General features: G+C 50.0%; 52 protein-coding genes, 1 tRNA gene and 1 pseudogene (1 of these 54 running past the window's edge). 22 read left to right on the top strand and 32 right to left on the bottom strand.

Annotated elements, in window-relative coordinates:
* From A936_RS19535 to A936_RS19520, 4 genes are all read left to right on the top strand, one after another.
* A protein-coding gene (locus A936_RS19535; RefSeq protein WP_008460849.1) for a nucleoside phosphorylase crosses the window boundary here: on the top strand, nucleotides 1-348 show its 3' portion. 399 nt of this gene lie to the left of the window's left edge; the window shows 348 of its 747 coding nt (coding positions 400-747); its start codon lies off the left edge, out of view; the stop codon is at nucleotides 346-348.
* A gap of 2 nt (nucleotides 349-350) precedes the next feature.
* The gene (pnuC, locus tag A936_RS19530) at nucleotides 351-1,067 is read left to right on the top strand and encodes a nicotinamide riboside transporter PnuC (protein WP_008460846.1); all 717 of its coding nucleotides are present in this window, start codon (nucleotides 351-353) and stop codon (nucleotides 1,065-1,067) included.
* A 470-nt stretch (nucleotides 1,068-1,537) separates the two neighbouring features.
* Nucleotides 1,538-2,065, top strand: a complete 528-nt coding sequence (gene sodC, locus A936_RS19525) for a superoxide dismutase family protein (RefSeq protein ID WP_008460845.1) — start codon at nucleotides 1,538-1,540, stop codon at nucleotides 2,063-2,065.
* Nucleotides 2,062-2,586 carry a DUF3455 domain-containing protein gene (locus tag A936_RS19520; protein ID WP_008460843.1) on the top strand — a complete coding sequence of 175 codons (525 nt, stop codon included), beginning with the start codon at nucleotides 2,062-2,064 and terminating at the stop codon, nucleotides 2,584-2,586. The genes sodC and A936_RS19520 overlap by 4 nt, the downstream gene beginning before the upstream one ends.
* A 374-nt stretch (nucleotides 2,587-2,960) precedes the next feature.
* On the opposite strand, the gene A936_RS19515 is transcribed toward A936_RS19520, so the two are convergent.
* From A936_RS19515 to A936_RS24005, 3 genes are read right to left on the bottom strand one after another with little or no spacing between them, the layout of a single operon-like run.
* Nucleotides 2,961-3,419, bottom strand: a complete 459-nt coding sequence (locus A936_RS19515) for a DUF943 family protein (protein ID WP_008460842.1) — start codon at nucleotides 3,417-3,419, stop codon at nucleotides 2,961-2,963.
* The gene (locus A936_RS24010) at nucleotides 3,403-3,915 is read right to left on the bottom strand and encodes a YPO3983 family protein (RefSeq protein ID WP_008460841.1); all 513 of its coding nucleotides are present in this window, start codon (nucleotides 3,913-3,915) and stop codon (nucleotides 3,403-3,405) included. The genes A936_RS19515 and A936_RS24010 overlap by 17 nt, the downstream gene beginning before the upstream one ends.
* Nucleotides 3,916-3,935: 20 nt before the next feature.
* The gene (locus tag A936_RS24005; RefSeq protein WP_336984905.1) at nucleotides 3,936-4,202 is read right to left on the bottom strand and encodes a DUF3289 family protein; all 267 of its coding nucleotides are present in this window, start codon (nucleotides 4,200-4,202) and stop codon (nucleotides 3,936-3,938) included.
* A 426-nt stretch (nucleotides 4,203-4,628) separates the two neighbouring features.
* Here A936_RS24005 and A936_RS24120 point away from each other — a divergent pair, with 426 nt between their 5' ends.
* The gene (locus tag A936_RS24120; RefSeq protein ID WP_237717599.1) at nucleotides 4,629-4,754 is read left to right on the top strand and encodes a DUF3455 domain-containing protein; all 126 of its coding nucleotides are present in this window, start codon (nucleotides 4,629-4,631) and stop codon (nucleotides 4,752-4,754) included.
* Between the two features lie 69 nt (nucleotides 4,755-4,823).
* Here A936_RS24120 and A936_RS19505 read toward each other — a convergent pair whose 3' ends face one another.
* From A936_RS19505 to A936_RS19495, 3 genes and pseudogenes are all read right to left on the bottom strand, one after another.
* Nucleotides 4,824-5,282, bottom strand: a complete 459-nt coding sequence (locus A936_RS19505) for a DUF943 family protein (protein WP_052154812.1) — start codon at nucleotides 5,280-5,282, stop codon at nucleotides 4,824-4,826.
* A 65-nt stretch (nucleotides 5,283-5,347) separates the two neighbouring features.
* On the bottom strand, nucleotides 5,348-5,809 hold the full coding sequence (locus A936_RS19500) for a DUF943 family protein (protein WP_034810070.1): 462 nt from the start codon (nucleotides 5,807-5,809) through the stop codon (nucleotides 5,348-5,350).
* A pseudogene (locus A936_RS19495) lies at nucleotides 5,793-6,644 on the bottom strand (YPO3983 family protein). The gene A936_RS19500 and the pseudogene A936_RS19495 overlap by 17 nt, the downstream one beginning before the upstream one ends.
* Nucleotides 6,645-6,888: 244 nt before the next feature.
* Between A936_RS19495 and A936_RS19490 the strand changes: the two are divergent.
* Nucleotides 6,889-7,341: an acyltransferase gene (locus A936_RS19490; protein WP_008460836.1), complete on the top strand. Its 453-nt coding sequence runs from the start codon at nucleotides 6,889-6,891 to the stop codon at nucleotides 7,339-7,341.
* Here the strand turns inward: A936_RS19490 and A936_RS19485 are convergent.
* The 5 genes from A936_RS19485 to A936_RS19465 form a co-directional block, all read right to left on the bottom strand.
* Nucleotides 7,338-7,769 carry a hypothetical protein gene (locus A936_RS19485; RefSeq protein WP_008460835.1) on the bottom strand — a complete coding sequence of 144 codons (432 nt, stop codon included), beginning with the start codon at nucleotides 7,767-7,769 and terminating at the stop codon, nucleotides 7,338-7,340. The two genes, A936_RS19490 and A936_RS19485, sit on opposite strands and share 4 nt — an antisense overlap.
* A 171-nt stretch (nucleotides 7,770-7,940) precedes the next feature.
* A complete protein-coding gene (locus tag A936_RS23995) occupies nucleotides 7,941-8,288 on the bottom strand; it encodes a putative T6SS immunity periplasmic lipoprotein (protein ID WP_008460834.1) in 348 nt (115 codons plus the stop codon).
* A complete protein-coding gene (locus tag A936_RS19475) occupies nucleotides 8,285-8,845 on the bottom strand; it encodes a hypothetical protein (protein ID WP_052154811.1) in 561 nt (186 codons plus the stop codon). The genes A936_RS23995 and A936_RS19475 overlap by 4 nt, the downstream gene beginning before the upstream one ends.
* A 266-nt stretch (nucleotides 8,846-9,111) precedes the next feature.
* Nucleotides 9,112-9,435, bottom strand: coding sequence for a helix-turn-helix domain-containing protein (locus A936_RS19470; RefSeq protein ID WP_008460831.1), 324 nt, complete (start codon nucleotides 9,433-9,435; stop codon nucleotides 9,112-9,114).
* A gap of 110 nt (nucleotides 9,436-9,545) precedes the next feature.
* Nucleotides 9,546-9,830, bottom strand: coding sequence for a helix-turn-helix domain-containing protein (locus tag A936_RS19465; RefSeq protein WP_034810068.1), 285 nt, complete (start codon nucleotides 9,828-9,830; stop codon nucleotides 9,546-9,548).
* 98 nt (nucleotides 9,831-9,928) lie between these two features.
* On the opposite strand from A936_RS19465, the gene A936_RS23060 reads away from it, so the two are divergent.
* Nucleotides 9,929-10,183, top strand: a complete 255-nt coding sequence (locus A936_RS23060; protein ID WP_008460827.1) for a helix-turn-helix domain-containing protein — start codon at nucleotides 9,929-9,931, stop codon at nucleotides 10,181-10,183.
* A gap of 9 nt (nucleotides 10,184-10,192) precedes the next feature.
* Here A936_RS23060 and A936_RS19460 read toward each other — a convergent pair.
* From A936_RS19460 to A936_RS19445, 3 genes are all read right to left on the bottom strand, one after another.
* A protein-coding gene (locus A936_RS19460; RefSeq protein ID WP_085938924.1) for an IS3 family transposase occupies nucleotides 10,193-11,313 on the bottom strand; the annotation gives its coding sequence in 2 pieces (ribosomal slippage) (nucleotides 10,193-11,055 and nucleotides 11,055-11,313; 1,122 coding nt in all).
* A gap of 422 nt (nucleotides 11,314-11,735) precedes the next feature.
* Nucleotides 11,736-12,125 (bottom strand): nucleoside 2-deoxyribosyltransferase domain-containing protein, encoded by a 390-nt coding sequence (locus A936_RS19450; protein WP_008460821.1) that lies wholly within the window; start codon nucleotides 12,123-12,125, stop codon nucleotides 11,736-11,738.
* Entirely contained in the window at nucleotides 12,112-12,807 is a 696-nt protein-coding gene (locus tag A936_RS19445) for a hypothetical protein (RefSeq protein WP_008460820.1), read from the bottom strand. The genes A936_RS19450 and A936_RS19445 overlap by 14 nt, the downstream gene beginning before the upstream one ends.
* A gap of 256 nt (nucleotides 12,808-13,063) precedes the next feature.
* Here A936_RS19445 and A936_RS23055 point away from each other — a divergent pair, with 256 nt between their 5' ends.
* Genes A936_RS23055 through A936_RS19435 form a run of 3 tightly spaced genes read left to right on the top strand, consistent with a single transcriptional unit; the run spans nucleotide 13,064 to nucleotide 18,111 of the window.
* Nucleotides 13,064-13,954 (top strand): DUF4007 family protein, encoded by an 891-nt coding sequence (locus A936_RS23055; protein WP_008460817.1) that lies wholly within the window; start codon nucleotides 13,064-13,066, stop codon nucleotides 13,952-13,954.
* Entirely contained in the window at nucleotides 13,947-17,279 is a 3,333-nt protein-coding gene (locus A936_RS19440; RefSeq protein ID WP_034810016.1) for a hypothetical protein, read from the top strand. Before A936_RS23055 ends, A936_RS19440 begins: the two co-directional genes overlap by 8 nt.
* On the top strand, nucleotides 17,272-18,111 hold the full coding sequence (locus A936_RS19435) for a phosphoadenosine phosphosulfate reductase domain-containing protein (RefSeq protein WP_008460814.1): 840 nt from the start codon (nucleotides 17,272-17,274) through the stop codon (nucleotides 18,109-18,111). Before A936_RS19440 ends, A936_RS19435 begins: the two co-directional genes overlap by 8 nt.
* Before the next feature lie 102 nt (nucleotides 18,112-18,213).
* On the opposite strand, the gene A936_RS19430 is transcribed toward A936_RS19435, so the two are convergent.
* The 5 genes from A936_RS19430 to A936_RS19410 all read right to left on the bottom strand — a co-directional run bounded on the left by A936_RS19430 (nucleotide 18,214) and on the right by A936_RS19410 (nucleotide 28,928).
* The gene (locus A936_RS19430) at nucleotides 18,214-23,631 is read right to left on the bottom strand and encodes an FtsK/SpoIIIE domain-containing protein (protein WP_008460813.1); all 5,418 of its coding nucleotides are present in this window, start codon (nucleotides 23,629-23,631) and stop codon (nucleotides 18,214-18,216) included.
* The gene (locus A936_RS19425) at nucleotides 23,625-25,178 is read right to left on the bottom strand and encodes a hypothetical protein (protein WP_008460812.1); all 1,554 of its coding nucleotides are present in this window, start codon (nucleotides 25,176-25,178) and stop codon (nucleotides 23,625-23,627) included. The genes A936_RS19430 and A936_RS19425 overlap by 7 nt, the downstream gene beginning before the upstream one ends.
* Entirely contained in the window at nucleotides 25,175-27,091 is a 1,917-nt protein-coding gene (locus A936_RS19420) for a DEAD/DEAH box helicase family protein (RefSeq protein WP_192810983.1), read from the bottom strand. Before A936_RS19420 ends, A936_RS19425 begins: the two co-directional genes overlap by 4 nt.
* A 309-nt stretch (nucleotides 27,092-27,400) precedes the next feature.
* Complete coding sequence (locus A936_RS19415; protein ID WP_008460810.1) at nucleotides 27,401-28,657, bottom strand: tyrosine-type recombinase/integrase; 1,257 nt, start codon at nucleotides 28,655-28,657, stop codon at nucleotides 27,401-27,403.
* A 186-nt stretch (nucleotides 28,658-28,843) separates the two neighbouring features.
* Nucleotides 28,844-28,928, bottom strand: a tRNA-Leu gene (locus A936_RS19410).
* 206 nt (nucleotides 28,929-29,134) lie between these two features.
* Here A936_RS19410 and A936_RS19405 point away from each other — a divergent pair.
* Both A936_RS19405 and ahr read left to right on the top strand, forming a co-directional pair.
* Nucleotides 29,135-30,187, top strand: coding sequence for a Gfo/Idh/MocA family protein (locus tag A936_RS19405; RefSeq protein WP_008460808.1), 1,053 nt, complete (start codon nucleotides 29,135-29,137; stop codon nucleotides 30,185-30,187).
* Nucleotides 30,188-30,267: 80 nt separating this feature from the next.
* The gene (gene ahr, locus A936_RS19400) at nucleotides 30,268-31,287 is read left to right on the top strand and encodes an NADPH-dependent aldehyde reductase Ahr (protein WP_008460805.1); all 1,020 of its coding nucleotides are present in this window, start codon (nucleotides 30,268-30,270) and stop codon (nucleotides 31,285-31,287) included.
* A gap of 32 nt (nucleotides 31,288-31,319) precedes the next feature.
* Here the strand turns inward: ahr and A936_RS19395 are convergent, their stop codons facing one another.
* Nucleotides 31,320-32,960 carry a dihydroxyacetone kinase subunit DhaK gene (locus A936_RS19395; RefSeq protein WP_008460803.1) on the bottom strand — a complete coding sequence of 547 codons (1,641 nt, stop codon included), beginning with the start codon at nucleotides 32,958-32,960 and terminating at the stop codon, nucleotides 31,320-31,322.
* 136 nt (nucleotides 32,961-33,096) lie between these two features.
* Between A936_RS19395 and A936_RS19390 the strand changes: the two genes are divergently transcribed.
* Both A936_RS19390 and A936_RS19385 read left to right on the top strand, forming a co-directional pair.
* On the top strand, nucleotides 33,097-34,599 hold the full coding sequence (locus A936_RS19390; protein WP_008460801.1) for a helicase HerA-like C-terminal domain-containing protein: 1,503 nt from the start codon (nucleotides 33,097-33,099) through the stop codon (nucleotides 34,597-34,599).
* Between the two features lie 229 nt (nucleotides 34,600-34,828).
* Nucleotides 34,829-36,058 carry an amino acid permease gene (locus A936_RS19385; RefSeq protein WP_008460798.1) on the top strand — a complete coding sequence of 410 codons (1,230 nt, stop codon included), beginning with the start codon at nucleotides 34,829-34,831 and terminating at the stop codon, nucleotides 36,056-36,058.
* Between the two features lie 125 nt (nucleotides 36,059-36,183).
* On the opposite strand, the gene lptG is transcribed toward A936_RS19385, so the two are convergent.
* Nucleotides 36,184-37,263 (bottom strand): LPS export ABC transporter permease LptG, encoded by a 1,080-nt coding sequence (gene lptG, locus A936_RS19380; RefSeq protein WP_008460797.1) that lies wholly within the window; start codon nucleotides 37,261-37,263, stop codon nucleotides 36,184-36,186.
* On the bottom strand, nucleotides 37,264-38,364 hold the full coding sequence (gene lptF / locus A936_RS19375; protein ID WP_008460795.1) for an LPS export ABC transporter permease LptF: 1,101 nt from the start codon (nucleotides 38,362-38,364) through the stop codon (nucleotides 37,264-37,266).
* Nucleotides 38,365-38,638: 274 nt separating this feature from the next.
* Here lptF and pepA point away from each other — a divergent pair, with 274 nt between their 5' ends.
* The 4 genes from pepA (at nucleotide 38,639) to A936_RS19355 (ending at nucleotide 44,218) form a co-directional block, all read left to right on the top strand.
* Entirely contained in the window at nucleotides 38,639-40,150 is a 1,512-nt protein-coding gene (gene pepA, locus A936_RS19370) for a leucyl aminopeptidase (RefSeq protein ID WP_008460793.1), read from the top strand.
* A gap of 117 nt (nucleotides 40,151-40,267) precedes the next feature.
* On the top strand, nucleotides 40,268-40,726 hold the full coding sequence (locus tag A936_RS19365; RefSeq protein WP_008460791.1) for a DNA polymerase III subunit chi: 459 nt from the start codon (nucleotides 40,268-40,270) through the stop codon (nucleotides 40,724-40,726).
* A gap of 6 nt (nucleotides 40,727-40,732) precedes the next feature.
* Complete coding sequence (locus A936_RS19360; protein ID WP_008460789.1) at nucleotides 40,733-43,588, top strand: valine--tRNA ligase; 2,856 nt, start codon at nucleotides 40,733-40,735, stop codon at nucleotides 43,586-43,588.
* A gap of 108 nt (nucleotides 43,589-43,696) precedes the next feature.
* Nucleotides 43,697-44,218 (top strand): GNAT family N-acetyltransferase, encoded by a 522-nt coding sequence (locus A936_RS19355; protein WP_085938923.1) that lies wholly within the window; start codon nucleotides 43,697-43,699, stop codon nucleotides 44,216-44,218.
* A 21-nt stretch (nucleotides 44,219-44,239) separates the two neighbouring features.
* On the opposite strand, the gene A936_RS19350 is transcribed toward A936_RS19355, so the two are convergent.
* From A936_RS19350 to rraB, 10 genes are all read right to left on the bottom strand, one after another.
* Entirely contained in the window at nucleotides 44,240-44,692 is a 453-nt protein-coding gene (locus A936_RS19350) for a DUF1198 domain-containing protein (RefSeq protein WP_008460785.1), read from the bottom strand.
* 155 nt (nucleotides 44,693-44,847) lie between these two features.
* On the bottom strand, nucleotides 44,848-46,239 hold the full coding sequence (gene uhpT, locus A936_RS19345; protein ID WP_008460783.1) for a hexose-6-phosphate:phosphate antiporter UhpT: 1,392 nt from the start codon (nucleotides 46,237-46,239) through the stop codon (nucleotides 44,848-44,850).
* Nucleotides 46,240-46,377: 138 nt separating this feature from the next.
* Nucleotides 46,378-47,706 (bottom strand): MFS transporter, encoded by a 1,329-nt coding sequence (locus A936_RS19340; protein WP_008460781.1) that lies wholly within the window; start codon nucleotides 47,704-47,706, stop codon nucleotides 46,378-46,380.
* Between the two features lie 9 nt (nucleotides 47,707-47,715).
* The gene (uhpB, locus tag A936_RS19335) at nucleotides 47,716-49,218 is read right to left on the bottom strand and encodes a signal transduction histidine-protein kinase/phosphatase UhpB (protein WP_008460778.1); all 1,503 of its coding nucleotides are present in this window, start codon (nucleotides 49,216-49,218) and stop codon (nucleotides 47,716-47,718) included.
* Entirely contained in the window at nucleotides 49,218-49,808 is a 591-nt protein-coding gene (gene uhpA / locus A936_RS19330) for a response regulator transcription factor UhpA (protein WP_008460776.1), read from the bottom strand. The genes uhpB and uhpA overlap by 1 nt, the downstream gene beginning before the upstream one ends.
* 95 nt (nucleotides 49,809-49,903) lie before the next feature.
* Entirely contained in the window at nucleotides 49,904-50,719 is an 816-nt protein-coding gene (locus tag A936_RS19325) for a hypothetical protein (RefSeq protein ID WP_008460775.1), read from the bottom strand.
* An 11-nt stretch (nucleotides 50,720-50,730) separates the two neighbouring features.
* Nucleotides 50,731-51,495, bottom strand: a complete 765-nt coding sequence (gene miaE / locus A936_RS19320) for a tRNA isopentenyl-2-thiomethyl-A-37 hydroxylase MiaE (RefSeq protein ID WP_008460774.1) — start codon at nucleotides 51,493-51,495, stop codon at nucleotides 50,731-50,733.
* Between the two features lie 117 nt (nucleotides 51,496-51,612).
* Nucleotides 51,613-52,056, bottom strand: coding sequence for a lysozyme inhibitor LprI family protein (locus A936_RS19315; protein ID WP_008460773.1), 444 nt, complete (start codon nucleotides 52,054-52,056; stop codon nucleotides 51,613-51,615).
* On the bottom strand, nucleotides 52,047-52,814 hold the full coding sequence (locus tag A936_RS19310; protein ID WP_052154810.1) for a LysM peptidoglycan-binding domain-containing protein: 768 nt from the start codon (nucleotides 52,812-52,814) through the stop codon (nucleotides 52,047-52,049). Before A936_RS19310 ends, A936_RS19315 begins: the two co-directional genes overlap by 10 nt.
* 207 nt (nucleotides 52,815-53,021) lie before the next feature.
* A complete protein-coding gene (rraB, locus tag A936_RS19305; RefSeq protein WP_008460771.1) occupies nucleotides 53,022-53,444 on the bottom strand; it encodes a ribonuclease E inhibitor RraB in 423 nt (140 codons plus the stop codon).
* Between the two features lie 163 nt (nucleotides 53,445-53,607).
* On the opposite strand from rraB, the gene argF reads away from it, so the two are divergent.
* The 4 genes from argF to A936_RS23540 all read left to right on the top strand — a co-directional run.
* Entirely contained in the window at nucleotides 53,608-54,612 is a 1,005-nt protein-coding gene (gene argF / locus A936_RS19300) for an ornithine carbamoyltransferase (RefSeq protein ID WP_008460770.1), read from the top strand.
* Between the two features lie 649 nt (nucleotides 54,613-55,261).
* A complete protein-coding gene (gene arcA, locus A936_RS19295) occupies nucleotides 55,262-56,482 on the top strand; it encodes an arginine deiminase (protein WP_008460769.1) in 1,221 nt (406 codons plus the stop codon).
* A 13-nt stretch (nucleotides 56,483-56,495) separates the two neighbouring features.
* Complete coding sequence (locus tag A936_RS19290; protein ID WP_008460768.1) at nucleotides 56,496-57,410, top strand: carbamate kinase; 915 nt, start codon at nucleotides 56,496-56,498, stop codon at nucleotides 57,408-57,410.
* Nucleotides 57,411-57,526: 116 nt separating this feature from the next.
* A partial coding sequence (locus A936_RS23540) for a helix-turn-helix domain-containing protein (RefSeq protein WP_237717600.1) occupies nucleotides 57,527-57,671 on the top strand: 145 nt, incomplete at its 3' end.

Here is a 57,671-nt window from a genome sequence, read left to right as displayed (position 1 = left end):
CTGGTGCACCACCTGACTCAGCAGGCCAAACGCCTGGGCTACGCCAGCCACTGCGGCTATGTGCGCAGCCACGACAGCTTCTACACCGAACGCGAAGACGAGATTAACCAGTTCTGGTCCGGCAAGGGCATTCTGGCTGCGGATATGGAAACGGCACCGTTGATGGTAGTTGGCGCATTGCGCGGTTTGCGCATCGCCTCCGTGCTTAACGTGGTGGTTGAGCACAGCGGCAATCTGGAAGAAGGCATTAACAACTACCAGCAGCAGGAACACTCCTGCCTGCAGGGTGAATCCCGCGAGATTTTACTCGCCCTCGAAGCGCTCTATCTTGACAGCCAGGAGCAGTAATCATGGATTTCTTCAGCATTAAGAATGTGATGGTCACCATTCCGCTCGGCGAGGGCGGCTACGCGCTGTCGTGGATCGAGGCCATCGGCACCGTCTTCGGCCTGCTCTGCATCTGGTTCGCCAGCAAAGAGAAGATCATCAACTACCTGTTCGGCCTGATTAACGTCACGCTGTTTGCGGCGATCTTTTTCCAGATCCAGCTTTACGCCAGCCTGCTGCTGCAGGTGTTCTTCTTCGCCGCCAACATTTACGGCTGGTACGCGTGGAGCCGCCAGAACGAGGCCAACGAGGCCGCGCTGAAAATCCGCTGGCTGCCGCGCAGCAAGGCGTTCACGCTGGCGGCAGTTTGCTTGGTCGCCATCGCGCTGATGACTTTCTTCATCGACCCGGTCTTCGCCGTGCTGACCCATATTGCGGTGGGCATTATGCAGAATGTCGGCGTGGCGGTTGAGATGCCGCAGCTGCAGCCAGATGCCTTCCCGCTGTGGGATTCCGCGATGCTGATCCTGTCGATTGCCGCGATGGTGCTGATGACGCGTAAATACGTCGAAAACTGGCTGCTTTGGGTGGTTATCGACGTGATTAGCGTGGTGATTTACGCCATTCAGGGCGTATATGCCATGTCGCTGGAATACATCCTGCTGACGGCAATTGCGGTAATGGGATCTATGGCGTGGATCAAGAGCGCCAGAATGATTGGCTCCCGGCCGCTGGCTTAAATCGTTTTATTCAGTTTAAGGGCCGCTAAGCGGCCCTTTTGTTATTCGGATATATCTTATTTATCAAGCCGGATGAAAATTAAAGGCTTTTTAAAAATCTCGAGATTTTCAGCGACCGCTTTCAACCCACTCAGCGTATTCATCTACACTTTATTTCAGGCACAGCAGCGAGATAATTTTTAACGATCGTTAGCAGGTCTTTTTCACTCTCTATTTTTACTGCCTTATCCGTTTCTATTTTCATTCAGGCCTCTCCCTTTAATCGCTCAAGACCACAGGATAACTTTATGAAAATATTGCTTTTAAAAATCTTCACGCTGAATTTCAACCCACAATTTTACCTATCAGAGCAATCAAACAACTCGCAAAACAGTTTGTTATAACCAGCTGACTGCCGCGCATAAGCCCGCAGCACAAAATTTTGCGACATCTGTTTTTTGCACCTTCTAATAAAAGTACGGGGTTAAACGATGAATAAGCTAAAAACATTAAAACTGGCGCTGAGTATTACCGCCCTCGCCTGCACCGGGCTGGCACAGGCCGCCACTGTCGCCATGAACACCGTCGACGCCAGCGGCACTTCCACCCCGGCGGGCACCATTGAATACCACGCCACCCAGTACGGCGTGGTCTTTACGCCGAACCTGAAAGGCCTGCCGCCGGGCATTCACGGCTTCCACGTTCACACTAATCCGAACTGCGGCCCCGCCATGCAGGACGGCAAAATGGTGGCTGGCCTCGCGGCGGGCGGCCACCTTGATCCGGCCCACACCGGCAAACATGAAGGCCCGTGGGGCAACGGCCACCTCGGCGACCTGCCTGCGCTGTACGTCGACAGCGACGGCACCGCAACCTACCCGGTGCTGGCTCCTCGCCTGCGCATGTCTGACTTAAAAGGCCACTCGCTGATGATCCACGCCGGCGGCGACAACCACTCTGACCACCCGGCAATGCTCGGCGGCGGCGGTGCGCGCATGGTTTGCGGAGTGACGTCATGAGCAAGCGCTTCTTAACGACGGCGTGCTTCACGCTGATGATGGGCGGACTTCCGGCCCTGGCGAACGCGGCTGATACCTCCATCGACGCGCCCAAAGGCGAGCACCTGCAAATCGAGCTTTATGCCCGAGGCGTGCAGATCTACCGCTGCGCGGCGGCGGACGCCGAAGCCAAAACCGGGAGCTGGGTATTCCAGGCCCCGGAAGCCGACCTGTTCAGCGACAAAGGCCTGAAGCACCTCGTCGGCAAACACTTCGACGGCCCACACTGGCAGGCCGCGGACGGCAGCGTGGTGGCCGGTACACTCAGCGCCACTCGCCCGTCGAAAGATAAAGGCTCGATTCCGTGGCTGCTGCTGACCGGCACTTCCGAAGCGCAGCCAGGCCTGTTCGCCAACGTAAGCAGCATCCAGCGCGTAGACACTCACGGCGGCGTAACCGGCCCCACGGTTTGCGACCCGGCAACCTTTGGCGCAACGCTGAAAGTACCTTATACGGCGACTTATAAGTTTTATACGAAGTAGCAGCCTGTGAAGTCCTGGCCGGAAGGCCGGGGCTTTGTGCTGATGGAGTTGTCTTCAGGGGAACGGGTGCTTATTGATATTTAGTTTTTATCCTCTCGGCATTTTTAGTTCTGCAATACTCACCGTCATTAACACCAAAATCGACAGGGCATAAGGATGGTCAAATCCTGCCGAAAAATAATACTCATCCAGTTAAAAACCACATCCATGAATTTTTATTTTATCATGCACTTCATTAATTCCCTCTGCGGCCTCCATATTGGTTACAAGGGGTTTAGAAGCATGTCACTCATTTGAAAAACATTAATACGATTGATAGACAACAGAATAATACTCAATATAACAATTATAATATGAAGAGATTCATTTCCAGATTAATAATCCTCCCGCACCATTTCATCATTTTTTATACTATAAATACCACTTTCCAACCAAAATGAAACCCCTGTATTATTACTATCCTTAACAAACATGAGTGAGTCTTTATCAATGCAGTTTTTCTTTGTTTTCTTATCCTTAAAGCACCTTCTGTCATACTTCCCTTCTTCTTTATAGCCTTCACCAAAATCCCAGAAAACAACTGTAAATGAGCCGTTTGGACCAGGGTTGGGAATATCATATTTAAATTTAAGCATTTTTTTATTTTTAAGCCACCAGTTGATCTTGCCCAGATCTGTAAATGGAAATGATTTAACCAAAACAGAGGCATGGTTACCGTCCTTATGAACAGCGATAATTTCCACCGGACGAGTTGACAGCCAAAGAAGATAACTTGCTAGCAAAAATATGGATATATATATAGTAGAGAGAGTGTTTTTATTTTTTACTCTCATTACGCTCTCCGTATATATCAACTGTGGCGTCCATATTTGTCATAAAAGGCTTGAACGCAAACAGGCTGTAGTGCTGAAGAATAAACCAAATACCAAAAAATCGAAAATACTTAAATTTGACCTTAGAAATATCATCATCATCCAGCCCGAAATGATCTTGAACCTCATAGTAAACTTTAGCGTGATATCTCTCTTTATCAATATATAGAGACTTGATTGTGATATGCGTTGCACAGGTATCATGCACGGTAATTCCCAGGCCATTAAAATTATCTTTATAACGATCAAACTTAGGAAGTTTACCATCTAGAATAGCTTTATTTAGCTCACTTTTACCGTTAGAAGATAGGCTTTTATTTTCCCAGTCGATCTCCGCATCCAGAGCATCTTTTAATAAACGAAGAGTACTATTTTTGGTTTTGTCATTAACAATATGTTCCTTCAATGCGCTATTCAGTAATTGATGACTAAACTGTTTACCATTACCTTTTTGCATATGTGTGATCATCAGATCGATCAGCAGGTTGTACGGGCGTGCAGCGCAAACAGTATGGACAAGTGCCGGAGCTCATCAAAAAGGATCTCAGCACATTCCCACCGGGTCAGTTTTTCACCTTCTCCCCGGGAGCCGTGGAACATCGACTGCGGCTGGCTGAATGGGCTTATTTTCGTCATTGTGTAAGGATCTACCCTTGTGGAAACGTCCACCAAATGAAACTTCGCCCTCAGTTCAATCTCAGACAGATCGCCGGACTTCATATCTTTGGCGTTTTTGTCATTCATTTTTTTCTGGGTTTCAAATATCTTGCAGGGAAATTGCAATGCCGACATAAATCACGTCCTTGTATATTGTTGTCTCTATCATCCCGGTAGCCAGGCATGATAAGCAGTCTTTAGCCGCTGTGTAAGTGTTGTACATTATTAAGAGTCTGAATTCAGATTTCTTAATTGGGATTTTATTCATATCAGAGATGTTGATTTACGTCGTTCCCCAGCGCCACGGCTAGATCGGAGCCGGTACCCTGAAAGGCCTGCCGCCGGGCATTCACGGCTTCCACGTGCACACTAGTCCGAACTGCGGGCCAGGCATGCAGGACGGCAAAATGGTGGCCGGCGCGCTAAGCGCCACTCGCCCGTCAAAAGATAAAGGCTCGATTCCGTGGCTGCTGCTGACCGGCACTTCAGACGCACAGCCGGGCCTGTGCCAACGTGAGCAGCATCCAGCGTGTGGACACCCACGGCGGCGTAACCGGCCCCACGGTTTGCGACCCGGCGACCTTTGGCGCGACGCTGAAAGTGCCTTATACGGCGACTTATAAGTTCTATACGAAGTAGCAGCCTGCGAAGTCCTGCCGGAAGGCCGGGGCTTTGTGCTGATGGAGTTGTCTTCAGGGGAACGGGCGTTTACAGATATTTTATCAGCTCCCCTTTTTCGCCTAATCGATATTGACCATCACGAAAAATAACTACTGTATTTTTATATCTATCCTGCCACACCGTAAAAGCTTTATCTTTATCGATACAATTTAACGTTGGCTCCAGATCGTCAAAACATAGCCGATCGTAACCATCCGTTTCTACATAACCGGCCCCAAAATACCAAAATATAATTTCAAAAAAAGCATCTTTCCCTGTACCTGGAGCATCATATTTTTCTTTGAGCATATCTTTATTTTTCAACCACCAGTGTACTTTACCTTTATTTGTTAAGGAGAAGTTTTTCACTAAAATGTGGCTATAACTATTTCTCTTATGAACTGCAACAATTTCTACCGGTCGAAATGCTAACCATAAGCAATATCCTGCCAATAGACCGCCAGCTAGAAATTTCAGTCCCCTTATTATGTTACCTTTCAATTTAATCACTCCAAAAAACTGACTAAAATATAAAGCATTTTCTGTTTATTCAAAACTGCAGAAATTATATTCTAATATTCAAGCCTGACAATCTTACCGTTCTCTTCCTCTCGATAAATAGCATCATCCACAGTAAATGTAATTCCTCTGTTTTTACTCTTCCTTATAGTAAAAACAGAGTTTTTATCAATGCAGTTTATTTTGGTATTCATATCATCAAAACAAAGCCTGTCATACTTACCCTCTTCTTTATAGCCATCCTTAAAAAGCCAAATAGTGATAGTAAAACCCCCATAAGATGCAGGCTTTGGAATATCATACTTTGCTTTAAGTGCATCCTTATTTTCTAACCACCAGTCAATCTTACCTTTGTCTGTGAACGGGAAGTTCTTGACCAAAATACTGCTGTAGTTATTTCTCTGATGAACAGCGACGATTTCAACAGATCGAAAGAGCAGCCATAAGCAGTATACCGCCACTATACATCCAGCCAGACAGAAAAAACCCACCATCATTTTATTTTTTAACTGCATTTCGCCGCCCAATAATATGAATAGTGGCTTCCATATTGGTAATAAAGGGTTTGAAGGCAAACTCGCTGTAGCGTTGCAGGACAAACCATATACGAAATAATCGAATACTTTTAAATTTTATTTTTAAAATATCATCATCATCCAATCAAAAATGATCCTGAACTTTATAGTGAATTTCAGCGTGATATTTTTCGTTATCAATCGTTAGGGACTTAATTGTGATATGCGTTGCCCAGGTATCATGCACGGTAAGTCCCATACCATTCACCCGATCCCGAAGACGATCGAATTTTGGTAGTATTCCGTTCATAATTGTTTCTGTTAGCTCATTTTTATATTTTGCAGGATAACATCTACGCTCCCAATAAATTTGGATATCAAAAACTTTCTTCAGACGGAGCCGCGTACTGTTTTCCTCCGAGCGATCGCTCAATATTTTCTCCTCCAGCGCACTATTCAGTAAGGGATGACTAAAGGGCTTCCCGCCACACTTTTGCATGTGCGTGATCATTAGTTCGATCAAAGATGTGTAAGGACCGTCCCACGAAAAAGGACGTGATAAATACCGGAACTCATCAAAGAGGATGCGAGCGCACTCCCATTTTGTCAATTTTTTTATCTCCTTCTTAGGGCGAAAGAACTGCACCATCGGATGCTCATATGAAGGGATCTCCGTCAACGTGTAAGGATTTATACTTGTAGAAATATCTGTCAGGTGGAATTTTGCCTTCAGATCGATTTCGGACAGATCGCCGGACTTCATATCTTTGGCGTTTTTGTCATCCATCTTTTTCTGGGTTTCAAATATCTTGCAGGGAAATTTCAATGCCGACATACATCACATCCTTGTATATTCTTGTCTATACCATCCAGGTAGCCCGCCATGATAAGCAGCCACTAGCCGCTGTGTAAATGTTGTACATTATTAAGAGTCTGAATTCAGATTTCTTAATTGAGATTTTATTCACATCAGAAATGTTGATTTATATCGCCACCAATGGCTCTACGATAAATTGGGATCATAAAAGCCCATGAGTTATGCTCAATAAAATTCATTCTATTCACCGGGGCAGACCACTATGAAAATACTAAAAAGCGGCATCCGCGACGTAATTGCCAGCGACGACGTCACCGTTGTGGAGCCGGTCAACCTCTACGAATGCACGCTGCAGAGCGGCGTATTCGTCGGGCCTTTTGTTGAGATCCAGCGCCACTGCGTGATCGGCTCTGGTACCCGCGTCCAGTCCCACTCGTTCCTGTGCGAAAACGTCACCACCGGCAAAAACTGCTTTATCGGCCACGGCGTCACCTTCGCCAACGACCTGTTTCGCAGCGGCAGGCCAGACCCCAACCCGGAGAACTGGATAGCCATTACCCTCGGCGATAACGTTACCATAGGCAGCGGCAGCACTATCCTGACGGAGCATATTTGCAGCGGCGCGGTGATTGGCGCAGGCAGCGTGGTGACGAAAGATATTCTGGTGGCCGGGGTTTATGTCGGGAGCCCTGCGAGATTAGTGCGGGAGTTTTAACGGCTGCCGTTAGCCGTAAAGCTGATAACCGGCATAATCGCGACGCCATCGGAATAGAACAAGTCTGAGTTGGTAAACGAATACACACGGCCGGTGAGCGTGACATTAACGTGGCTGCCATAACCCGTAACCTTTGCATTGCTTACTGCTGATATCAAAAACGGGGCACGATTCTTCAGATGCTCCATTGGATCGCCCGCTAGATTGCCATCCAGATAATAGCGATAGACATCCGAAACCGTAGCGCCTCCGCCGTTGTAGCGGGTGATATATAAGAACGTAGTATCGGCGACTTTTTGGCGGGAGAAAAACACATCATTCGGTGGACCATTGAAGTAATGCTGATATGCCGCATAACCACTCACAAGCAATAACAGCACAGCCGTTAACGTAAAATGCAGGCTCTTAATAACCGTGTTGTTTGGCATAATCTATTCCCTGTTTAATCCGGCACCGATCGTGTGGATCATTCCCAAGAAAAATTCACTGACTCTTGAGTTCCTGCTTATAACCCTGTAGCCCCTCGGGCAGGCAGTATACAATCGCCAACAATTTGCACTCCATTTCCGCTAAAAATAAATAAGCAGGCAAAGACATTACTAATAGTCCGTATTGGTGAGCTGCCCATTGTTGTCAATAAAAAATCGGTGTATATAGCGTTTATCATTCAGGCCATAAGAAATGGCATAGCTATAGCCGTACTTCCATTTCACATTGATACAATTATCGGGATATGTTAGATGTAGCCCTTCATCATTTTTTATTACGGCGTATCCCGTTTCCTGAGTTGATTCTATTCGGTAATAATTCAATACATCATTTTTATCAACGCTGAAACAGAGCTTTTCTTCATTGATGTACGTATATCTTGCCTGTGGCGCAGGTTTACCCCCTGGGCAACCTGTCAGCAAAATCATAGCCGTAAATATAGACGCTATTTTCCTCACCCGGGGAACCCCTTTAAAATCGATTTGTATCTTGAGATCAATGAATGAACAGGTTCATTAGCATTGTAATTACGATATTCATGCAAGGCGCTATGACCCTGTAAGCCATAATTTAACAAAAGCCAATAATCACTGACTATTGACGCTTGCTGTTCTAATCCGTAGCGAAGTAAATCAGTTTTATTCAAACTGTAGCTATAATCGGCGAACCGGGAGAACATTCCACGTGTTCTCACAAACATCCCTTTTTGTGATTGCCACACATGCATCATCTCATGCATAAACAGGTGTTTTTTTTGTATCTCTGTCTCTAATGAGAAATCAGGTGAATATGTACCTTCCCTGTACCACATCTCTCCATTTGGGCTCATAGCAACACCAACTGGCTGTAGATTAAAGGGAAGGTAACTTTTCCTATGAACCCAAACCCTGCTGTAATTTATACTGTTACCATAAAGAGTCTTAGCTAATGCAATCTCACCTAATGTTAACTGCCTGACTCCTCCGGGAGTTATAGGTGTGCCCGATGTAGGTTTTGTCCTTTCACCAACTACCATTAAAAATCCCTTTTCGTGTTATGATTAATTGCCCATCGTACTACCCTGTGATAATTAAAGCTAATAACCAGTTGGGAGATTGTTCTTAAATCGTGCAAAGTTAGATGATGGTCACGAATATTAAGCCATTAACAAGCATGGATAACATATAAATGCATTTTAATATGAACATCACTCAGCGATAATCGCAATAGTTAATAGCATACAATAAAGATAAGCATTAAGGATGATAATAGAACCAATAAGTTGGCTGTATTATGCAGAAATCAGGAGGATTTGTTTTTTATGAAGGCAAAGATCTTGTCTTTTTCTTCATCAGAAAGTTTGGACCAACTAAGCGTCAATTCCGCTAGTTCATCATCAACCATATAGAAGTATGCCAGCGGCACTTCAAGAGCGTTAGCAAGCTGTTGAGCAACGTCAATACCGGCCTGGTGAACGCCCTTTTCATAGCGGTTTATACGAGTGCTTGCGACAAATTCATCGATTCCGGCAAGAATGCCCAGACTCTTTTGCGAAAGACCTTTTGCTAAGCGAGCGGTTTTTAAACGCTGGCAGAAAACGGCTGAGTAATTAGTTTGAGTATTCATAGCTACGATAGTCGTAGCTTTAAGACTCAACTACTACTACGAGTAACGTAGTTCGTTACAAATTTGAGTCTATACGCAGCCCTACAACCTAAGACCAAAATAAACTCTTTTCATTTTTGAGATACGGATCGACCAAAGGCGAGGATCAACTCTGCAAGTTGATCGTCATCGGCATAAAAGTAGGCCAGTGGCACATTCAATACAATTGCGAGATGTTGGGCAGTCTGAACATCAACCTCATGGATCCCACGCTCATACCGATTGATACGTGTGCTTGCTGCAAACTCATCTATACCCGCCAACATACCGAGTTTTTTCTGCGAAAGACCGCTGGCAAGGCGTGATGCCCTGAGCCTTTTGCAGAAAATTTCACGGTAATTGGGAGTGGTTCGCATAACTACGATATTCGTAGTATTTATTTAGACACGATACTACGAATAACGTAGCATTGATTTGTAGCACATCCACTTACAGGTAACAGTAGGAGGGAATCATGACTAAAGGTTGGCACTCAGCGGATATCATCGCCGGTTTACGCAAGAAAGGAACATCGTTGGCGGCACTTTCACGAGAATGTGGCCTGGCTTCTTCAACGCTAGCGAATGCGTTAACGCGTCCGTGGCCAAAAGGTGAGTTTTTGATTGCTAAGGCGCTTGAGGTTCATCCGAGCGAGATATGGCCTGAGCGGTATGTTGGGGCTGATGGGGAGATTGTTGATCGTGAGCGGTTGACCTGCCCCCAGGATTAGATACAACCTTCAGTTAGTAATGTCGGTTGGTTTTTCTTCATATTTCCTGTTTCGCCAGTCCGTTGCGAATTCAGCTGGTGTCTGGTAATCCAGCGATGAATGGGGACGGCACTCGTTATAATCCTGCCGCCAGTCATTAATCGTTTTCCGGGCATGAAGAATATCGCTGAACCAGTGTTCATTCAGACACTCATCGCGAAAGCGTCCGTTAAAACTCTCAATAAATCCGTTCTGCGTTGGCTTACCTGCCTGGATAAGCCGGAGTTCCACACTATGCTCAAAGGCCCATTGATCGAGCGCGCGGCAGGTAAATTCCGGACCCTGATCGGTTCTTATTGTCGTCGGATATCCCCGAAACAACGCGATGCTGTCCAGAATACGCGTGACCTGAACGCCTGAAATACCGAAAGCAGCGGTGATCGTCAGACACTCCTTCGTGAAATCATCCACACAGGTCAGGCACTTGATCCTTCGACCGTTGGCCAGTGCATCCATAACGAAATCCATCGACCATGTAAGGTTCGGTGCATCCGGGCGCAGAAGCGGAAACCGTTCGGTCGCCAGCCCTCTGCGGCGTCGTCTGCGTTTTACGCTCAGTCCATTAAGGTGGTAAATACGGTATACCCGCTTGTGATTGACGTGAAGGCCCTCCCTACGCAGCAACTGCCAGATGCGCCGATAACCAAAACGTCTGCGTTCAAGCGCCAGCTCGGTAATACGCCCAGATAAATGTGCATCAGCAGCCGGACGCTGAGCATCATAACGGCAGGTCGACAGGGACAAACCTGTAAGCCGGCAGGCACGACGTTGCGACAGACCGGTCGCATCACACATCAACACCACGGCTTCCCGCTTCTGGCCTGTCGTCAGTACTTTCGCCCCAGAGCCACCTGAAGCGCCTCCTTATCCAGCATGGCTTCGGCAAGCAGCTTCTTGAGCCTGGCGTTCTCTTCTTCAAGCGACTTCAGGCGCTTAACCTCGGGCACCTCCATACCGCCATACTTCTTACGCCAGGTGTAAAAGGTGGCGTCGGAAATGGCGTGCTTACGGCAGAGCTCACGGGCAGAAACCCCGGCTTCAGCCTCGCGGAGGATACTGATGATCTGTTCGTCGGAAAAACGCTTCTTCATGGGGATGTCCTCATGTGGCTTATGAAGACATTACTAACATCGCGGTGTATTAATCAACGGGGAGCAGGTCACAACGCCAGCAGAAGTGGCGTCACTCACCGCCCACTATTTTGCGCTGGCTATTGGAGTCTGCCTGCGCGCCAGCGTGTCGGGTGGTGCTGCTGATGAACCTTGATATGCTGATGGCTGTGAGAAATCCACCACTTATGGATATTGTGTTGCAGGAGATGTATTACCGAGAGGATTGAGCAGACACCAACGAATTACATCAGCATAAAATATTATGCTGGACTGAATATCCGGGAGTGAGATCAAACTCGACAATAAATCTGACTAAAATATAGGTGAGTATGATGAATGATTATATCCCTTAAATCATTCTTATCATGCTTCAATATTGAAAGCAAATCGATATGGAAATATTAAAATGAATTCTTTTCTAATATAAAAAAAAGAGCATCATCGAGGTTATCAAAAACATGGTTACTGCATTGCCGAACCATTTCAAAATATTTTTTTATAATATCATTTTCAATTTGGTCGACAAGAATGATCTCTTTCCCTAGAGCTTTGGCGTATCCAACTTCCAAAGCAAGAGCATATCCTCCAGGATTGCTTGATTCCATATTAGCTAGTAAAATATCAGAATGTGCTATAGCATCCAGATCCCATTGAGTATAATGGCTAGGATCATCAATATTATGCAGACTTGGATCCTTTAATATAAACCCAGTTAGCATTTTATGAGCAGTCAGTTGCCACTGAGATGCGAAACCACCGGCTAAATATATAGTTTTCTTATTCAACTTCATCTAGTTTAAGCCCTTTTAAATTAATTTCTGTTAATGCAACTGAGAATGGTGTAGTCATTGCTCTATTAAAAAAAAGATCAGCTTGTTTAAATAAACACACTGCGCTTATAGATAAAATGACTAACTGAACAAACCAATGAGGAGCAACTCGATAATGTTGCAATAACTCCGGAAAGAAAAGCAAACACATTAAAAAATCGACAATAAATATGATTAATACAGTTCCGACACCACTGCACAATAAAGAAATAAACATAAATCGCCGTCCTAGAGCTGACGCTTCCTGAGAAATAGATAACGCGACACTCCTTAAATCATGGTAACTCCAGCTATCACTCTCACTGCATACGAATTTTTTGTTGACTAATTCTAAGAAAAATTTATAAGACTGCCGCTCCTTAGCTTTATTTTCATCAAAACCTTTAGATATTTTCAGCATCTTAAGAATGTCTTTTAAAATTATTTGATAAAATGCAGTAATTAAATGGCCTAATGCAAAAAGTATAGCTGCAAGAAACCATACACTTGCACTATTGTCCATTACATCAACAACGCTTAAGAATGCTTCATCCCCTATATGCATGACTATAAAACCGGCAGCTAGTACCACCCCAGGAACCCAAGCACCAATAAAATCGTTGAAAAAATGAGCTAGCGTCTCTACTGCATCATCGATTTTCATTTACACACCATAGCAGTGATCTTTGTTGCACCCTATCAAAGTAGCCTTTTCAAGGCCAGCCCCCTTCCTACAATGCCTTTCAGCCGAACGACAAAAAAAAACAGTTAACAAATTGAATATTAATGAAAAAATAAAAGAATCTCAAAAAAAAATCTAGCTGAGAAGATTTGATTTTGATGCAAGCCTACTACTGGAGAAACTCTCCAGTTCATGTACAATCAGCACATATTTAGTTGTTACTGCATTAGGATACGTCATGGCTCATTTTTCAGGTCACGAGACCTTTCCACTACGACAGATGTGGCTCAAAAAAGCCTACAGTTGCGCAACCTCAGATGGATGCATCGATAAATCTGTTTTCTCTGATGACGAAGCTATAGCCAAATTTGGTGTTGGTAAAAACATGGTCGCATCAATCAAACATTGGGCTCTTGCGTGTGAGGTCATTCGAGAAGAGGATGGAAGATTTAAACTGACTGATTTCGCTAGAAAAATATTTGATGAAAATGGGTTAGATCCTTACTCGGAACATCCTTCGACATCATGGTTGAGCCATTGGCAACTATCTGGAAGAGGATATCGCTCGACGACTTGGTACTGGTTTTTTAACCATGTAGTATCTCCCACATTTACCCAAGAAGACCTACGAAACCTTTTGGTTGAATACGCAGCCCAATGCAGCCCTAGCCGGAAGCTTTCCACAATGACCCTATCACGAGATATCGAAACATGCTTACGTAGTTATGCCCCACGGTCAATTGGGGGAACGCCAGAAGATTTCGCTGAACCAATGCTTGGGGAGCTGTGCCTTATATCAGAAGAAAGTAAAGGACATTACGCGTTCCGCAGGGGGCCTAAAATCACTCTATCGGACGGAGCATTTGCATATGCTTTAATCGATTTTTGGGGTCGTAAAGCTGAAAAGAGCAGCACGTTATCATTTGAATCAATCGCTTATGGTGAAGGTTCACCTGGTAGAGTTTTTAAGCTTGATGAAGATTCTATTGCAGAACGTTTATTTGCATTGGAAGAACTGACTGAGGGTTCTTTTACATGGACAGAATCAGCAGGGATACGCCAAGTTCATCGAAGAACATCAGAAACAGAAAAAGTAATGTTGAATATGCTTGGGAAGGCTTATGACTGAACATAATAAAAACCTGCTATCAGAACAGGTTCATTTAACAAGACAGTATCAACGTTCTATTCGTATTGATACCGACCTTGGTCGTGAAGATGCACTTGACGGCTATGTATGTAATGGTACCGCAAAAACTCTACTTGATAATATGTCGAGTCAGTTGCTTAATAGCCAACAACGAGCTTTTACATGGACCGGTCCCTACGGGAGTGGTAAATCATCTCTAGCAATTGCTTTAGCGAGCACATTATCATCCAATGAGACTCTTCGTCGTAAAGCCAGAAGCGTATTGAATGTAATACCAGATAGTGACTTCGATAAAGTTTTCAAAGTTAAAAAAGGTTGGTTAGTATTACCTGTGGTTGGTCGACGAGGTAGTGTAATTCAGCAAATCGTACATACTCTGAATAAAGTATGTGCGCACGAAGTAGACTATGCTAAATCAGCATCACTATTAATTAAATATCTCTGTTCTGCCGCAGAAAAAGAAAATGCCGATGGAACATTGCTCATTCTTGACGAGTTAGGAAAGTTTCTTGAAGCATCAGCCTTAGGCAATGGCGATGATATTTACTTTTACCAAGAATTGGCTGAAGCTGCAGCCCGTAGCAATGGTAAAGTCGTTATAATCGGTATACTTCACCAGTCTTTTAGTCAATATGCTGCTCGTCTTGGTCTTGAGACTCGCGATGAGTGGGCCAAAATCCAGGGACGATATACAGACATACCTCTTGTTGCCGGCAGCGATGAGATTGTAGAACTTATAAGTAAAGCAATTAAGGTTGATAAAAGACCTAAGCATGCCAAAATAGCAGCACTTACAGTTGCTGATGCAATACGAGAGCGTCGTCCTATGGTTGGGGCTCAATATGAACATGCATTAGAGCTCTGCTGGCCATTACATCCTGTAATGGCTGCATTATTAGGTCCTATATCAAAACGTCAATTTGGACAGAATGAACGTTCGACATTCGGTTTTCTTTCATCATCTGAACCTTACGGATTCCAGACGTTCCTTAATACAACAGATTTCCTAGACGCAACTTGGTATTTACCATCAAATTATTACGACTATCTCCAGGCAAATCTTGAGCAGCTTATTTTGGCTTCAACTGATGGACATCGCTGGGCACAAGCTGCTGATGCTGTGGAGCGAGCGGAAGCAAAATCTGATAGCAAATTGCATATAGATCTAATTAAAAGTATTGCAATACTAGATCTTTTCAAAGACGGCTCTGGGCTAATTGCAGAGATATCTATTCTTGAATCTCTATTCATAAGTGTAGACAAAGAAAAAATCTTATCAGCACTCGATGATCTTTCAAAATGGCATGTGATAATTTTTAAAAAACACACAGGTGCATGGTCTGTTTTTGAAGGCAGTGATTTTAATATAGACCAAGCAGTGTCACAAGCTCGTGCTACAATGTCAGGAACAGATTTCAATCTGCTCAATAAGTTGGCTAATCTCTATCCAATTATCGCTAAGCGACATTATCATCAGACTGGCACATTTCGTTGGATGAATATTGCTATTTGTGGATTAAATGATATAGATAAATATGCCCGTGACTTTAAACCCAAAAATGGTGAGTTTGGGCTACTGCTTCTTGTACTACCTGACAAAAATATCAATGAAAACCAAGCTAAGCGCTTATGCTCTGAAGCGGCCCAGTCTAAACCATGGCCTATAGTTGTTGGATTACCACATAACTATTTACGTATCGCAGATTTAGGTACTGAACTTTTAGCACTGCAAGCCGTATTGACTAAGCGCGGACACGAGCTTAATGGTGATGCAGTTGCCAGACGAGAAGTTCATGCTCGAACAACAGCAATACAGGCAACATTAGAAGAGCAATTAGCAGAAGCACTAGCAACAGCTCATTGGTATGCTGTTAGCATTGAATGGGAGCCAAAAGAAACGCTATCTTCAATTGTATCTACCCTTGCAGATAATGTTTATTACCAAGCTCCACGGTTGTGGAGTGAATTAGTGAATCGTGACAACTTATCAAGTAATAGTGTTAAAGCCAGACGAGAGCTTTTATACCGAATGCTTGAAAATGAGGGAGAGCCTAATCTTGGTATAGAAGGTTATCCTGCTGCACGAGGCCTGTATGAAACTATTTTATATCGGACAGGATTATATAGAAAAGACGATGCAGGAAACTATCGTTTTGTCGCACCTGCACGCGAGATAAATTCATCGTTTTCAGCCATCTGGGATAAAACGCATGAACTGTTACAAACCGCGAACATTAAAATATCAGCTTCCGATATACACACCTTTTGGGCAGCCCCTCCTTTTGGTCTGAAAAAAGGTGCTATTCCTATAATTTTTATGGCATTTTTGCTTGCGCACAAAAGTAATATTGCAATTTATAAAGATGGAATTTTTATTCCAAATGTTACTGATGCTGATATTGATGAATATTTGCAAGATGAAAGACGATTTGCTTTGCGTTGGATTGTTATTGATAATGAGAAACAAAACATTCTAAATGGAATAGGAAGAATCCTTGCATCTATTGGAGCAATATCCAGCTCAGAAGATCCTTTAGAAGCTGCCAGAAGCCTAGTTGGAATGGTTTTAGGGTTACCAAATTGGACACAAAGGACTGCAAGACTTTCACCTGAGGCCAAGAAAGTAAGAGATACTTTGCTGAAAGCAAGTGATCCTCACAAAGTATTATTTATAGACTTAGCCGCTGCCTTGGACGTAGAAAGTGGTCACAATTATATTGATGCTTTGAAAGTGCCAATAGAAGAAATTTGGAATGCCTACGACAAATTGTTACGCCAAATCGCATCAAGCATGTTAAAAGCCCTAAATGCCGATGAAAACAACTTGTCAGTATTAAGAGCACGCGCAGAAAGACTTTCTGGCATTACGGGAGAGCTTCGCCAAGATGCATTCTCTACTCGACTATCCAAATATGACGGTAGCAAAATTGCAATCGAAGGCATACTCAGTCTTGCAGCGAACAAACCTCCAAGAGACTGGAATGATCGAGATATTGATTCAGCCCTTATGGAAATCGCTAATTTTGCATTACATTTCAGACAATCCGAAGCTTTAGTGGCAATACAAGGTCGAAAACCAACTAGCGAAGCATTCGCTGTGGTTATCGGTGCCGGTGCTGAAATGCAGACATTTACACATGAATTTAATGTACCAGAACAATTTACTGGACAAATTGAAAAACTTACCGACGAATTGATTCATACATTGTCTGCAAAGGGATTAAGTTCGGAAATCATAATGGCTGCACTAGGCAAAGCCTGTATACAAATCGCTAAGCATGGCGAAGAGGTTCTTGATGACTGAAAAACATGTTCTTGGTATCTCTGGAGGTAAAGATAGCGCAGCACTGGCTGTTTTTATGCGTCAAACTAGACCGGATCTCGATATTGAATATTTTTTTACTGATACTGGTAAAGAACTGCCGGAAGTCTATGAATTTCTCGGTAGGTTAGAAGGTTTTTTAGGTAAACCTATTGCTAGGTTAAATCCTAGACGTGATTTTGATTTCTGGTTACGAGAATATAATCATTACCTACCATCACCACAAACGCGCTGGTGTACACGACAGTTGAAGCTGGCTCCTTTCGAACAATGGGTGCGTCCAATGCTTGCTGCAGGTGATGCAGTTACTAGCTACGTGGCAATCAGAGCGGATGAGGAATATCGCGAAGGGTATAGTTCGAAAAATGCTAATTTAACAATTAGCTTACCTTTTAGAGATTACGGAATCGACCGCAAAGGAGTCATGGACATACTTGATTCTTCAGGTGTGGGCTTGCCTAGATATTACGATTGGCGCTCAAGAAGTGGCTGTACGTTTTGCTTTTTCCAGCAAAAAATCGAATGGGTGAGGTTAAAAGAACGCCATCCTGAAGCATTTGAAGAAGCTAAACGTTATGAAAAAAATGCCATTGAACATGGTTCACCTTTCACTTGGACAAAAGGTGAACCATTAGACGCCCTTGAAAAGCCAGAAAGAATTGCCCAAATTATTGCTGATTTTGAGAAACGGAAAGAACGAGAAAAAGCCAGAAAACCAATAAATCCTTTACGCCCCGGGGAATCACTCATAGACATAGATGAACTATATGGTGAGGATGAAGGGGGGGGGTCTTGCGCAATCTGCCATAAGTAGTAAATATATAGGGGTATCAAAGATTATTAAGATACCCCTATTATCTAATAGTAGAGCTTCACCAAAATCGTTGCTAGTTTTGTACAATTCCCCATTTTTTGATCATTGAATCAGCTCCACAGCATGCATAGCAGTCGAAAAATCAGCTCGGATCGCTTCTACTGCTTGTATTATATCTTCGTCCGACAAAAAAGGGGCCTGTGCAAATACTAGTCCATGTTCCCCACTCAATTTCGCCGCAAGATGTCCTTTCCCTAAAAGTAATTCTGCACCAGAGCGATCCAATGCTATCTTCGAAGTTGCTTCACTTGCAACTTTAAGAATTAATCGATTACCCAAGTTCTCTCTAAGTTGCATCGGCATCACGTCCTTATCGGGACGTTGCGCCGCAAAAATTAAGTGAATGCCTGCGGCACGAGCTTTAACACCAAGTCTCTGTACTGCGGCACTCACCGCAGATTTATATTCATCATCAAACATCCAATCGGCAAACTCGTCATGTACCAAGAATACCATCGGTAACTGTTCTTCATATGAAACCTTACCGTTAAAAGTAGAAAGGTCTCTTGCGCGAACACTGGCAAAAGCACGATAGCGATCTTCCATCTCTTCAACCAAAGCAGCTAAAACTTCTTTTGAACGCTCTTTAGTAATTATTATTTCATCACGCATATGTGGGAGATCAGCTAATGGTGCATAATCAACTCCCATTTTTGGATCGATCAAGATAATTTTTGCAAGATTTGCTGAGTTTGTCGCAGCTATATCTAACAAAAGAGACTGTATTAAAACTGATTTACCACTGCCAGTAGCACCAGCGACTAATGAATGCGGTTCATGTGAGGATAATCCTCCAAATTCGGATCCCAAATTCAGATAAAGTAAAGCGCCATTAACCTCTTGAACACCTAGTAAAAATGACGTGTTGATACCTGCTGTATTACGATTAATCTCTCGCTGGGCCCATAGCTCCCAAAGTGCGACTGATTGCCTCTTAGCACCTGCAATTGTGACTACTATCTCACCGGGCTTAGGTTGAACTGTTACTAGATTGATAGCATGGGTAGTCATAAGCTGAGTACGTTTATTTTCGATGTCCTCAACACGCAGACGATCAGAACCTGCCAAACGTACTAAACAACCATTTGGCGTCAAACGAGTATTTATAACTGAAGCTTGAAACCCGTAGCTGTTAAGAGCAACTTTAAGCTTTTGAGTCACCTCTTGGCCCCAAGCTTCCCGCTCTGTATCACTTTGGATTTTACCTGCATATTTAGAGGTAATCAGTTTCGACAGTTCTGTTCCATAGATATTAATATTTTCCGAAGATGTAATTTCTATTTCATGAGAAATTAAAGGTGATGTGTTATTCTCTAAACATGAAAGGGCCGGAGTCTTTGTTTTATGTTTTAAAGTACCATTATCATTAGCTAAGGATGGAAAATCACTCTCAGGAGCAATTGATGATGGTACAAACTCTCCATAAGAATCAAGCCAAGCCACTTTATGAGCAGGTTTTTGGAATGTATAATTTCCCCATGGTAGTAGAGCCCCCATTATTTCACATAACTCAACAGCACTATCAATTTCTCCCCTGCTATAGCACTCCGCAATTTTACGTAATTCAGGGCGAGCAAAAATTATTTGCCAAGCCTTAACGCCTTCTTGCTCTTCAAGAAGTTCCTGTTCAGATTTAGTACCTGTATCGGATGTATGTACATAGACATGTGAGTAACCTCGAAGTGATATTTCAATATCACCTTCACGTAATTTCATACGTGCCCGTTCAATTAGCCCCGTCATTCCCGGTGGGATTTCTGCATCTAAAAGCATGTTAGCCAACCGAGAAAGCCAGATATCACGATCTAAACGACCAGGGTCTCCAAAGAGAGCTTCCCTGAACACATTAAGCGTTGCAAGTAGCTGTTCTTTTGAATCTCGCCTGGCCTTAGCAAGACCATCTAATCCAACATATTTAGATTCAACAATTACAATAGATATGCAAATTTTGTCATCCGTCTCTACAACTGTTAATGCCATTATATCGGCTATACGGCTTTCGGGTTGAGACAACCAGCGCGCATAATCGTCAAGCAAGAAATAGGCTGTTAGAGTTTGGTTATTACTGGCCGATTGTTTGAGCTCCTCTGCAAGTAAATAACGACTGAAAACTAAACCGAGCATTTCGCCAGCGGAGATACCTCGTTTAGCTGCTCTTAAAACGATATCTCCAGAAATAGAAAGGGCATCTATTTTTGCTCTTTCCGCGGTTTTTTTAAGTACGTCATCTTCAATTTTTAAATTAAGCTCTCCCAAACGCCTACGAACCAGCACACTCAATAGACGCAACTCAGATGTTGAACTAACAATAATATTACGGCCATTGGTAGAACTTCGACGATAGCGGACAATAGTTATACCGTTGTACTGTAGTTGACGTTTATCTAAAAGTTCATCATATATTGCCACCCACTCGGCCAAATCATGAGCGTCCTTCATCATTGCCGCCAAGTCAGGATCTTGCAAAGAAATAAGGCGAACAGGTAGATGTCTTTCGTTGCCCAGAACATCAGATTGACGACAAACAGCCCAAACAGCAGAGACATAGGTCCATCCTGTAGATGTCTGCTCCGGGCATGTCAAAAATGCAGATGACTTAAGTTCATTTTCCCCAGAAACACTCCGGTAAGAACAACGAGAAGGAGCATGTTCTAAATTTGCTCTTTCATTAGTCCACTCTACACGAACCCAATCAAGTTTTGCTGAGCGGGATACTACATCGTGTAAAAAAGCTATGTCGAAAGGCTTAAAGCCTTGACGGTTTTTTAAAGGTGTTGCTGAATTTGGCGTAACTGATATACGTAATTTGGATATAAAATTATCACTGGTTTCACTAACCAATGGTAAATCAGGGGCATCATCAACTTTATTGACTAACTCTCCGTAAACGCTACGAAGCTTACTTTGGTTAGAGTGGCGCATCGATACACTGCATTGAAGCTTTCCATGCGACTGCATAGAAGATATTTCACGTACAGTAGCAAGTGGTAATTCAGCAGCATCAGAGTTGTATAGAACAACATTAAGGTTTGAAGCTTCATGAGGTTGTAATCCAACATAGCGTTCCAATAGCTCACGAGCCTGCTTCGCTGCTAAAGATGGATCAACATTAGTCATTGAATCTTCTATGCCGCGAGTTGGTGATTCCAGAAGACTATAACCATTAACAGTACTACTCTCCGAAACCAAAATCGAGCGGCCTTCCCAATCAAGAACACCTATTTCGGGATAAAATGGGTGAGCAATCTCATCTGACAACTCACGCATAAAAATCTCACGGTCGCTAAATAAGATATTATTACTAGAAAGTAAATGTTTAGCAAAGCCTGTAATTCTCCTTGATTTAACAGCTAATGCTTTCATTCTTTCAGGATGCCAAGGAGGAATGATTAATGCTGGATTATCACCAACTACCTTTACTGTTCCTATTGCCAATACTTCTGATACTAACTTCTCTCTACAAATATCGCCACGCGCATGTACCAGTAGAGTTGATAATAAAGCACTAAATGACTCAGCTTGCAGCATGACAGCGTCACCATGAAGCCCTGTATTAATAAACTCCACTAAAGCTTGGTTGTAATCCTCTTCAAATTTATCCCAGGCAATACGAATCTCATCGCGTTGTTCTGGTTTCAAGCGTCCTACATCGGCCAACTCTTGAATGCGTCTCTTGATTTCAGCTCGTTGACTACGAAGCCTATTAGAAGGAGGGACAAGTGAACCTGCATCACGGGCATAAGTTGCCTCCAGGCTACCTGTATCAAAGAGTGATACACTTTGTACCCCTCCCTTTTTACTGACAAGCTTTCTAGAAACTTCAGTGCGCCCAACACCACCTTTTTCCAGTAACCGGCGCATATCTCCTGCCATTGACAGGCCAATCGAAGCCGGTCTATAACTCCACAGAAGTTGTGTCTTAGCTAGAATAATTTCTTCGCCCTTCTCTTTACGAATAAGTGCAACATCAAATTTAATATTTAGTGCTGTTTTAGATAAGGACGAGTTAGATTTTAATTTAGTCTTCTTGTTATTGTAATGTTCTTTTTCTTTGGCAAAAAAAGATTCATAATCAAATAGTGGATCAGGTAAATTAAGGCTGCCCATCCGCTCAACTTTCCAGTCAACTTTAGAGCCCATGAGCTCCTTAATCCCTCTATACATAGAGGAAAAAAAACTGCCTGCATCATAATTGAAACGTTCTCGCCACTCTTTACGTCCCTTATTAACTGTAAAGCGTAAAAAACATGGACTGCCAGATTCTCTTACCCCGGCATAAAGATTATGAACAGCACGAGCAAATCCATCAAAAAAATCATGACACTCAATAGGCTTTCCATAGAGTGCCTTTTCCCAGCGAGAACATAATTTTACATCTTGTTCTAATAGTCGACGATGCTTAATAAAAAAATCTTCATCATCTTCGGTGAAATCAGCTCGTCGTTCACGAACCTTTAACTCTTCTAATAACCTTCGACTATCTTCACTTAATGAATTCTCAGGTTCACAATCGTGATCGAAAAATTCAATTGTTGCATCTGATAATCCAAGTAGCTTCTCTTTAGGTTTATCAAAAACTAAATAAACACCATCTTTTTCCCATTCAAAAATCAAAAGTTCTGTCACTGCAGAATTATCTCCTGCTGGCGATTCAATGAATTTTTCTAACGCCTGACGAACCTCATCAGAAAACGTTTCCATATGTTCATGAAACCGTTCTCGCAAATCATCCAAATCAACTGGCTGACCATTCTGTTTTAATTTTTTAAGTAGTGGAGCTCTTTGGAGAAATAGCTTAGAAAAAGCCTTATACCAAGGGTTACGTGATGTTGAGTAAGTCTTACTATTTGAAAAATAAGCAGTATCCCTAGGTAGGCCCACTTTCGGTAGAGAAAAACCGATCGCATCTCTAATGGCTAATCCATGGGCTGAGATAGCACTTGCAATTTCAGAACAAAACTTACCTAGCTGTGTTAAAGAAAGCTCATACGAACCTAGTAAACCAGCCAGAGCCGCCTGAAAAATAGCTTGGTCTTCTTTTACAATCGATATCCCTGCTGAATGTAATACAGCATCAACCCAAGGTTTAGCATCGGCTCGCATTTCCTTGGCTCCGATTGCCATTACATGCCCTAAGGTATCGGATAAATTATGCTCATTACCATTGGCTGTTAGTATTGCCGCTTTACTTGTTTCCGCATTATTACGCACAAAACCTGCATTGTGCTGAATAAGGATATTCTCAGGAAGCCCTTCCCCATGAGCTAAAATCTCCGGGATACGAAGATCAACCTGAGAAAATAAATCATTGTCAGCTAAGATTTCTCTTGCAACCGCTGCAATTTGACTAGATGAAAGCTTATCTAACCTGAATAGTGCAACCGCATCATCAGCTGGATTTTTAATACGCTTGGCAAGGATATCCGCGCCGACACGTCCAATAATTCGTTCGGTTAACATTTGATGTTTTCCCTTACTGCAAATGGATTTTCCACAAATGAGCAAGAATCAGAGAGTCTGCGTACTAGCCCTAAACCTACAAGTCGAGCCTCAAGGTTGTCTCGGTTTTCACTGAGTTCCTCTTGGTCAACAAATTTTTCGGCCACTAAATAATCCCCTTCAACATCACCAAAAACTAATCCATATCGACGGTTAGCTTCGGATAAAAATTCATCAAATTGCATTCTATCTTCAACGATTGTAACAACAAGAGATTTGAGCAAACGATCGTTTGGAGCATAGCGTGTGCGCCGAGACAGCCGGCGAGAACTCAACCCGATTGCCCTAGCCCAAGTTGAATGTATCTTTCCAGTATGACGTTCATGCCGAGTAAGTGATAAGGTGGCTAATTCAGAAATTAAGTCATCTGGATTCTTGCCTGCAAAATCAATATCACCTTCACCTTCCGAAGGAGGCCATTGGAACCATTCCCGCATTAACTTCACTCGTTCTGAATCAGGAAAATCCATATCACTTGATTTATCCCATCGAGGATCTAAACGAATAGACTCAACGTAAGCACGTACCGCTTTGGCGGGCAACCCTTGATTATATTGATAACTATCACCAGATAACGCCCTAACTTTAGTACGTTCTCTAGAAACTATTTCACATACAATCTCTACCGGTTTATCATCTTTTACATAGCACTTAGAGCGTTCTAGCAAATAGATAAGCATATTTAAGCCGGTTATAAGAATTAAATGTTCAAGTGCATCATAAATTGGAATATCTTTATTCAAAACCGCAAGCCAGTCATCACAAATTTGATCAAATCGAGGATTCTTAGATTCTGGAAGATAACCACCTAAGCGAGAGTCATCGGCAAGCTGAGTCTCTCCCTGCAAAGCTTTAACAAGACGATTCATTGTAGATGAACGGTCAAAAAGTTTAGTGGTCAAAACCTGCCCTAGTTCTCTTCCCCTTTCGGCACGGGTAAGCATTAAATAGAGCAGCTCCCCTGTACGTGCAAAAAAACGCCGATCATTACTCGCATTACCATGAGCATCAAAATTTAAATCTTCATAAAGAGCATCAGGTCCAAATGGAAAGGCGAATTTCGAACTCCAACGTTTATTGCTGCGAGATTCGAAAGATGAAGAACGTAAAAGCTCAATCGCTTTGGCAAAATCATTGAAGCTTGAGAACGCTTGCTTTAGATAAGTAACCTCATCATCCCCTTTACCCATAGCTCCTTCAGTAAATTTTTGGAACCATGAATCCCATTTTTCTTCATCAGATAAAGAACTATATGCGATAGACTCAATGTATGGATTATTAAATAGTAGGCTACGTAAACGAATTTGCCGTTGAGGACGGAAGCGAATTGTCCCCCCTAATTCATCATGAGGAAGTAGGGGGCGCTCCAGGTTAGCTCCAAGCAGTCCCAAAAACTCTAAAATAGTCAAATGTGGAAGTTGCTCATCATAGAGACGGTGTCCCCAAATATTTTCATCCACGCAAAAATCAACGTGCTTTATTTCTGGGCGTTTTATAATTGAACTCATTCAACCCACCTTACTGTCATAGGACGAACGAACCCGCATCCACCAGGTTCAATATCAATAAAGTTCAGAGTCATAGCAGAATCCTCTGTTCCAAATTCTTCATCATCATAATCAGCCAAGGTTTTGCAAACCATTTGTGCTTTTCTTAACAATTTAGCCTTAAAAGCCAAAAGATCTTCAAGGCATTCGTTGGAAAAACTAGCTGGTAGTGCCCCTTCCGAGATACGAGAGAGAAACTCGTGGCGGATAGGAGTTAAATCAAAACTCACGCAATTTGATTGTCCCGGAGCAAAAGAAATTTCCAAAAATGGACGGCCAGTTTCTTCATTAAGTTTGATACTCAAACCTACACCAGCTTGCTTACGAGATGGTATCTCGTAATCGCAAAGAACGCTAACTCTTGATTGGGTAAATCCGCCAGAGCTTGCAACAAAAATCTTGTCGGTGTTCTCCAATAATAACCCGGTAATGACCCTATTTAACCCTTTAACAATTCGCCCTTTAACTAAATCACTGATTATTTTTTTGGCTTTAAGCGATTCAATAAGAGCTAAATAATCTCCAGCGAAACGAAAAACAGTCATGGACCAATATGGATAATTTAATTCATCATCTGGCAACGTAAAAAATAACCTTCGACGCTGTGTCTCAAGTAATTCTAAAAATTCAGAAGCACCGCCATCTAGCCGAACACTTTCATCACCTTCTAAATATGAACTCTGGCTAGAATAATAGGTAACACTTGCCCCGTATATTGGATCTTTTCCTATCAAACGGTCAAAATCAACTTGCAAGCGAGAATCATCGTTGCCATAAACCAGAAGCCCATCAATCGCATTACTCGTTTCTTCACCAGCGCCAAAACTAGCCATTGCTTTAAATATAGGACGCCCAGCGGCTCTGCGTTTTGGAAGATTGGCACCAAAAGCATTTGTATAGATGCTAGCTTTAACCAACTCTCCTCGGTCTTGAATACTCACGACATCAGCACAAGTCATTAAGTTTTCTCTAACGACTTTAGCATCGGAATACCCTAAGATCATATTTGAGCATAGGGCAAGAATATCCCGTGTAGGAATGTGTAATCCATTCAGGCGAGCAATTTCTATTAAATCGGCAAGACGTAAAGCAAGTTGACCACTGTCAAATTCGCCAAGTAGCCGTCTACGATTTTCGTCAATTGGGCAAACTTTCCCGTCAGACTTTAACGAACAATGCTTGCACTTTTCCCATTCAGAGTGCTCAGCTATTGTTCTAATCGCTTCATCTAAAGTCTCACGGTTTGTTAGCCTACTTAGATCAAATACTGCTAGTCTGTTAGGCGCAGGACCTGCCTGTAAGAACTGCTCTTGTAATGGTTTGCGTAAAGGATGCTTTCGGCCCTGCCTTCGACCAATATCCCTTAATCGATCAAGCAATTGACCGTGATTGGCGGCAAGAATAATGATCTCTGAATCATCGCCTTCTAGCACTGATCGTTCGAGACGCAGCAAAGGAAGATCACTTTCCTCTCCGTTGAATTCAGATAGATCTTTTATGAAAACAGCTAAACGCCCGTCAGCAAGCGGAAGTTCCTTGATATTACCCTTTGTTGACCAATCTTTTATGGATCCACCAAATTTTACCCATAGAGCGCGGCAATGATATGTTTTTCCATCACCAGCAGTTCCTGCTATCAAAATTGAACCGGGAACCTTAGACTCGATGTGCTCAACCATTTTATCAAGCAATGGTGTCGACAATTCTATTGGATGAACTTTAGCTCGCCCTAACGCCCCGACGACATATTCATCAAACATTGTAAGATTATTAGATGTTGGTCCATAACTTCGAAGAAAACGTACCCAAGAACTGTTGGGCTGAGAAGATAAATTTATTCCTTGCTCATTTGCCGATTCTGATAGGCTGCTCATTATTCACCTTGCAATCTATAGTTATCCGAGCCCTTGAGGACGTCGCCAGACCTTAAATTAATATATAAATATCAGTCAGATAACGACATTCAACCATAGGGATGATGCTGGAAGGCTCTAAGTTTGCCAATTAATTCCACGAAATGCTGCTAGCCAAAGCCCAATGTTAGTATGATCTTTTAGTGAGCAGTGATTGAGCAAGGCTAGCACCAAACAACCCCATATTCCAATACCAGTGCACTAAACTGATGCAGCATTTATTCCTTAAAAATAGCTAGTTACACTAAGTGGCATATGGGAAGCTATACGTCATTTATAGAGCCGCTTTGCAAGATCAAATGGGCTCACCGCCTTCTCACGATTCGCATCAAGAAAATCAGCCCACCACTGCAGCATCAGTCGCCGCTCATCAATATGTTCGGCCTTATGAATGTAAGCTGCGCGTACTGAGTTACGTTCCATATGGCTCATTTGCCGCTCCACTGCATCCCTCGACCACAATCCAGACTCAATCAATGAACTACAGGCCATTGTCCTGAAACCATGCCCACAAACCTCTACCTTCGTGTCATAACCCATAACACGCAGCGCCTTGTTCACCGTGTTTTCACTCATCGGTTTGCGATGGTCGTGATCGCCAATGAAAACAAAATCGCGATCGCCACTAAGTTTGTGTACCTGTTTAAGGATTGCTAACGCTTGATGAGAAAGCGGTACCAGATGAGGCGTACGCATTTTTGAACCACGCTGGGAATGCTTTACTCCTTCAATAGCTTCGCGCTCTGCAGGTATTGTCCACATTGATGTTTCAAAATCGATCTCAGACCAACGGGCAAAGCGTAGTTCACTTGAACGAATGAATACCAAGAGCGTGAGCTCAACAGCAAGACGAGTCAAAGGCCTACCGGTATAACTGTCAATGCGCTGAAGGAGTTCAGGAGTACGCTTCAACTCTAATGCTGGTCGATGCTGCCGGTTACTTGAAGCAACAGCACCGGCCATCTCCTGTGCCGGGTTATAATCAAGCAACCCACTCTGTACCGCATAGCGCATAATTGCGGTGGTGCGCTGCTGTAGACGGGAAGCCACCTCAAGACGCCCAGACAACTCAACAGCTTTGATAGGCGCTAAAAGGTCGCGCGTTTTTAATTCGACAATATTACGCTTACCTATGGCTGGAAAGAGGTTGTCCTCCAGGCTTTTAAGCACGCGTCGGCTATGTTCTTCCGACCACTTTTTATTTGTGGCATGCCACTCAATAGCAAGTTGTTCGAAAGTACGTGCTTCTTCCTGTTCAACCTTATCATTTTTCTTTTTGTCTCCCGGATCAATGCTGTTTGCTAACAGCTTACGAGCGTCATCACGGCGAACCCTTGCACCAGCAAGTGACACATCAGGATAGACTCCCAGTGCCAGCATCTTTTGCTTTCCGCCAAAGCGATATTGCAAACGCCAGTACTTAGAACCATTTGGATGGACAAGAAGGTGCATACCGCTGCCATCGGTCAGCTTATATTGCTTATCCGTTGGTTTGGCTGTTCTAACCTTGATATCTGTTAACGCCATGCTTATCCCCTCCCTGTTGGTACAAGCATTATCGAACCGGAAATACCATCATCTGTACCAACATCTGTTGGTAGATGTACGTTGAAGTCGGTTGACCTTAAGAGAGTTAATATAGCGGGAATGATGGATAAATGCTGGATTTCAGGCACAAAAAAAGACGTCCGTTGACGTCTATTGATGTTCCGATGGTGCCGAAGGCCGGACTCGAACCGGCACGTATTTCTACGGTTGATTTTGAATCAACTGCGTCTACCGATTTCGCCACTTCGGCACTGAAGGGGTATGCGGAAACGTTGTGGATTATACCTGTCGCTGGCGGCCTTGCAAGCAGCGCTGTGCTTAAGTGGCGTTAAGTGCTGAATTTTTCAGCGACCTGCCGTTTTCCTCATTTCCCCATCCATGAACAACTCTACGGTTTACATTCCCGCTCGTTTGCGATGTGATTTGCTTTCAGCATGGCCACACAATGGAGCCCCCATGTCCAATCCCACTCCCCCCATGCGAGTCGCCATCATCGGGCCAGGGCAGATCGCCGAGAACGTGCATGCGGCTTACTATGCGACTAATCCTTCTTTGGCTTTGGTGGCGGCCTGCGGGCGCGATCTGGCGCGTACTCAGGCATTTGCGGATAAGTTAAATGTCCCCGCGGCGTATGACGATGTCGGGCAGATGCTACGTGAGGCGAAGCCGGAGATCGTCAGCGTTTGCTCGCCCAATATTCTGCACTATGAGCACGTGATGCAGGCGCTGGAGGCGGGTTGTCATGTGCTCTGCGAGAAACCTCCTGCGATGACGGTGGCGCAGGCAGATGAGATGCGGCAAGCGGCGAAAAAGGCGAACCGGGTGCTGGCCTACAATTTCCACCATCGATTTGCGCTGGACAGCGCTCTGCTGCGCGAGCAGGTTCAGGCCGGGGCGCTGGGGGATGTCTATGTCACCACGGCCAAAGCGCTGCGCCGCAGCGGCGTGCCGTCGTGGGGGAATTTCATCAGCAAGGATTCGCAGGGCGGCGGCCCGCTGATCGATCTCGGCATTCATATGCTAGACACCGCGCTTTATGTGCTCGGCTTCCCCAAAGTAACGCGGGTGATGGCCCACAGCTTCCGTAGGCTGGGCAACACGAAAAACAGCGGGCAGTTTGGCGAGTGGGATCCGTCGCTTTATACGGTGGAAGACGCGCTGTTCGGCGTGATCGAGTTCGAGGGCGGCGGCATTCTGCGGCTGGACACCTCTTTTATTCTCAACGTGGAAGAAACCTCGCAAATGAACGTTGAATTCTGCGGTGAACGCGCCGGTGCCAGGCTGTTCCCGGCCCATATTTACCACGACCGCGACGGCAAGCTGGAAACGCTCCAGCACAGGGAGGCCGCCGACGACCGTCGTCATTTCCGCGCCATGGAGAGCTTTGTCCGCCACGTTCAGGGCGAAGCAGCCATGGTGGCCGATGCCGAACAGGGTTATGTCGTGCAGCAGATCATCGCCGCGCTCTACGCTTCGGCGGAACAGGGCGGCGGCTGGGTAAAGCTTTAACCCTCCTGGGCACATTCCACCAGGTCGCTCCTCCCCCCAATGTTCTAAACTGGTTGCAGAGCCAATATGGAGGAAGAGCGATGTCTGTTATCAAAAGTTATGCCGCGCCGAAGGCCGGTGCGGAGCTGGCGCTTCAGGATTTCGACGCGGGCGATCTGCTGCCGGAAGATGTCGAGGTAAAAGTCGAGTACTGCGGTATCTGCCATTCGGATTTGTCGATGATCGACAACGAATGGGGGTTCTCGCAGTATCCGCTGGTTGCCGGGCATGAGGTGATTGGCCGCGTGCACGCGCTGGGGTCAGCGGCACAGAACAAAGGACTCAAAGTCGGTCAACGCGTCGGCATCGGCTGGACGGCCAGAAGCTGTGGCCACTGCGATGCGTGTATCAGCGGCAGCCAGATAAACTGCCAGGAAGGCAGCGTCCCGACCATCGTAAACCACGGCGGCTTCGCCGACAAAATTCGCGCGGACTGGCAATGGGTAATCCCGCTGCCGGATTCTATTGATATCGAATCCGCTGGGCCGCTGCTGTGCGGCGGCATCACAGTGTTTAAACCGCTGTTGATGCACCACATCACCGCCACCAGCCGCGTGGGCGTGATCGGCATCGGTGGCCTCGGGCATATAGCCATCAAACTGCTGCACGCCATGGGCTGCGAGGTGACGGCGTTCAGCTCTAACCCGTCCAAAAAAGAAGAAGTGCTGGCGATGGGTGCAGATAAAGTGGTGAACAGCCGCGATCCGGCCGCGTTAACCGCGCTGGCGGGTCAATTTGATCTGATCATCAACACCGTCAGCGTTGATCTCGAGTGGCAGCCCTATTTCGAAGCGCTGGCCTACAGCGGCACGTTCCACACCGTGGGGGCGGTGATGAAGCCGTTCCAGATCCGCTCCGGCACGCTGATCGGCGGCGACCGCAGCCTCTCCGGGTCGGCAACCGGCTCTCCGCACGAGCTGCGTTCGCTGATGAAGCTGGTCAGCCGGGCGAAGGTTCAGCCGCAGATCGAGTTGTACCCGATGTCGAAAATCAACGAAGCCATCCAGCACGTGCGCGACGGCAAAGCCCGCTACCGCGTGGTGTTGAAAGCGGATTTCTGATGTAAAAAAGGCTCCCTCGGGAGCCTTTTTAGTCACTTCACCAGCCCGGCAAATACCGCCGCCACGGCGACCGCCCCCGGATCTTTCACCCCATCGAGGTTGTCGCTGTTCACATAGGACGAACGTCCGGCGTTGGCTTTTTGCATCTTCGCCGTGTCGGCCGCGCCCTTCTCTGCTGCCTTCGCGGCGGCTTTCAGGTCTTTATTCCTTAACGCTTCGAGCGCCGGCTGCAGGGCGTCGATTAACGTTCTGTCGCCCAGATCCGCGCCACCGTAGCGCTTCATCTGCGCCAGGCCAAACAGCAGGGACTCCGCCAGCGGCTGCTTCTCACTGACTTTTTGCCCGGCGGCGGTGAAGAAGATCGACATCAGCACCCCGCTGGAACCGCCCATCACGGTTGCCAGTCGTTCACCTACAAGGCCCAGCAGCGCGGCGGTATCGTTCAGCGGCAGCTTGCCTTTGTCGTTCAGGTTGGCGATGTCGCGCGCACCTTCGGCAAAGGTAGAGCCGGTGTCACCGTCGCCCACTTTGGCGTCCAGCGCGTTAAGGTGGTTCTCCTGGGCGATCAGCGTTTGGGTCACGCTTGCTAACAGGGCTTTCACCTCGTCGTTAGCGGAAGGTTTTATCGCGTGGTCTTCGCGGATAACCGCCTGCTTCTGCTCCGGCATCGGGTGGTATTTCACCATCGGCTGCCAGCCTGCGGTTTCCACGTCAGATTCAAGCGCCTGAATAAAGTCCGGGCTCAGCTTGATGGCGGAGAGCGAGAAGCCTTTCATGTCCAGGGCGCTGACCAGCGGCGCGGGGCCGATCAGATATTTGATCTGCGAACCGAGATCCGAATGCATCAGCTCTTTGGTCAGGAGCGCCATTTCTAGCGAGGAAACGCCGCCGAGATTGTTGATCAGCACCGCCAGGTCGCTCTCTTTGCCTGTCGCTTTGCGCAGGTGCTTCACCAGCGTGGCAATCACTTCTTTGCTGTTTTGGGTATCCACGGTGCTGGCACCCGGCTCTCCGTGAATGCCCAACCCAAGCTCAACGTGGCCGCCTTTAATGCGCCCTTCTTCTTCCTCGCTTCCCGGCAGGTTACAGGTTTGCATCGCCACGCCCATGCTGGCAATGCTGTCGCAGGCCTTTTGCGCGATGTCCCGCACGTCGCCGAGAGATTTGCCCTGCTCTGCGGCATAGCCCGCAATTTTGTGCACCAGCGCTGTGCCAGCGATGCCGCGCGGCTGTTTGTTATCCGGCAGCGAAATATCGTCGCCGACGATCACCATCTCGACCTTCAGCCCGTGCTTTTTTGCTTTCTCGGCGGCCAGGCCGAAGTTCAGCCTGTCGCCGGTGTAGTTTTTGACGATCAGCAGGCAGCCGCGATCCCCGGTGACGCCGACAATGGCGTTCAGCACCGCATCCACGCTCGGGGAGGCAAACAGGTCGCCGCACACCGCCGCGGTAAGCATACCTTTGCCGACGAAGCCCACATGTGCGGGTTCGTGGCCGGAGCCGCCGCCGGAAATGATCGCCACTTTGCTTTTGTCCCAGTCGCTGCGGGCCACCACGCGGATGGCCGGGTCGATATCCAGCCGCACAAGGTTGCGGTAGCGGGAACTGACAATGACGCCTTCGATGGCATCGTTAACCAACTGCTTGCGATCGTTATAAAAGAATCTGGACATAGCTTTCCCTGGTTGTGTAAGAGATCTGCCAAGCATAGACCTTTGCCGGGCCGAGGGGGTAAACATGGGAAGATCCTGATGCTCAATTCGTGCGGAAAGCTATGCTTTAGACAAATGTTGCCACAGGGAAACGCTCATGACTGAACCACTGCTGATTGCCAGAACCAAAGAGACTGAACTGCATATTCTGCCCAACATGGCGAACCGCCACGGGTTGATCACCGGGGCAACCGGGACGGGCAAAACCGTGACGCTGCAGAAGCTGGCTGAGTCCTTCTCAGAGATTGGTGTGCCGGTGTTTATGGCCGACGTGAAGGGAGATTTAACCGGCGTGGCCGAAGAAGGTGCCGAGTCTGAGAAGCTCCTCGCCAGGCTTGCCAATATCGGCGTGACGGACTGGTCGCCGCACGGCAATCCGGTGGTGCTGTGGGATATCTTCGGCGAGAAAGGGCATCCTGTTCGCGCCACCGTCTGCGATCTCGGGCCTTTGCTGCTGGCACGGCTGCTGAACCTGAATGATGTGCAAAGCGGCGTGCTGCAGATCATCTTCCGCATTTCGGACGACCAGGGCCTGCCGCTGCTGGACTTTAAAGACCTGCGCGCCCTGACTCAGTACATCGGTGATAACGCCAAAGCCTTCCAGACGCAGTACGGCAATATCAGCAGCGCTTCCGTCGGGGCCATTCAGCGCGGGCTGCTTTCTCTGGAGCAGCAGGGCGCGGAGTATTTCTTCGGCGAGCCGATGCTGGATATCAAAGACTGGATGCGTACCGACGCAAACGGCAAAGGGATCATCAATATTCTGTCGGCGGAAAAGCTCTACCAGATGCCGAAGCTGTACGCCGCCAGCCTGCTGTGGATGCTGTCCGAGCTTTATGAGCAGTTGCCGGAAGCGGGCGATCTCGATAAACCGAAACTGGTGTTCTTCTTCGACGAGGCGCACTTGCTGTTTAACGACGCCCCGCAGGTTCTGCTGGATAAAATCGAGCAGGTGATCAGGCTGATCCGCTCCAAAGGCGTCGGCGTGTACTTCGTGACGCAAAACCCTGCCGATGTGCCCGACATTGTGCTTGGCCAGTTGGGTAACCGCGTCCAGCACGCCCTGCGTGCCTTTACGCCCAAAGATCAGAAGGCGGTAAAAGCGGCGGCGCAAACCATGCGGGCGAATCCGGCTTTCGATACCGAAAAGGCTATTCAGGAACTGGGCACCGGCGAGGCGCTAATCTCCTTCCTCGACGCCAAAGGCAGCCCGACTGTGGTCGAGCGCGCGATGGTGATCGCCCCTTGTTCGCGCATGGGTCCGGTGACGGACGACGAGCGTAACGGCCTGCTGAATCACTCCCCGCTGTACGGCAAATATGACGAAGTGATTGACCGGGAATCGGCCTACGAGATCCTTCAAAAAGGCGTGCAGGCCGCGGGAGAGCAGCAGGACGCGCCACCGGCCAAAGGTCAGGGCGTGGCGGTGGACGACGGAATTCTCGGCGGGTTGAAGGATATTCTGTTCGGCAGCACCGGGCCACGAGGCGGCAAGCGCGATGGCGTGGTGCAGACGATGGCAAAGAGTGCGGCCAGGCAGGTAACGAACCAGATTATTCGCGGCGTACTGGGCAGCATTATGGGGGGGCGTAAGCGGTAGGCTCTGCGATTTCCCCCTCACCCTAACCCTCTCCCTCAAGGGAGAGGGGATCTTTCTCTTTCTGCCCGTTCAATTGAGCCAGTGCTTCTTTCTTTCCCCCTCTCCCTTCCAGGGAGAGGGCCGGGGTGAGGGTAATAACCTCTGCAATAACAACCACATGACTCACCAGGTCAGTTTTGTGCTAGATTACGCCGGTTTTTGGAAATCAGTCAGAAGAAAAGATTAAATAATGCGCAAATTCTGGACAAAAGAAGAAACTTTGTGGAGTTTCGCCTTATATGGTACTGCCGTTGGCGCAGGAACCCTTTTTCTCCCTATTCAGCTCGGCTCAGCCGGCGCCATCGTTCTGCTTCTTACGGCCTTGATCGCCTACCCGCTGACCTACTGGCCGCACCGGGCGCTCTGCCAGTTTATCCTGTCGGCAAAAACTCCAGGCAGCGGCGGCATCACCAGCGCCGTGACCCACTACTACGGCAAAACAATCGGCAACCTGATCACCGGGCTCTACTTCGTCGCGTTCTTTGTGGTGATCCTGATTTATGCCGTTGCGATTACCAATTCGCTCATCGAGCAGTTAGCCAAACACGGGCCGATTACGACCACAATCAGAGTGCTGGTTAGCCTTGGCGTTGTCGCGGCGCTGAACCTGATCTTCCTGATGGGGCGGCAGGTGACCATCAAAGTGATGGGGTTCCTGGTTTTCCCGCTGATTGCCTACTTCCTGTTTTTATCCCTCTATTTGACCAGCAGCTGGCAGACGTCTTTGCTGACCGAGGGATTAGTCCTCGACCGCCACGCGCTGGGTGAGATCTGGATGTCGATTCCGGTGATGGTCTTCGCCTTCAGCCACACGCCCATTATTTCTACTTTTGCCGTAGCGCAGCGCGAAAGCCACGGCGAAGGCGCGATGAATAACAGTAAGAAAATCATGCGCGTCGCCTATTTTGTGATTTGCTGCAGCGTGCTGTTCTTCGTGTTTAGCTGCTTCCTGTCTATTCCGGCTCAGGATATTACCGCCGCGAAGGCTCAGGGCCTGACCATCCTGTCGGCGCTGTCGATGGTGCCGGGTACGCCGGCCTGGCTGGGTATTTCAGGCTTTATCGTTGCGATAGTGGCGATGTCCAAGTCGTTCCTGGGCACCTATTTCGGGGTGATTGAAGGGGCGACGGCGATTGTTAAGTCCACGCTGGGCGCGGCAGGTATGAACCGAAGCCGGGCCTTCTGCCGGGCGCTGTCTATTACCCTGATTTCGCTGCTGACCTTCGTGGTGTGTTACATCAACCCGAATGCGCTGGCGATGATTTACGCCATCAGCGGGCCACTTATCGCACTGATTTTATTCATTATGCCAACGCTGTCGACATATCTCGTGCCCGCGCTTAAGCCGTGGCGTTCGCTGGCGAATCTGTTGACGCTGATTATCGGGATCTTGTGTGTGTCGGTGATGTTTATTCACTGATTTCCCTCACCCCGGCCCTCTCCCAAAGGGAGAGGGGGAAAGAAACACTAAAAGGCAAGAAACACAGAAGAGTATCAGTGAGATCCCCTCTCCCTTTTAGGGAGAGGGATAGGGTGAGGGTAAACTTATCCCGCTCTTTTCGTCAGCATCCAGAGGCTGATCAGCAGGAAGGTCACGCTAGGCAGCAGCGCCCCCAGAATCGGCGGAATGTTGTACACCAGCGTTAGCGGGCCAAACACCTGATCCAACACGTAGAAAATAAAACCGAAGCTTATCCCCGTCACCACTCGTACGCCCATCGGCACGCTACGCAGCGGGCCAAAGATGAACGACAGCGCCATTAGCATCATTACCGCCACCGAGACCGGGGCGAAAATCTTGCTCCACATATTCAACTGGTAGCGTCGGGAGTCCTGGCCGCTGGTTTTCAGGTACTTGATGTAATCATAAAGCCCACTGATCGACAGCGAGTCAGGATCAAGCGCAACCACGCCAAGCTTGTCGGGCGTCAGGTTGGTTTTCCATTCCCCGCTCACGGTTTGCGACCCGGTAATCTGCTTTGGATCGGAAAGATTTGACTCGTCAACCTGCGACAGACGCCAGACTTTATGCTCAGCGTCATACTTCGCCGCCGCGGCATTGCGAACCGAAAGCAGGCGGCGCTCACCGTTGAAGTGGTAAATCATGATGCCGGCAATTTCTGTCTCGCTGTTGACGTGATCGATATATACGAAGTCATGGCCGTCTTTCGCCCAAATGGAGTTGGTTGTGGACAGCAATGAGCCGCCAAGCAGCATTTGCGCACGGTAATTACGCGCCATTTGATCGCCCTGCGGGGCAACCCACTCGCCGATTGCCATTGTCAGCAGAACCAGCGGAATCGCGGTTTTCATTACCGAGGAAGCGATTTGCATACGCGTAAAGCCGGACGCCTGCATCACCACCAGCTCACTGCGCTGAGCTAGCATTCCCAGCCCCAGCAGCGCGCCTAATAACGCGGCCATCGGGAAGAAGATCTGAACATCTTTTGGCACGCTGAGCAGGGTGTACATCCCCGCACCCGCTGCGGAATAAGAACCCTGGCCCGTTTTTTTCAACTGGTCAACGAACTTAATGATTCCCGACAGCGACACCAGCATAAACAGCGTCATCATGATGGTGTTTAAGATGGTTTTACCGATGTAACGGTCAAGTACGCCAAACATTTAAGCCGCTCCTTTATAGCTAAAGCGGGCACGCACTTTGCGCATCGGTACCGTATCCCACAGGTTCAGGGCAACGGCCAGCGCCAGGTACGCCAGGTTGACCGCCCACATCCAAATCATCGGGTCCAGCTTTTCCTTTGACCCGCTGGAACGCAAAGAGCTTTGCAGCAGGAAGAAGACCAGATAGAGCAGCATGGCTGGAAGCATCGACAGCACCCGCCCCTGACGCGGGTTCACCACGCTCAGCGGGACTACCATCAGCGCCATAATCACCACCGACATGATGAGCGTCAGGCGCCAGTGGAGCTCGGCTCGCGCAGAAGGCTCCGGATTCTTCCACAATTCGGTCATGCTCATTTGGCTGATATCGGAGGGATCAAGCATCACCGCCTGATGGCCCACCACGGCCTGGTAGTCTTTAAAATCTGTAATACGGAAATCGCGCAGCGTTGAGGTTCCTTCAAAGCGCGTGCCGGTATTCAGCTTAACAATCTGCGTGCCGTCCGGGCGCTGGAAGATTTGGCCAGAGTCCGCGACCACCACGGAAGGACGTGTATTGCCCTTCGGACGCACCTGAACAAGGAAAACATCGTTGAATGTTTTGCCCTGCACGCTTTCGATAAACAGCACCGCGCTGCCGTTGGTCGCCACCTGGAACTGCCCTTGCGCCAGGGCAGCCACACCAGGGTTCGCTCTGGCTTCAGCCAGCACTTCGTCCTGGTGACGAGCGGACCACGGGTTCAGCCACATCACGTTTACGGTGGCCACAATTCCGGTGAAGAGTGCGAGAACCATCGCGGCTTTGACCAGTACTGCTTTACTCAGACCGCAGGCATGCATTACCGTGATTTCACTCTCGGTGTACAAGCGGCCGAGCGTCATCAGTAAGCCGAGGAAAAGGCTCAGGGGAAGGATTAGCTGCGCCATTTCAGGCACACCTAAACCCAGCAAAGATAAAACCAGATTTGTCGGGATTTCGCCGTCGGCCGCAGCACCGAGGATCCTAACCAGCTTCTGAGCAAAGAAAATCAGCAGCAGGATGAAAAGGATCGCCAGTTGGCTCTTAAGCGTCTCCCGAACCAGATACTTTATGATAATCACATTAAATACGCCTGTAGAAACGAGTCTTTTTGCAGGAAAATCGCTTGTTTCATCGCTTATACGTCATTTATTCTCTTTAATCGTCGAAAACATCGCTAAGATTAGATAGCCCGGCGAACTCGCATTACGGGACGATGTTCAGACACAATAGAAAACGTAAATCCATTCGTTAAGATTAACACGAAGTCATCGCAACAGCGGAGATGAGTTACGAAAGCTTGCAATTCTAGCCTGTAGCCCCCGCCGTTGTCTTTAAGATTCAGGAGCGTAGTGCATGGAGTTCAGTGTAAAAAGCGGTAGCCCCGAGAAACAGCGTAGTGCCTGCATCGTTGTGGGAGTCTTTGAACCGCGTCGCCTGTCCCCGATCGCAGAACAACTCGATAAAATCAGCGATGGCTACATCAGCGCGCTTCTGCGCCGTGGTGAGCTGGAAGGAAAACCAGGGCAAACCTTATTGCTTCACCACGTACCGAACGTGCTGTCTGAACGCATTCTGTTGATTGGCTGCGGCAAAGAGCGCGAGCTTGATGAGCGCCAGTACAAGCAGGTGATTCAGAAAACCATCAACACGCTCAACGACACCGGCTCAATGGAAGCCGTTTGCTTCCTGACCGAGCTGCACGTCAAAGGCCGTAACACCTACTGGAAAGTACGCCAGGCGGTTGAGACAGCTAAAGAGACGCTGTACAGCTTCGATCAGCTGAAAACCAACAAAACCGAACCACGCCGTCCGCTGCGTAAAATGGTGTTCAACGTGCCAACTCGTCGTGAGTTGACCAGCGGGGAGCGCGCCATTCAGCACGGCCTGGCTATCGCGTCCGGCATCAAAGCCGCGAAAGATCTCGGCAACATGCCGCCAAACATCTGTAACGCCGCTTACCTGGCTTCTCAGGCTCGTCAACTGGCGGACTCGTTCAGCAAAAACGTGGTCACCCGTGTGATTGGCGAACAGCAGATGAAAGAGCTGGGCATGCACTCCTATCTCGCGGTAGGCGAAGGCTCGCAGAACGAATCACTGATGTCGGTGATTGAATATAAAGGCAATGCCTCCCCGGATGCTCGTCCGATTGTGCTGGTTGGCAAAGGCTTAACCTTTGACTCCGGCGGTATCTCCATCAAACCTGCCGAAGGCATGGATGAGATGAAGTACGACATGTGCGGCGCGGCTTCCGTTTACGGCGTGATGCGCATGGTGGCGGAGCTGAACCTGCCGGTGAACGTCATTGGCGTCCTTGCCGGTTGTGAAAATATGCCAGGCGGGCGCGCTTATCGCCCGGGTGATGTGCTGACGACGATGTCCGGCCAGACCGTTGAAGTGCTAAATACCGATGCCGAAGGCCGTCTGGTGCTGTGTGACGTGCTGACCTACGTCGAGCGCTTCGAGCCAGAAGTGGTTATCGACGTCGCAACGCTGACCGGCGCCTGCGTCATCGCCCTTGGCCATCACATCACCGGCCTGATGTCGAATCACAATCCGCTGGCGCACGAGCTGATAAGCGCGTCTGAGCAAGCCGGTGACCGCGCATGGCGTCTGCCGCTGGGTGACGAGTATCAGGAACAGCTGGAGTCCAACTTTGCCGATATGGCAAACATTGGCGGCCGTCCTGGTGGCGCGATTACGGCGGCGTGCTTCCTGTCTCGCTTTACCCGCAAGTACAACTGGGCTCACCTGGACATCGCCGGCACCGCATGGCGCTCCGGCAAGGCAAAAGGCGCAACTGGCCGCCCTGTCGCCCTGCTGTCTCAGTTCCTGTTGAACCGTTCCGGGTTTAACGGCGAAGAGTAAGCGTAAAGCTTTACCCTCACCCCGGACGGGCATAAAAAACGCCGTTTGGTTCCCTCGCCCCTCTGGGGAGAGGGTTAGGGTGAGGGGCAACAACATTCAACTTAACAAGCTGGTCTCATGAAAAACGCAACGTTTTACCTGCTGGATAACGACACTCATGCCGAAGGGCTAAGTGCCGTGGAACAGCTGGTGTGCGAGCTGGCTGCGGATGGATTCCGTGCAGGCAAGCGGGTGCTGGTCGCCTGCGAAAACGAACAGCAGGCGATTCGCCTCGACGAAGCGCTCTGGCAGCGAGATGCTCAGGCATTCGTCCCGCACAATCTGGCTGGTGAAGGCCCACGCTACGGCGCGCCGGTTGAGCTGGCATGGCCTAAGCGCCGCGGCAGCGCCCCCCGGGATTTGCTGATTAGCCTGCTGCCACAGTTCGCAGATTTTGCCACCGCTTTCCTGGAAGTGATAGACTTCGTACCTTACGAAGAATCCCAGAAACAACTGGCCCGCGAGCGCTACAAAGCGTACCGCGTTGCCGGTTTCCACTTGACTACGGCGACCTATACCCCGCCGGGAACGACATAGCAGACAATGGAAAAGACATATAACCCGCAAGATATCGAACAGCCGCTTTACGAGCACTGGGAACAGCAGGGCTACTTCAAACCGAATGGCGACACCAGCCAGGAAAGCTTCTGCATCATGATCCCACCGCCGAACGTCACCGGCAGTTTGCATATGGGTCACGCCTTCCAGCAAACCATCATGGATACCATGATCCGTTACCAGCGCATGCAGGGCAAAAACACCCTGTGGCAGGCGGGCACCGACCACGCCGGTATCGCAACGCAGATGGTTGTAGAACGTAAAATCGCCGCCGAAGAAGGCAAAACCCGCCACGATTACGGCCGCGATGCGTTCATCGACAAAATCTGGCAGTGGAAGGCAGAATCCGGCGGCACCATTACCCGTCAGATGCGTCGTCTCGGTAACTCCGTAGACTGGGAGCGCGAGCGCTTCACCATGGACGAAGGCCTGTCCAACGCGGTGAAAGAAGTGTTCGTCCGTCTCTATAAAGAAGACCTGATTTACCGCGGCAAGCGCCTGGTCAACTGGGACCCGAAACTGCGTACCGCGATTTCCGATCTCGAAGTTGAAAACCGCGAGTCAAAAGGCTCCATGTGGCACCTGCGTTACCCGCTGGCCGACGGTGCCAAAACCGCAGACGGTAAAGATTACCTGATTGTCGCCACTACCCGCCCGGAAACCGTTCTCGGTGATACCGGCGTGGCCGTTAACCCGGAAGATCCGCGTTATAAAGACCTGATTGGTAAATTCGTGGTACTGCCGCTGGTTAACCGCCGTATTCCTATCGTGGGCGACGAGCACGCGGACATGGAAAAAGGCACCGGCTGCGTGAAAATCACCCCGGCGCACGACTTTAACGACTACGAAGTTGGCCGCCGCCATCAGTTGCCAATGATCAACATTCTGACCTTCGACGGGGATATCCGTGAAGCCGCAGAAGTGTTCGATACCAACGGCGAAGAGTCCACCGTTTACGCCTCCGACATCCCGGCTGAATTCCAGAAACTGGAGCGCTTTGCAGCACGTAAAGCCGTGGTCGCGAAGTTCGATGCAATGGGCCTGCTGGATGAAATCAAACCCCACGACCTGACCGTGCCTTACGGCGACCGCGGCGGCGTGGTTATTGAGCCAATGCTGACCGACCAGTGGTATGTGCGTACCGCGCCGCTGGCAAAAGTGGCAGTAGAAGCCGTCGAGCAGGGCGACATCCAGTTCGTGCCTAAGCAGTATGAAAACATGTACTTCTCCTGGATGCGCGATATTCAGGACTGGTGTATCTCCCGTCAGCTGTGGTGGGGTCACCGTATCCCGGCCTGGTACGACGCGGAAGGCAACGTGTACGTTGGCCGCAACGAAGCGGAAGTTCGCGCCGAAAACAACCTGGGTGCCGACGTGGCGTTGAACCAGGACGAAGACGTGCTGGACACCTGGTTCTCCTCTGGCCTGTGGACCTTCTCCACCCTGGGCTGGCCGGAAAACACCGAAGCGCTGCGCACCTTCCACCCGACCAGCGTTATGGTCAGCGGCTTCGACATCATCTTCTTCTGGATTGCCCGCATGATCATGCTGACCATGCACTTCATCAAAGATGAAGACGGCAAGCCGCAGGTGCCGTTTAAGACCGTCTACATGACCGGCCTTATTCGCGATGACGAAGGCCAGAAGATGTCCAAATCCAAAGGCAACGTTATCGACCCGCTGGACATGGTGGACGGCATCTCTCTGGAAGATCTTCTGGAGAAACGTACCGGCAACATGATGCAGCCGCAGCTCGCGGAGAAAATCCGCAAGCGCACCGAGAAACAGTTCCCGAACGGCATCGAGCCGCACGGCACCGACGCCCTGCGCTTCACCCTGGCGGCGCTGGCCTCGACTGGCCGCGACATCAACTGGGACATGAAACGCCTGGAAGGCTACCGCAACTTCTGTAACAAACTTTGGAACGCCAGCCGCTTCGTGCTGATGAACACCGAAGAGCAGGATTGCGGCTTCAACGGCGGCGAAATGGTGCTGTCTCTGGCCGATCGCTGGATCCTGGCCGAGTTCAACCGCACCGTGAAAGCATACCGTGAAGCGCTGGACAGCTACCGCTTCGACATCGCCGCCAACATCCTGTACGAGTTCACCTGGAACCAGTTCTGTGACTGGTATCTGGAGCTGACCAAGCCGGTCATGAACGGCGGTTCTGAAGCCGAACTGCGCGGCACCCGCAATACGCTGGTGAACGTGCTCGAAGGTCTGCTGCGCCTGGCGCATCCGATCATTCCATTCATCACCGAAACCATCTGGCAGCGTGTGAAAGTGCTGAAGGGCATCACCGCAGACACTATCATGCTGCAGTCATTCCCGGCCTACGATGCGTCTCAGGTTGATGAAGCGGCGTTCGCAGACACCGAATGGCTGAAGGACGTGATCACCGCGGTGCGTAACATTCGCGCCGAGATGAACATCGCGCCTGGCAAACGTCTGGATGTACTGCTGCGCGGCTGCAGCGAAGAAGCGATTCGTCGCGTGAGCGAAAACCGCACCTTCCTGCAAAATCTGGCTCGCCTGGAAAGCATCACCATCCTGCCAGTCGATGACAAAGGTCCGGTTTCCGTGACCAAGATTATCGACGGCGCAGAGCTGCTGATCCCGATGGCCGGTCTGGTAGATAAAGCCGCTGAGATCGAGCGTCTGGTGAAAGAAGTGGCGAAGATCGAAATCGAAATCGGCAAGATCGAAGGCAAACTGTCCAACGAAGGCTTTGTCGCCCGCGCGCCAGCTGACGTTGTCGCCAAAGAGCGTGAGCGTCTCGAAGGCTTTGCCGACGCCAAAGCGAAGCTGATTGAACAGCAGGCCGTTATCGCCGCGCTGTAATCGGCCCCAGGCATAATTCGCCCCGCACCTCGGTGTGGGGCGTTTTTTATGCAGCTTGCGCCCTCCGTAATGAAGTGCTATTAACTGCTTTTATCCTTCCCTAAGCCTATGAGTCACATGATGAACACCACAGCCCCGGTCGATGTGAAGCTCCAGCTGCGCCGGATTGCTGCCGAAGACAATTCGGCTATCGCCCGGGTTATTCGCCAGGTGTCCGCCGAATACGGCCTGACCGCCGATAAAGGCTACACCGTTGCCGACCCTAATCTTGACGAGCTTTATCAGCTCTACAGCCAGCCAGGCCATGCGTACTGGGTGGTAGAAATCAACGGCGAAGTGGTGGGGGGCGGCGGCGTGGCGCCGTTATCGTGTAGCGAGCCGGACATTTGTGAGTTGCAGAAGATGTATTTCCTGCCGGTGGTTCGCGGCCAGGGATTAGCCAAGAAACTGGCGCTGCAGGCGCTGGATCACGCCCGGGATCAGGGCTTCAAGCGCTGTTACCTGGAAACTACCGCGTTTCTGAAAGAAGCCGTTGGGCTATACGAACATTTAGGCTTTGAGCATATTCCTGCCCCACTAGGCTGCACCGGCCATGTGGATTGCGAAGTCACCATGCTCAAAACGCTGTAATTCTCTGTGAAACGGCGTGCACTAGTGCAGCCAGTGCACGCCATCTTCAGGCTGGAAGTAGCCGTTATAGCGCATCTGAAAAGCCGTGATCTCCGGCTTCTCCGGCTCCATCTCTCGTAAAAACCCCTGTGCCAGGCGAACCTGAGCGTCAGTAATCGGTGTGGCAAGCCGGGCTTTTTGCAGCCTTCGATACCACTGCTGGAGATTTTGATCGCTGCCGTCGACAATCACCATCTGCCAAATCAGCAAAACCTGCGCCGCATTTTGCAAATGGGACTCATCCGGGCGGTGCAAATACTGTAAAAACGCGTCGCCCTGTGCTTTCCCCATTTGATCGATCATCGATTCAACCGGCACCACGTCGATGCCCAGCCGCTCACTCAGTCGGCGAATAGCCCGCCGTGAATCCGACGTGAGCACCCGAAAGCCGACAATAAACACCACGCAAAGCGTGGCTAACATAATCCAAATCATGAAGTTAAATACCCGGCAGCTTAACGACAATTTGCTATCAATGAATGCCGGGCAGTATAGCGCAATCACTTTACCCAGTAATGCCTCGCGCTGGCGTTATTCGCGGGCATAAAAAAGCCCGGCGTTATGCCGGGCTGGAATAGTTCAGAATGCGCTTAAGCGATGTTCAATTTCTGAATTTTTTTCTCGCGGCGAATTTTGCGCTCTTCAAACACGGCGACGATGGCCATCAGCACGATACAGCCGATTGCGGCGGCATCCAGGGCAGCGAACGTGCCTGCCCAGCCGGTGAGACCGAAGATTGGCGTCCCGTCGGCAATCATCCCCAGGCCCAGCTTGGCGAAGCTGTCGCCGATCAGGTAAGCGAAGGTGCCTTTGATGCCGTCGGCCGCGCCGATAGCTTTCTTAGGCACGAAGCCAACTGCCGCCACGCCGATCAGCAGCTGCGGGCCAAAGACCAGGAAACCAAGGGCAAACAGCGAAGCCAGGTAAACGTACTGATTACTGGCATGCTGGTACACGCCCAGCGTGGCGATGATCAATGCCAGCGCTACGCAGGCCACCAGCGCACGACGGCCATTGGCAAGGTCAGACAGCCAGCCCCACAGCAGCGTGCCAACCAGCGCGCCCACTTCAAACAGGGTGAAGCCCTGAATCGCCACTTCTTTGGAGAGTTTCAGCTCCTGGAAAGCATACACGGTGGACCACTGGTCGATACCGATACGCACCACGTACAGGAAGATGTTGGAGAAGCACAGCAGCCAGATCACTTTGTTTTTCAGCACGTACTCAACAAAGATCTGCCATTTGGTCATCGAATTGTCTTCGGCTTCTTTGTCTTCTTCGCTGACCTCTTCGCCAAACAGCTCTTCGGCGGTGCCGAGGCCGTAGGACTCAGGGGAATCGCTGCCGTAGCGCAGGGCAATAAAACCGACAATCAGGGCGATAACGGACGGAAAGATAAACATCCCGATAACGTGGCCGTTAAACAGGTAGTTAGCGCCAAACAGGGCCACACCGGCCGCGCCAGCGCCGCCGAGGTTGTGGGAGATGTTCCACATGCCCAGGTAGCTGCCGCGCTTGCGGCGTGGCGTCCACTTGGTGATGGTCGAGTAGCTGCACGACCCGCCGGTGCTCTGGAAGAAACCGCTCAGAGCGTAGAAAGCAATCATCAGGAACAGGCTAACCGAGCCTGCGCCCATGCTGGCGCTGAAGCCGAGCATACAGATGGCGGAAAGGATCAGCATAAACGGCAGGAACTGCTTGGTGTTTTTGCCGTCCGCGTAATAAGAAACCAGGGTCTTGCCCACGCCGTAGGTAATGGAGAAACCGAGGCCGATCATCCCAAGCTGTGTCATGCTCAACCCGTAGGTGGAGATCATGTCGTTCTGGGCGATGTTAAAGTTTTTGCGGATCAGGTACATCGTCAGGTAGCCAATAAACACCACCAGATACGACTGCATGAACGGTTTGAACCACATTTTTCGCCGCACTTCGAGCGGCAGATCCAGGGTGGGCTTACGCACCTGGTTTAGAAAGGCCAGCATGGATGACTCCTGATTTGAATACCTGCTTAATGGCAGGCATTGTAAAAATCAGCGAGCAAACTGGCCTGAGACAGCGTCCAGGCCGAACCGGGAAAATTTCTTAGTTTTGCCCTTTATGGCGCAAAAGGGTGAGGAGTATCACGCTTCGTTAGCCTCGCGCGGGGCCTGGGCGTTCAAGAACGGCAGCAGTAGCAAAGCCGATATCCCGGCGGCAATCGCGATCACGGCAAAGAAACCGCTCCAGTGCCAGATGTCGATCACCCGCGCCAGCGGCCAGCCGGAAAGCGAGGCGCCAAGATAGGCAAACAGCCCGACAAACCCCGTCGCCGCGCCCGCCGCCTCTTTGTGCGAACATTCTGCCGCCGCCATGCCGATCAGCATCTGCGGCCCAAACACGAAGAAGCCGGTGGTAAAGAAACAGGCCGCCTGCATCACGTAGCTGGCAAAGGGCATCAGCCATAGCGAGCCCACGGAAAGCAGAATGCCTGCCGCGAAGATCAGGTTCATCGGGCCACGGTTGCCGTTGAACAGCTTGTCCGAGCCCCAGCCCGCCACCAGGGCACCGATAAACCCGCCCAGCTCAAACATGGTCACCGCCGAGTTCGCGGTAACCAGCCCGACCCCCAGCGTTTCGGACATATAAAGATTACCCCAGTCGTTGATCGCCGCCCGCACCACATACACCAGCACGTAGCACAGCGAGAGCAGCCAGATGTAAGGGTTAACCAGCACATACTTGTAGAGGATTTCTTTGCGCGTCAGCCCCGCGCCTTCCTGCTGCTGGGCGATTTCCAGGGCGTCATGCTGCCAGTCACCCACCGCAGGCAAGCCCACGGTTTGCGGCCTGTCGCGTAGCCGCCAGCAGAGGAATAACCCGGCGATAATCGCCAGGCCACCGGCGATCATCATCCCGACACGCCAGCCGTACTGCAGCGCCGCAGCGCCCATGATGATCGGGATTAACGCCCCGCCCACGTTGTGCGCCGTGTTCCAGACGGCCCACCAGCCGCCGCGCTCGCTGCGGGAATACCACGCCGTCAGCAGCCGGGCGCAAACCGGCGATCCCCAGCCCTGGAAAAAGGCGTTCAGCGCCCACAGCAGCGCAAACGCCCAAAGCGAGGTCGAGAAGCCAAACAGAATATTCACAATGCCGGTAGCTATCAGCCCGATGCCCATAAAGTAACGGGCATTGGAAAAGTCACTGACAATCCCGGAGAAGAACTTCGACAGGCCGTAGGTGATGTAAAACAGCGTCGCCAGCAGGCCGATATCGGTGCGCTCCATCACGCCGGTGGCGAGGATTTCTGGCGCGGCGGCGTTAAAGCTTTTGCGGGTAAAGTAAAACAGCGCGTAGCCGAGCCAGATAGTGATCAGGATATGACGACGCCAGTAGCGGTAGCGGGCATCAATCTCACTTTTTTCGCTAAGCGGCGCAGCGCTTGCCGGGACTTTTAAAAAACTGAACATGCTCGCCCCTCAGGCATAACGTAATGGCAGGCTAACGCTGACGCGCGTGCCGTGAGTGCAGGAAATAGCGAGCGTCCCGCCCAGCGCCGTCACGCGCTCACGCATGCCGGTAAGCCCAAAGCCCTGCTGCCCGGACCCCGGCGGCAAACCGCTGCCGTCGTCTTCGATCACCAGCATCAGCCGCTCGTCCTGCTGCCAGCCCTGGAGCGTTACCGCGCTGGCGCTGGCGTGCTTCACGATGTTATTGAGCCCTTCCTGACAAACGCGGAACAGGGTCACGCGCTGCCCCTCGCTAAGCAGAGGCTCATCGATTCGCCAGTTGATATGGCCGACGATGCCGCGACTTTCCAGCTCCATTTCGCGCATCAGGGAACGAATCGCCTGCTCGAGCGATAAATCATCCAGCTGGCGCGGACGTAAGCGCCCCAGCAGACGACGAACGGAGTCATAAACCCCCAGCGAAAGCTGTTCGATATGCGCGCCGCTGCGCTTAACACCCTCACTTTCTGGCGCCAGCCGCTGCACGATCCCGGCCTGGGTACGGATCGCCGTGATGGTCTGCCCAATGTCGTCATGCAGCTCCCGCGCCACTTCCCGCCGCACGCTTTCTTCGGTTTCCAGCAGGCGTTCGGCCAGGCGGCGATTTCGCGCCAGCTCGGTTTGCAAAGACTGGTTCAGTTCACGCAGGCGCTGGATCCCTGCGCCCAGCAATAACCCGGTCAGGCTTTGAGCCAGCAATGAAAGCAGAAGATCCACCGGATGATCGTGCCAGGTCTGGCTGGCAATCAGCGCGATGGCGTTCATCAGGGTGGCGATCAGTGCTCCCTGCCAGCCGTAGTGCCAGGCCAGGGCGATAATCGGCAGCGCCAGGCAGAACGGCGTAAAACGGGAGAGTTCGGTGGGTAACCCCAACTGCAGCCAGAGGCTGACGGCAAACAGCAGTAAATACCAAATCAGATGCCGCCCGCGCCAGTTAACCGGCTGGGAAACCAGCGCCGGGCCAAGAGGTTGCCAGACGGTACTGGTCAGATAGTGCCAGAGTACCAGGCAGGTCGGCGCCAGCGTTAACCCACCGGTCAGGGTCAGCAGCAGCGCATTCAGGGCATCGCTGCCCTGGTTCAACCACGGCAGCGACTGCAGCAGAGCGGCCGCGATAAGCGCCGCGCCCTGGCGCAGCAGAGTCCGCCAGTCACGCTGATGACGATAACGTGAAATGAGCGCCACCGGCAGGACGGTGAGCACTCCGCCCAGCATTAACAGCGGCAGATGCGCCAGCGCCACTTCCTGCGCGAGCCAGAAAAGCATCAGCCACTCCGCGCCCAGCAGAACCGGCCAGTAGCCGCGCGGGCACTGCAGCATCAGCCCTAAACGCAATCCAAAGGGAAATAACAGCACCGCCAGCTCAGGCCGCTCCACCAGATGCAGGCTGATGCTCCACAGGCAAAACCAGCCGGCGGAAAAAATAAAGAAACTGGCGATAACGGCAATCAGCCGCGAGAAGAAAGGCCGCATTACCAACCGTCAAACAGGCGTCGCGCCAGCGCCACATCGTTGCTGACGTCGAGCTTTTCCATCAGGTTGGCGCGGTGCACGTGCACCGTTTTTGGCGAAAGTCCCAGCTCGGTGGCAATCTCTTTCACCGCCATGCCCTGCGCCAGCTTTTCAGCCACCTGCCGCTCGCGCTTCGTCAACGGATCCTGCCGCCCGGCGGCCAGCTTCATGGCAATGTCCGGCGTCAGGTAGCACCCGCCCGTCGCCACCGTGCGCACGGCGGCAATCAGTTCGTCGGGGCTGCAGCGTTTGGATAAAAAGCCGCGCGCGCCAGCGTTTAGCGCCTGCTCCACCAGCGCGGGGCTGTCGTGCACCGACAGCATGACGATCGCCATCCCCTTCGGTAGCTGACTTAACAGCTCCAGCCCGGAGATGTCCGGCATTGAAATATCGCAGATACACACCTGCACGCCCTGCCCCGGCAGCCCGGCCAGCGCCTCGCGTCCGGAGCCGAACTCGGCCACGACCTGAAAATCCGCCTCCAGCCCAAGAAGTTGGGCAAAGCCGGAGCGGACGATAAGGTGGTCGTCGATAAGGGCGATAGCGGTCATGATGCTTTCCAGGAAGGTAAAAAAAACGCGCTTACCTTAGCGATAAGCGCGTAGCTGTTCAAGCCTTAAGCGATTTCGATCGCTATCGCTACGGGTTATTCCTGCGCAACCGACAGGCGAATGATCCCGGCCGCGCGGGCTGGAGGCAGCTGCAGAACGTTGCGCCACAGCTCCTGAACCTGGTTACAGACCAACCCCTCTTTGCCCACCGCTTTATGCGGGTCCGACATAAGCTGGAGGTCGCTCCCGTAGCGCTTAGTCAACTGCTGCACGATGGGCTGAATGTCTTTGCGGGCCTGATCGCGCTCGGCGTCAGTTACGCTGTGTTTGTCTGCGCCGTAGGCGGAACGCATCATCGCCGCATCCACCTGCATGCGGCGCATCGTCACATCCTTAGGCAGTATTTTCGTGGAGTTAATGCCGCCCTTCACGTCCGGAAACAGGAAGCGGAAACAGGCGTCGTCACTGGATTTTTGCACCATCGCCGTTTGCTGCATGTTCACCTGCATAAACGCCACGACGTTGTCGTCCGTCGCGCTTTGCAGGCGCTTCGTCTCCACGGCGAGGATCTGCGGCTGAATAGTGTCGATCACTTCCTGCTCGGTTTTCCCCTGCTGGTGCATCTCTACCGCCTGCTGGCGAATGGACATCCACAGCGCGGGTTCCTGCTCTTTCAGCACCTGGTAAACCGGCATCCGGGCCATCGCGTCATCCAGCTCGGCCAGTTCCTGCCCGGCCCGATCGCGAGGAATAAGGTATTTTACGTCAAAGATGTTCCACGCCATGATAGCAACCAGCGCAATGGCCACCGCGCCCGCTTTACCGACCCAGCCCTTCTTGCGGAATACCGCTACCACCGCGGCGATCACAGCCCCGACATAGCCTGCAATAATGACGTGGGTCCAGTTCATGGTACATCCTTCTACTCTGCGGCGGGTACGCCGCTGTGGAAACGAAACTCGTCGTCATGGCTTTGGATAAGCCCGGCCTCAACCTTGCCAAAGAAACGCACGCGTTCACTGATATCGCCCCCGGCAATCTGCTCCGCCAGGGTTAAATAATCCTGATAATGGCGCGCCTCGGAGCGCAGCAGCGACAGGTAAAAACGCTGTAATTCATCATCCAGGTGCGGCGCCAGCGCGGCAAATCGTTCACAGGATCGCGCTTCAATGTAGGCGCCGCAGATAAGTTTATCGACCAGCATCAGCGGTTCATGAGTACGAGTTTCACTCAGTAAACCTTTAGCGTAGCGGCTGGCGGTGATTTTGGCGTACGGGATGTTACGGGCAATCATAATTTCCCGCACCTGCCAAAAATGGTGCAGCTCTTCTTTGATCAGCAGCACCATGCTGTCGATAAGCTGCTGCCCCCAGCCGTTCGCCGTTTTCGGCATGATGCTTTTGCTCAGCCCTTTGTGGAGCGAGAGAAAATCGGGTTCCTCGCCGTCACGGAAGGTAAAGGCTTCATAAGGCTGCAGCCAGGCCAGCAGCACCTGGGAATTCTCTTTATCGGCAACGTATTTGCGGATCAGCAGCATAGCGGTTTGCGCGGCTTTCAGCTCGCACACCATGTGGTCGGTTAGCAGCAGAGGCAGATTTTCCGGGCGACGTGCCTTTTGAATCCACGCCTCGGGCGTCGGGCACTGCAGGAATTGGGTAATCGGGGAGAGGAGTTGCTGGTAGTCCATGAGGATATCCTGATGCGCAGCGGCTGAACGCCGCTGCACCGCTTACTTTTCGTAAAGGACAGCATAATCACTGCCCACACTTTTGTCAGTAAGCCCGGCAACAAAGAGCGTGCTGCACTATTTCACGGCTAGCCCTGAAACCGCGTGGGTTAGCTGCTCAGCGCGACCATAGTTGAGTTCAGCTATGCAAGACAGCCGCCTGATTTCACGCGCATTGCCTGCCGCACCTCCGCTGAGCGAAGCCGCAAGCTGGCATTGACCGTTGCGGTAATGAATGAACCGTTGATTTGATGTCTCGAGCGCTGCGCTAGCTTTCTCGATATAGCCCTGGTCTTCATCCCATTCGGCGATTCTGGTGGCGGCGGATTTGCTGGCTTTTTCCAAAACTTGCTCACTCTCTTTCGACTGCTTAATCAGACAGTCACGCATCCCCGCTTCCGCATATTCACTACACGCTTCTCGCAGGGCCGTGGCATCCTTAACTGGCTGAGGATCGTCAGCCAGCGCCAGCATCGGCAGACAAGCGGCGATAACCAGGCAAGCTTTCAGTGTCATTTGCATAAAGCGCTCTTCCCTTTTTTAATCAGTGATAATGCGTAATCGAGTTTTCTGGAATAGTTAGGATCGCCGCCGCCATTATAGCGAAGAGCGATCGTCGTGGTAGAAATGCTCCGCCATCCGGCAATCACTCTGCGAGCGTTTGCCTTCTGGCACTTGAGCGTCTGACCTGCACGGAGAATCTTGACCTGTGGATTAAGCTTTTGCAGCAGTTCCAGAGTGCTTCCCTGCGCTTTCGCTATTTTTGCCAGGCTGTCACCGGGTTTCACGGTGACGTCATAAATTTTGCTGTCAACAGTGAGTATCGTTCGGTGCTCGAATTGCGCCATACGCATCAGCAGGTACCCGATGCCCGCACGCAGGTTATTTAACGGCGTGGTTCTGATCGTGGCGACGGTTAACTGTTTTTTCCACGCGTCAGGCAGGATGAGCTCACCGCCTTCCTTACCGGACAGGAAAGATGTCATCCCAGGATCGCCCTTAACACCGATTTGCATCGGTCGGAAATGCCATTCTGAGCTCAGGGCTCCCGTTTCGACCCAGACCATCGCTTTAATCAGATGCCAGTCCAAAGTCCTGTAGCCTGGCGTAGAGGAGAGATGGCGATTGTATCCATCGACTACCCGCTGGATGTCACAATCCCAGGCATTCCACCGCGTATCGCCGGGGGCCTTATTAATACCGTCCTGCCACTTTTCAAAACCTGTTCTGGGCGTTTTTTGTGCCGGGGGCGAGGAGGGAGTAAGACTGGAAGCTGTCATATTACACATCCTGTGCTGACTGATAATTGAAATGGCGAGACTTTAGCCTCATTTGCGCATTTTTAATACAAGATGACGATGCTAAGGCAGAATAGGCGGCCTGAAAATCATTTATTTAAGAAGAAAGGAAAAAAGAGAATTTTGCCCGATCGGGTAAGAATGACACATGCCAGGCGCAGCGGCTGAACGCCGCTGCGCCTCTTACTTTTAGTGACGAACGCCGTCGTCGTCTTCGTCCTGATATTCGTCGCCGTCTTCTTCACCCTCTTCGCCGTTCGGGTCTTCGAAGTAGGTGCCCCAGCCGTCGTATTCCACACCGAATTTCTCGGCCAAGTTCAGCAGTTGCTCAACCTGGGCACCGATCAGCTCAGCGTTCAGCGCGCATTCGCTCAGGATATCGCAGCAGATGACGGTATCACCCTCTTCCACTTCCAGCTCTTCCGGGTCAGTCACTTCATAACCCAGCTTGAACGCTTCAACGGCCGCTTTCTCCAGCGTTTCGAAATCATCCGCAGAAAGGTGGTGTTCGATGGTGTACAGCGCGTCCGGGTCGCTCCCGTCGTCCAGCAGTTCTTCAATGATTAAACGTGTTTCTTCGCGCTGTTCTTCCAGCTGTTCTGGATTTGCCATGGCCCTTTCCTCAAATGTGTCGGCAGATACTCTCATTTTCACACACGCCGGGGTTTGCCTCCACCTTTCACCGCAAAGTTTTAACACACGGGGTTGCAATTGAATATTCATACATATAAATTGAATTTTAATTCAATTAAGGCTTGCGCCCTGCGAGGAAAAAATGAGTCACTTCTATCAGAAAAACTTTCTTAAGCTGCTCGATTTTACCCCTGCTCAACTGAACGAATTGCTGACCCTGTCCGCCAAGCTGAAAAGTGAAAAGAAAAAAGGAACGGAGATTCAGCATCTTACTGGTAAAAACATTGCGCTCATCTTCGAAAAAGATTCGACTCGTACTCGTTGCTCTTTCGAAGTTGCCGCTTACGACCAGGGCGCCCGCGTCACTTATCTCGGCCCAAGCGGCAGTCAGATCGGGCATAAAGAATCAATTAAAGATACCGCTCGCGTGCTGGGGCGCATTTATGACGGCATCCAGTACCGCGGCTACGGCCAGGATATCGTCGAAACCCTTGCCAGCTATGCGGGCGTACCGGTGTGGAACGGCCTGACCAACGAATATCACCCGACCCAGCTGCTGGCGGATTTGCTCACCATGCAGGAACACCTGCCGGGCAAAAACCTGAATGAGATGACGCTGGTGTACGCCGGGGACGCGCGCAACAACATGGGGAACTCCATGCTGGAAGCTGCCGCGCTGACCGGGCTAGATTTGCGCCTGGTGGCGCCTAAAGCCTGCTGGCCGGATGAAAAGCTGGTCGCCGAATGCAAAGCCATGGCCGAAAAGACTGGCGGAAAAATCACGTTAACCGAAGACGTTGCCGCGGGCGTTAAAGGGGCGGATTTCATCTATACCGACGTCTGGGTGTCGATGGGCGAAGCCAAAGAGAAGTGGGCCGAGCGAATCACCCTGCTGCGCCCTTATCAGGTCAACAGCGCCATGCTGGCGTTAACCGGCAACCCGCAGGTCAAATTCCTGCACTGCCTGCCGGCGTTTCACGACGATCAAACCACGCTGGGTAAACAAATGGCGCTGGAGTTCGATCTGCACGGCGGCATGGAAGTCACCGACGAAGTTTTTGAATCCTCCCACAGCGTGGTGTTCGACCAGGCTGAGAACCGGATGCACACCATCAAGGCCGTGATGGTCGCCACGCTGGCAAACTAGTTTCTTCGCTCCCAGGGCTTCTCCTGGCCCCTCGGCGGCTTTCCGCCCGAGGGGTTTTCTTTTCTCCCGCCTGGTTATTACTAAAAATGTTGCGCGTCTGATGCACGCCCAGCATTTTTTATGCACTAAAAGGACATAACCTCATCTCCCTCTCTTTTTATGCCCCACACAACAGTCTGTTTTCATTAAGATAAAAAGAATAAATCCGCTGCGCTCACAGTTTGCATGCACTGCATTAATAGCAAAATAAAAATAACTATTTTTCCGTGAACTTCTCTTCACGGCATTAAACAGATTCCATAATGAATAATCATGCAAACAGAAAATAAAAATCAATGATAATCAATACATTGCGACATTCACCCTTAGGAATAAACTTACATATTTTTAACACACCAAAATAATTAAAAACGATTTATCGTATAATTATGCATTCATCAATCTCAGTTAAATCACCGTTCTCTGACAGCCATCAATTAATAACAAAACAAATAAAAACCACCTTGAGCGCGTGATAAATCTCACATTAAATGGTTGTGAAGAAATTAATATACGCCTCGAAGAAAACTTTACAGGTTAATAAAATCGCGACGCAATATTCATTGCGCCAATGGCACGTCTATCTCCGAATTAATGCAAAGGAATAGTCATGGACAAACATTATGTCGGCTCCGAAATAGGTCAACTACGCAGCGTGATGCTGCATCGCCCAAACCTCAGCCTGAAAAGACTTACCCCTTCAAACTGTCAGGAATTGTTATTTGACGATGTGCTTTCCGTTGAGCGCGCCGGTGAAGAGCACGACGTTTTTGCCAATACGCTGCGCGGCCAGGGCGTGGAAGTTCTGCTGCTAACCGACCTGCTGACGCAAACGCTGGACGTCAGCGATGCCAAGGCCTGGCTGCTGAACACCCAGATTTCAGACTATCGGCTCGGGCCGGCATTCGCCTCGGACGTTCGCGGCTGGCTGGCTGATATGCCACATCGTGAACTCGCCCGTCGCCTTTCCGGCGGGCTGACCTACGGGGAAATTCCGACACACATTAAAAATATGGTCGTGGATATTCATGCCACAACAGACTTTATTATGAAGCCGCTCCCCAACCATTTATTCACCCGAGATACTTCCTGCTGGATTTATAACGGCGTCTCTATTAACCCAATGGCAAAAGCCGCTCGCCAGCGCGAAACAAATAACTTAAGGGCCATTTATCGCTGGCATCCGGCATTCACCGACGGGAAATTCATCAAGTATTACGGCGACGAAAATATTAATTACGATCATGCCACGCTGGAAGGCGGTGACGTATTAGTGATTGGCCGGGGTGCGGTATTAATTGGCATGTCCGAACGAACCACCCCTCAGGGCATTGAGTTCCTCGCTGAATCATTATTCAGGCATCAACAGGCAACACGCGTGATTGCCGTCGAGCTACCGAAGCACCGCTCCTGTATGCACCTCGATACCGTCATGACTCATCTCGATCTCGACACCTTCTCCGTTTACCCGGAAGTCGTCCGCAAAGACGTGCAGTGCTGGACGTTAACCCCTGACGGCCACGGCGGCATCAAACGCCAGCAGGAAACCAGCCTGGTGAACGCCATCGAAAAAGCGCTGGGTATCGATCAGGTCAAGCTCATCACCACCGGCGGCGATGCTTTTGAAGCCGAGCGCGAACAGTGGAACGACGCCAACAACGTGCTGACCGTTCGCCCCGGCGTGGTCATCGGCTACGAACGCAATATCTGGACCAACGAGAAATACGACAAAGCCGGGATCACCGTCCTGCCTATTCCAGGCGATGAACTGGGCCGCGGACGTGGCGGCGCGCGTTGCATGAGCTGCCCGCTGGAACGCGACGGGATTTAAGGGAGGAAAGCATATGCAACAGAAACCCACTCTCGTAGTCGCGCTCGGCGGGAATGCCCTGCTGAAGCGTGGTGAACCGCTGGAAGCCGACCTGCAGCGTAAAAATATTGAGCTGGCGGCAAAAACTATCGCCCAGCTCACCCACGCCTGGCGCGTGGTGCTGGTGCACGGCAACGGTCCGCAGGTCGGCCTGCTGGCCCTGCAAAACAGCGCCTACCAAAACGTAAGTCCTTATCCGCTGGACGTTCTCGGCGCTGAGAGCCAGGGAATGATCGGCTACATGCTGCAGCAGGCGCTGAAAAATCATCTGCCTGACCGCGAAGTCAGCGTGCTGCTGACTCAGGTTGAAGTAGATCCGCAGGATCCGGCCTTTAGCAATCCGACCAAGTACATCGGCCCGGTGTACAGCAAGGAGCAGGCGGATGCGCTGGTACGTGACAAAGGCTGGTCGGTAAAAGCTGATGGCCAGTATTTCCGCCGCGTCGTGCCGTCCCCGCTGCCTAAACGCATCGTCGAAAGCGATGCCATTACGGCGCTTATCCAGCGTGACCACCTGGTTATTTGTAACGGCGGCGGCGGCGTGCCGGTGGTGGAGAAAGCCGATGGCTACCACGGGATTGAAGCCGTCATTGATAAGGATCTTTCCGCCGCATTGCTGGCTCGCCAGATAGAGGCCGACGCCCTGCTGATCCTCACTGACGCAGACGCCGTTTATCTCAACTGGGGCACACCAGCGCAGCGCCCGCTCACCAGCGTGACGCCAGCCGAGCTTGAAGGCATGAGCTTCGATGCAGGCTCGATGGGGCCAAAAGTGTCCGCCTGCAGTCACTTTGTCGCCAGTTGCCACGGTATCGCCGGGATAGGTGCGCTGGAGGATGGCCCGGCAATTCTGGCCGGGGAGAAAGGCACGTTAATTCGGGAGCCGTGAAAGCCCCCTCATCCTAACCCTCTCCCCTGTACGGTCCGGGGACATCGTGAACACTTGTTCGGGGACATGGTAGACACTTACAACTAAGGCATAAGAACCCGTTTATGGAGCCGCTTATGCCGTGGGATGCGAGAGATACCATGTCATTACGTTCTGAGTTTGTTCTGCTCGCCTCGCAGGACGGGGCGAACATTCGTCTTCTGTGCCGTCGCTATGGCATTTCTCCTGCCACTGGCTACAAGTGGCTTCATCGCTGGTTAC

The organism is Enterobacter sp. Ag1, assembly GCA_000277545.1.
Taxonomy (GTDB): domain Bacteria; phylum Pseudomonadota; class Gammaproteobacteria; order Enterobacterales; family Enterobacteriaceae; genus Cedecea.
This window is presented reverse-complemented; position numbering and strand designations above follow the sequence as displayed.

Coding starts and splice junctions, on each gene's coding strand:
- pnuC (WP_008460846.1), top strand. CDS start 351: ATGGATTTCTTCAGCATTAAGAATGTGATGGTCACCATTCCGCTCGGC.
- sodC (WP_008460845.1), top strand. CDS start 1,538: ATGAATAAGCTAAAAACATTAAAACTGGCGCTGAGTATTACCGCCCTC.
- A936_RS19520 (WP_008460843.1), top strand. CDS start 2,062: ATGAGCAAGCGCTTCTTAACGACGGCGTGCTTCACGCTGATGATGGGC.
- A936_RS19515 (WP_008460842.1), bottom strand. CDS start 3,419: ATGAGAGTAAAAAATAAAAACACTCTCTCTACTATATATATATCCATA.
- A936_RS24010 (WP_008460841.1), bottom strand. CDS start 3,915: ATGCAAAAAGGTAATGGTAAACAGTTTAGTCATCAATTACTGAATAGC.
- A936_RS24005 (WP_336984905.1), bottom strand. CDS start 4,202: ATGAATGACAAAAACGCCAAAGATATGAAGTCCGGCGATCTGTCTGAG.
- A936_RS19500 (WP_034810070.1), bottom strand. CDS start 5,809: ATGCAGTTAAAAAATAAAATGATGGTGGGTTTTTTCTGTCTGGCTGGA.
- A936_RS19490 (WP_008460836.1), top strand. CDS start 6,889: ATGAAAATACTAAAAAGCGGCATCCGCGACGTAATTGCCAGCGACGAC.
- A936_RS19485 (WP_008460835.1), bottom strand. CDS start 7,769: ATGCCAAACAACACGGTTATTAAGAGCCTGCATTTTACGTTAACGGCT.
- A936_RS19475 (WP_052154811.1), bottom strand. CDS start 8,845: ATGGTAGTTGGTGAAAGGACAAAACCTACATCGGGCACACCTATAACT.
- A936_RS19470 (WP_008460831.1), bottom strand. CDS start 9,435: ATGAATACTCAAACTAATTACTCAGCCGTTTTCTGCCAGCGTTTAAAA.
- A936_RS19465 (WP_034810068.1), bottom strand. CDS start 9,830: ATGCGAACCACTCCCAATTACCGTGAAATTTTCTGCAAAAGGCTCAGG.
- A936_RS23060 (WP_008460827.1), top strand. CDS start 9,929: ATGACTAAAGGTTGGCACTCAGCGGATATCATCGCCGGTTTACGCAAG.
- A936_RS19450 (WP_008460821.1), bottom strand. CDS start 12,125: ATGAAGTTGAATAAGAAAACTATATATTTAGCCGGTGGTTTCGCATCT.
- A936_RS19445 (WP_008460820.1), bottom strand. CDS start 12,807: ATGAAAATCGATGATGCAGTAGAGACGCTAGCTCATTTTTTCAACGAT.
- A936_RS23055 (WP_008460817.1), top strand. CDS start 13,064: ATGGCTCATTTTTCAGGTCACGAGACCTTTCCACTACGACAGATGTGG.
- A936_RS19440 (WP_034810016.1), top strand. CDS start 13,947: ATGACTGAACATAATAAAAACCTGCTATCAGAACAGGTTCATTTAACA.
- A936_RS19435 (WP_008460814.1), top strand. CDS start 17,272: ATGACTGAAAAACATGTTCTTGGTATCTCTGGAGGTAAAGATAGCGCA.
- A936_RS19430 (WP_008460813.1), bottom strand. CDS start 23,631: ATGTTAACCGAACGAATTATTGGACGTGTCGGCGCGGATATCCTTGCC.
- A936_RS19425 (WP_008460812.1), bottom strand. CDS start 25,178: ATGAGTTCAATTATAAAACGCCCAGAAATAAAGCACGTTGATTTTTGC.
- A936_RS19420 (WP_192810983.1), bottom strand. CDS start 27,091: ATGAGCAGCCTATCAGAATCGGCAAATGAGCAAGGAATAAATTTATCT.
- A936_RS19415 (WP_008460810.1), bottom strand. CDS start 28,657: ATGGCGTTAACAGATATCAAGGTTAGAACAGCCAAACCAACGGATAAG.
- A936_RS19405 (WP_008460808.1), top strand. CDS start 29,135: ATGTCCAATCCCACTCCCCCCATGCGAGTCGCCATCATCGGGCCAGGG.
- ahr (WP_008460805.1), top strand. CDS start 30,268: ATGTCTGTTATCAAAAGTTATGCCGCGCCGAAGGCCGGTGCGGAGCTG.
- A936_RS19395 (WP_008460803.1), bottom strand. CDS start 32,960: ATGTCCAGATTCTTTTATAACGATCGCAAGCAGTTGGTTAACGATGCC.
- A936_RS19390 (WP_008460801.1), top strand. CDS start 33,097: ATGACTGAACCACTGCTGATTGCCAGAACCAAAGAGACTGAACTGCAT.
- A936_RS19385 (WP_008460798.1), top strand. CDS start 34,829: ATGCGCAAATTCTGGACAAAAGAAGAAACTTTGTGGAGTTTCGCCTTA.
- lptG (WP_008460797.1), bottom strand. CDS start 37,263: ATGTTTGGCGTACTTGACCGTTACATCGGTAAAACCATCTTAAACACC.
- pepA (WP_008460793.1), top strand. CDS start 38,639: ATGGAGTTCAGTGTAAAAAGCGGTAGCCCCGAGAAACAGCGTAGTGCC.
- A936_RS19365 (WP_008460791.1), top strand. CDS start 40,268: ATGAAAAACGCAACGTTTTACCTGCTGGATAACGACACTCATGCCGAA.
- A936_RS19360 (WP_008460789.1), top strand. CDS start 40,733: ATGGAAAAGACATATAACCCGCAAGATATCGAACAGCCGCTTTACGAG.
- A936_RS19355 (WP_085938923.1), top strand. CDS start 43,697: ATGAGTCACATGATGAACACCACAGCCCCGGTCGATGTGAAGCTCCAG.
- A936_RS19350 (WP_008460785.1), bottom strand. CDS start 44,692: ATGATTTGGATTATGTTAGCCACGCTTTGCGTGGTGTTTATTGTCGGC.
- uhpT (WP_008460783.1), bottom strand. CDS start 46,239: ATGCTGGCCTTTCTAAACCAGGTGCGTAAGCCCACCCTGGATCTGCCG.
- A936_RS19340 (WP_008460781.1), bottom strand. CDS start 47,706: ATGTTCAGTTTTTTAAAAGTCCCGGCAAGCGCTGCGCCGCTTAGCGAA.
- uhpB (WP_008460778.1), bottom strand. CDS start 49,218: ATGCGGCCTTTCTTCTCGCGGCTGATTGCCGTTATCGCCAGTTTCTTT.
- uhpA (WP_008460776.1), bottom strand. CDS start 49,808: ATGACCGCTATCGCCCTTATCGACGACCACCTTATCGTCCGCTCCGGC.
- A936_RS19325 (WP_008460775.1), bottom strand. CDS start 50,719: ATGAACTGGACCCACGTCATTATTGCAGGCTATGTCGGGGCTGTGATC.
- miaE (WP_008460774.1), bottom strand. CDS start 51,495: ATGGACTACCAGCAACTCCTCTCCCCGATTACCCAATTCCTGCAGTGC.
- A936_RS19315 (WP_008460773.1), bottom strand. CDS start 52,056: ATGCAAATGACACTGAAAGCTTGCCTGGTTATCGCCGCTTGTCTGCCG.
- A936_RS19310 (WP_052154810.1), bottom strand. CDS start 52,814: ATGACAGCTTCCAGTCTTACTCCCTCCTCGCCCCCGGCACAAAAAACG.
- rraB (WP_008460771.1), bottom strand. CDS start 53,444: ATGGCAAATCCAGAACAGCTGGAAGAACAGCGCGAAGAAACACGTTTA.
- argF (WP_008460770.1), top strand. CDS start 53,608: ATGAGTCACTTCTATCAGAAAAACTTTCTTAAGCTGCTCGATTTTACC.
- arcA (WP_008460769.1), top strand. CDS start 55,262: ATGGACAAACATTATGTCGGCTCCGAAATAGGTCAACTACGCAGCGTG.
- A936_RS19290 (WP_008460768.1), top strand. CDS start 56,496: ATGCAACAGAAACCCACTCTCGTAGTCGCGCTCGGCGGGAATGCCCTG.